The organism is Salibacterium halotolerans, from assembly GCF_900115625.1.
Classification (GTDB): Bacteria; Bacillota; Bacilli; order Bacillales; family Marinococcaceae; genus Salibacterium; species Salibacterium halotolerans.
On record NZ_FOXD01000005.1, the window covers coordinates 1 to 57,355 of the forward strand.

Consider the following 57,355-nt stretch of genomic DNA (forward strand, 5'->3'; position numbering starts at 1 on the left):
TCGGGCCCTGGAACGGCCGGGTCCGTCGGTTTCGACAAGCAGCTGATCCGGAGGAACTGCGGACGCGAGCCGTGCCCGGGGCAAAGAAGACACGATGAGCCCCAGCGAATCGATGTCGCCCTTGTACTCCGGAGTAAAAGCAAAGCATTTTGGCGCAGCGGTGTATCTAAGAAACGAAGAATGCCGAACGATTTAAAAAAATCGTTCGGCATTCTTTTATCTTATAAAGGTTTTGTCCCAGTCTAATTACTAAATGTATAACCTATTTATTGGTTGAAACGTTCGATGCATTCGTCCACCAGCTTGGCAGCGGCGGCGGCGTCTTCCCATTTTCCGATTTCAGTTTTTTTGTTTTCAAGGTCTTTATAGGTTTTAAAAAAGTGGGAGATTTCATCAAGCTTATGGCTTGGTATATCTTCGATCGATTGGATATTATCGAATCTCGGGTCTTCAACCGGGACACCGAGCAGCTTCTCGTCTTCTTCTCCGTCATCCACCATCTGAAGGTATCCGATGACCCGTGCATCAATCGCGCAGCCTGGGAATGTCGGATTCGTGGCCAGGACGAGAATGTCAAGAGGATCGTCATCGAGTGCCAGCGTGTTGTCGATGTAACCGTACTCTGCAGGGTAGAACATCGGGGAGAAAAGGACGCGGTCCAGTTTGTAATGGCCTTTGTCCTTGTCAAACTCATATTTGTTCTGGCTTCCGGTTGGAATTTCAATAATAGCTTCGACTTCTCGGTTCTCAGTACTCATAAAAGAGCCTCCTTTGGTATGTAATGGTTCCGTACGAATTATAGCAGGTAACAAAAAAAAATAAAACAAACACCTGTTTCGAACCGATCGCAAAGGGGCGCCCACTATTTTTCTACGGTGCCGTGAAATGGGGAGGCGGACACTTTGATGGAATCGGAGGGGCAGCCTTCATAGGCATCCAGGAGATCATCTTTCATCCGCTCCGGAATGGGGGACGTTCCGAAATTTTTGTCTACAATGGCCTCGGCAAGACCTTCGTCATCGTAGTCAAATAAGTCCGGCGCGGCTGCACCGCATGCTCCGCAGGCGATACATGTATCTTTGTCGACAATGGTGTAGTGAGCCATGATTTTTCCCCCTTTAAAAAGACAGATGTATGTATTATTTATCAATAAGCGGGTTCGTTGTTTATCTTATTCTATTTTACATTCTAAGCTTTCATGGTAAACTTTTCAACAGAGCAGAAAACCGGGACGGACCGGCTTTTTCAGGAAATAAAAAGGCGGCGTCCTGATATCTTTTCGGGGAGGAGGTATTCTAATGCAGGCATTACCCTTCCGGAGGCAGATGTTTTTATTACTTGCCGAACGAATGAATCAGGAACGTTCCATTCAGGCCCTTTATCATATTTTAACAGGGAAGAAATCGTCCCAGACGATACAGGATATAAAATGGTATGACGTTACTTATTTTTTCCGTATGTTTCCTTACTGGAAGGAAACAGAATTTGAACAGGAAACGAAGGATATGCAGAATAACCGGTATATCGCCTCAGAGAACAACCGGATCATCATTACAGAGAAAGGCAGAAGCCAAAACGAAACATTCCGCTGTGATTACAGGTGGCCGCCGGTTTTTAATGGGTGGCTTTACGGAAAAAGTGCAGCCGTATTCTGGAAACGTACAGCACTTTTTGTTCAGTGTCTCTCTCAGACGCTTGCCGGCAACCGCCGCTTTCTTCCGGTTTTTGAGGATATTTCGGTGCAGCAGTGGTTGAAAAAGAACTGGCCGCGGACGATCGAAGGAAAAAAGCAGACAGCATCTGAATTGTTTGTAGAACTGCGGGATCTTTTACGTGAACTGGATGACGGAGATGCCTTTCTTGTTATGAACCGGATTTCCGGATACCATTTGACTGGACAGACGTGGACGCAGCTGTCGAACCGTCTTGAGATGAGTGAAGACGAATGCCGTTTCCGGTTTCTCAGTGCTGTTCATTACCTTTTGGAACATGCAGACAGGTCGTCTACGCTCGTGCGGGCGGCCTCCGGTCTGGCCATCCGGGATATACTGACAGAAACGACGAAAAAAACCCTGCGCTATATGAATGAGGGGCACGGCATGGAACAGATTGCCAGAGCGCGGAATCTGAAAATGAGTACCATTGAAGATCATTTTGTCGAAATTGCTTCTGAACAAAAAGAGTTCCCCATTGGAGACTTTGTGACAGAAGACGACCAGCGTCTTATTCTGCATTATGCAAAGACGTTACAGACGAAGCGACTGAAAGTACTGAAAGAAGCTGTATCCCCTGCTGAACACTTGGACTATTTTTGCATACGATTGACGCTTGCTTTTTACGGGAGAGACGATAATGGACAAGCTTAAACCATTTCTGGAACACTATTTTGGATATACAACATTTAAAGACGGACAGCGGCAGATTATTGAAGCAGTGATCCGCGGGGAAGACGTATTTGCGATGCTTGCGACAGGATCGGGGAAATCCCTTTGCTATCAGTTTCCGGCTTTATGGAAAAATGGAACAGCTATTATTGTATCCCCTCTTTTGTCATTGATGGAAAATCAGGTGCAGGAACTGAAGCAGGCCGGTATCCGACGGGCAGCGGCTTACAACAGTTTTTTGAGTCCACCTGAAAAAGAGTATATCCTGCGTCATCTGAATGATTATAAAATCGTCTATATCTCACCGGAAAGCCTGCAGCAGCCGGAATTCGCGTCACGTCTGCAAAAGCTTGATGTTTCACTTCTGGCTGTCGATGAAGCTCACTGCATTTCACAGTGGGGGCACGAATTCCGGACCGATTATCTGAGGATAAAAGAAATACGGCGTATGGCCGGAAATCCGCCCTGTATTGCGCTGACGGCAACAGCAGCCGCTGAAGCAAGAAAAGACATTATGGAAAAACTGGAGCTCACCCGTCCATTTATACACTGTGATTCGGTGGACAGACCGAATATATACATCGACGTGAGAAAAAAGAAAAATGAAGAAGAAAAGCGCACAACGCTGCAGGATGAATGTTCCCGGCTTCCGCTCCCTGGAATGATTTACGTCAGCAGCCGCCATAAAGCAGAAGAATTGGCTGCTTTCATCAGGGAGGAGAACGGCCTGAAAACGTCAGCTTATCACGGAGGGATGAGTAATGAAGACCGGAGGCTCGTACAGCAGCAGTTTCTTAATGATGAAATAGATGTTATATGCTGCACGAATGCGTTTGGAATGGGAATTAATAAACCGAACATTCGTTTTGTTATCCATTACCACTATTCAAAGGATATGGAATCGTTCATGCAGGAAATCGGAAGAGCCGGGAGGGACGGCAGGCAGAGTCTGTCTCTCGTCCTGTTTGACACAGCCGACGGGATGCTCCCGAGAAGAATGATTGAACACGAATTTCCTTCAGAAGAAGAAGTCCGGATGGTTAGTCATGACCCGGAACGACCGGACGTTGTTTCGAGCCGGTTTCTTCTTGAAAGATATGGCCTGGAAGAGGTTCACGCCCGTTTTCTTCAGTATTACATACAAACTTGGCAGAAGACGAAAGGGGCAGAACCGCTTGATGAATTTGTCTCGGCTGTTATTGAAAGGCGTATGGAATGGAAACTGGAGAAACTCAAGCAGAAAGAACACTGGCTGCACCAAACAGTACAGTGCAGGAGAACAACACTGCTTGAAGTGTTTGACGAACATAAAACAAGCACCGTGTCTCCCTGCTGTGATGTCTGCGGGGAGCATACGATGCATGGGCAGGAGCAGCATAGAAATACCGGGCAGCAGGCGTTGTCCTGGGAAGAAAGACTAAAATGGATTCTGCACCAATAGCCTGGAAGAAAGGAAGAAGTCCAGTGTCTTCAAAACACAGCGATCAAGCGGAGAATCTCCGCAGAAAAAACAGAGACTACCGGGACCCGAAGGAGAAGGACTCCGCTTCTCTTCCACCCCGCAGTGAGACACATTCCAAAGAGGCAGAAAAAGTGAAGTGGAACATTCGTTTTCCTGCGGCGCGGTTTCTGCTTGTTATTTTTCTGATAATGGTTGCGGCGGCGGTTCTGACGCCGGTCTGGCTTGATTTATAGTACTATCATACAAGCTGGTTGCATGATCGGAATTCGTGAGGGGCGAGGATAAGACAAGACCCGCAAAACAGAGCACCACCCCCGCCCCCATGAGAAGAAAGGGGATAAAGAGCTGTTTTTTCCGCAGCAGGAAAAATAATAATAGAAAGAATCCTGCTCCAAAACATGCTGTCCCCGTCATGAATATCGTTAAATCCATGTACAACAGCCTCCGTTACATAATCTTTATATTTTCATTATACTAGAATGCCGTAGAAAAAAGCTATGTCTTTGTTTAAACGGGGCTGCTCAAAAAAGAAAGGTAGATCATGGAATGACTCTTATAAAATACATGACGGCATGTGTCAGTGCAGTCGTGCTTTGGATGTTTTTCAAAGCCGGCAGGACAAACGTCGTGCAAGAAGAACTGACTGTACCGTCTCTGCCGGATCCATTTGAAGGCAAAAGTATTTTTTTCATTTCCGATATTCACCGCCGTCGTATTCCGGTTTCTCTTATCCGGAAGGTACGTGGAGCGGACCTTGTTATTATCGGTGGGGATTTGCTCGAAAAAGGGGTGCCGTACCCCAGAATCCGCCTCAATATCAGGCGTTTAAAACAAATCGGTCCGGTTCTCTTTGTATGGGGAAATAACGATATAGAAAAAAATACAGGGCAGCTGCAACGGCTTTTTGAAGAAGAAGGAGTGGTGGTGCTGGAAAACAGCATTTATTCGTGGGACGCGGGCGGACGTGTTGTTCCTATCGCAGGCGCAGGGAGCAACACATTAAGCGTGGACCGGTTTATGCTGCAAAGTATACCGAAAACCGGACCGCTGCTATTTGTGCTCCATGATCCCGCCGATCTCCAGTATATCGAAGGCAGAAACCGGATTGACGCGGCACTGTCCGGTCATACCCACGGCGGTCAAATACGAATTGGAAAACTAAGTCCCGGTGAACCCGGTGGATGGAAAGACAGATATGGATTTCCTCTTTTGATAAGCAACGGTTTTGGGACGACGAAACTTCCGCTGCGTCTCGGCGCGCCGGTCGAGACACATCTTATCAAACTGAGATCCCGAACCTGACAGCTGTTACGCTTCACCAGACGGTCTTTTTTTATCTACTCTCACTCCTTTCCCTGCGGTTGAATAAGATGACGGCAGAAAGCTCTGTTAGGTCGGAAATGCGGGAAGAACAGGGGGAGAATAATGGAATTATATACTTGGCCGGAAGACCGTCTCATGATACGTCTGCACGAAGATGAGCATTTTTACCGTCAGTTGACTGCAGACGGCGGCTGGTCATCGGAGCAATCGGAAATGCTGTTTGCCGTATTGTTCCAGATCATCTGCGATCATTTCAATATCGGGGAAGATGCACAGCTCCATGCTGAAATCAGCAGATCATGGGATGACGTATTGTTGTTTATTATTGAATGCATGGATGAGGAAGGGCAGAAACTGAAAATGAACCGGCCTTCTTCTGGGAAATCTGAACTTTTATTTCGATTTGCAGCAAAAGAGGATCTTATCTCGTTTTCTGAGCAGGCGCAGCACCATGATTTAACAGGAGGGACGCTCCTTTTCTTTTACCCTTTCAGCTACCTGTTGTTTGAGGACGGCGCCGCTGCCTCAGAGAATTTGGAAATGCTGATGGAAGAATACGGAGAGCGGTCCTGTCTGAACACTGCAGACATTCGTGAAAAAGGCACCGTGCTGCAGGAAAAGAATGCTCTTCAGTTTCTCGCTGCTGGATATGGATGGAATATGTAATCAAGGAGTAATAACGATGAATAAGGAAAACGTAATTGTTATCGGCGCAGGTCCATGCGGGCTTGCAGCCGGCATCGCTTTACAGAAGCAGGGATACGATCCTCTGTTAATAGAAAAAAAGAATGTCGTTCACGCCATCTCGCATTACCCGCTTCATCAGACCTTTTTCAGTTCAAGTGAGAAACTGGAAATTGGAGACTTTCCGTTTCCTTCGATTGAACGCAAACCAAAACGCCACGAAGCGCTTGTCTATTACCGTCAGGTAGCTGCAAAGAGCGGACTCCGCATTCAGTCTTACGAGCAGGTCGAGAGGGTGGAGAAAACGTCCGGACATTTTATCTTGGAAACACAACCCTGGAACAAACCGAAACAGTTGTACCACGCAGCAAAAATTATCGTGGCCACAGGTTACTTTGATCATCCTAACATCATGAACATTCCGGGCGAGGATTACCCTCATGTTTTTCATTATTTCAGGGAAAGCCACCCTTATTTTCAGCAGAGAGTAACCGTTATAGGGGGAAAAAATTCTGCCGTGGATACGGCTCTTGCTCTGGAATCAGCGGGGGCACTGGTAACCGTGCTGTACCGCGGCAATGAATTTTCAAAAGCTGTAAAACCCTGGATTCTTCCTGATTTTTATTCCTTGGTCCGTCATGAAAAAGTGGACATGGTCTATGAAGCAGATGTGACTGAAATCACGCCGGCAGATGTGTGGTATGAAAAAAATGGACAATCTTTTCACGTGCCTTCTGATTTTGTGTTTGCGATGACGGGCTACCATCCCGATCATTCATTTCTACAGAACATGGGAGTGGAAGTGGAATTGGACACCGGCCGCCCGGTTTACAATCCCCGGACGATGGAAACAAATCAGCCGGGTATTTATATCGCCGGGGTACTTGCCGCCGGAAATGATGCCAACGAAATATTTATTGAAAACGGGCGCCATCACGGGGAGCGTATCGCATCTTCGATAAAGACAAGCCGATAGGCGGACGTTCAGCGTGCTTCAAAGCATTGTCTGAGTTCTTCCGTTGATCCGCAGGATTCAAGAGCGGCTGTTAACAGCAGTCTTGCTTTTGGACCGCTCAGACCTTCGGTGAACAGGACACCGGCCTCTTTTAATCTGCGGCCGCCCCCTTCGTAACTGTACACATCCTGGACGATTCCACCGGGACATCGTGAGGTAAGAACAACCGGGACTCCGCGCTCGAGCAGAGAATGAACGAGAGCGGCAACAGCGGGAGGAATGTTTCCGATCCCCATTCCTTCAAGAACAACGCCATCCAGCGGAAGAGAGAAGAGATGGCTCAGTATTTCCTGTTCCATGCCGGTGTAAGTTTTTAAAAGCAGTACTTTTTTATCCATCGGTCCGACCTGAAACGTACGCTTGGGCACGGGGCGGTGGTTAAATTGGATCTGGTTGTTTACCGCGCGGCCGAGCGGCCCGGATCCGGGACTTTGAAATGCCGCTGCGTTGGAAGTATGCATCTTCATCACATCGGATGCAGCGTGAATTTCTTCGTTCATCACAACGAGCACCCCTGCCCCATATGCCTGGTCGGAGGCTGCCGTGTGAACAGCGGCGGCAAGGTTTAAAGGTCCGTCCGGACTCAGATCGCTCCCAGACCTCATCGCACCAGTCAAAACGACGGGAAGGCTGCTTTCATGAAAAAGGTCAAGCAAAAAGGCGGTTTCTTCCATCGTGTCGGTACCATGAGTGATCACAACACCGTCGGCATGAAAACGGCGGATGCGGTCGTTCATACTGTGGTATAAAGAAACCATGTCCGCCGGTGTCATGTGAGGAGAAGGAAGATGCATGAGTTCTTCAGAGATAATATGATGGGTACCCGCAGCCGGTATTTGTGACTGCTGCAGGGGATTTTTTTCTCCGGTTGTTATACCGCCGTTACCTGCATCTTTTTGCATAGCAATGGTTCCGCCTGTGTGAAGAATAACAATGGTTTTCATGTATGTATCATTCCTTTCCGTGATTTTTGCCTTGCAATACTATCATAAGTTCTCTTTTCCCGTCTGAAAACACCGTGTTAAGATTAGAGAACGAGAGGGGTTGGAAACGAAAGTGATTGCGCTTATAACAGCGGCCCTGGCACCGGCCATTGCACTCCTCAGTTACTTTTATCTCCGAAATGAATATGAATCCAATACACTTATCCAGGTTATAAGGGCTTTTGTTATCGGCGCCCTGCTCGTGTTTCCCATTATGGTGCTGCAGTATGCTATGGAAGCGGAATCACTCCTTACACTCAACTGGGTGAGGGCATTTGGGAGTGCCGCCGGGATGGAAGAATTTTTTAAATGGTTTCTGCTTTACTTTGCTGTTTACCGGTTTGTACCATTACAGACGAGATATGATGGCATATTGTACGGAGCGGCGCTGTCTCTTGGATTTGCTTCCGCTGAAAATATCATGTACTTAATGGCACTCGGTATTGATTCGGCGATCGGCCGTGCTTTTCTTCCCGTGTCCAGCCACGCTCTATTCGGCGTTGTTATGGGATACTATATGGGAAGCGCCAAAAAGCAGGAAAGCGGGCGTCACAAATTATGGATGCTGCTGTCCATCGTGGTTCCGATTGTTCTGCACGGTCTATACGATTATATTTTACTGACTATTCACGAAAATGTATTATATATTATCGTTCCGTTTATGTTTTTTTTATGGTGGTTTGCGTTGTCCCGTACAAAAAAAGCAGATGGAAAAACAGCATAGAAAGGGTGCTCAAAAAAATGGCGGTTGAAACACGCTACCGCGTTATTGTGCGTTGTCCCGGCTGCGGGGAGAAATACGTGCTCCGAGGCAGGACAAATAAAAATGGAGAGCTGGAAACAGGATTCAAGCAGTGCGTCTGCGGCAATGAATCCAACCTCCGAATAGATGTGACTCCGGAATAATATTGTTTGTTGCAAAACCAGTGGTTATCGTGTACGGTTTTAATAACAACAATATCATACAGATTCTTATCCAGAGAGATGGAGGGACAGGCCCGAAGATATCTCAGCAGCCAGCCGGAACCCGGTCAGGTGCTAAGTCCAACAGGTAGTTTTACCTGGAAGATGAGAAGAAGTACGTATCCATGGTGGAAAACAGGCCTTCTTCTTATAAGGGAGAAGGCCTTCCTTTATTTTTTACAAATATTTTACCGGCAAAGGTGTGAAGCAAAATGAGCAGCCGTCATCATGTAGAAACCAGTCTTGTTCAAATAGGCAATAACACAGACGATAAGACAGGAGCGGTGAACCCGCCTGTCTATTTTTCAACCGCTTACCGGCATCGCGGTATCGGACAATCCACAGGTTATGATTATTCGAGAACGGGCAATCCAACACGGGACATTCTCGAACAATCCATAGCCGACCTGGAAGGAGGAACGCGGGGGTTTGCTTTCAGCTCCGGGATGGCTGCCATCCAGACACTGTTTTCGATGTTTTCCTATGGTGATGAAATTCTGGCTTCCCAGGATTTATACGGGGGGACCTACAGGCTTTTTGAAGAAGGATGGACCCGCTGGGGCGTGAAAATCCAGTACGGTGATCCGCGCTATTTAGAAGATTTTGCTTCGTTGATAAGTGAAAATACCCGTGCTCTGTTTATTGAAACGCCGACCAATCCTCTGATGCAGGAGGCCGATATTGAGGCGTTGTCGGCTCTTGCGGGCGAGTACAACCTTCTTTTGATTGTAGACAATACATTTTTCACACCGCTTTTGCAGCAGCCTCTGCAGGAAGGAGCGGACGTAGTCGTTCATAGCGCTTCAAAGTATCTGGGCGGCCATAATGACGTCATCGCGGGTCTTGTCGTCACGAAAGATGAAGAAACCGCAAATACCATCGGAGATTTCCAGAATGGTATGGGGACCATTCTTTCACCGATGGATTGCTGGCTGTTGATGAGAGGCATGAAGACACTCTCTCTCCGCATGCAGAAACATACGGAGAATGCCAGGGCTGTTGCGGCGTTTCTTGAAAATCATGAGAGGATAAAGGATGTCCTCTATCCGGGACAAGGCGGCATGCTGTCCTTTCGTGTTGAACATGAAGAATGGGTCAATCCACTGCTTCAGAATCTGCAGGTTATTACGTTTGCAGAGAGTCTTGGCGGTGTAGAAAGCTTTATTACGTATCCGGCAACCCAGACGCATGCAGATATGCCTGAAGACGTAAGAATTGCAAACGGAGTGTGCAACAGGCTTCTGCGCTTTTCGGTAGGAATAGAGCATGCGGATGATTTAATCGCTGATCTGGATCAGGCTTTGAATAACCTCTCCTGATCAGGGTTCGATAGAAAGGATGGACACGTATGAATATCGTCGGCGAATTGGAAAAAAGAGTGTTGGTAGGGGACGGAGCCATGGGAACCTATCTCTATGATAAAGGATACAGCGGTTCATTTGAATCACTGAATGTGACGGAACCGGATGTCATTCAACGCGTTCACAGGGAATATGTGGATGCCGGAGCAGACATTATTCAGTCGAATACGTACGCTGCCAATGACGTGAAACTGAAAAAATATTCACTGGAACATAAGGTGGAAAGTATTAACCGGGAGGGAATGCGTCTTGCCAGGGAGGCCGCCGGCTCGCGCGCATTTGCGGCCGCCACCGTTGGAGGAATCGCTGGAATACAGCCACTTGATATTTCGGTAGAAACCATTCGTGAAGCTTACCGGAGACAGGTCGAAACACTGTTGGAAGAAAATCCGGATGTTTTTATTCTGGAGACATTTTATGACTGGAAAGAGCTTTTGGATACAGTGCGGCTGCTTCGGGGCATGACAGATATTCCAATTATCGCCCAGGCCGCTCTCGGGGAAGTTGGAGTCATGCATGGAGGTATACCTGTCACCGAAGTATTTCAGGAACTTCAAAAAGAAGGGGCTGATGTGGCAGGGCTGAACTGTAGAATGGGTCCGTATCATCTGATACAGTCGTTTGAACGTGTTCCATTAATGAAGGGTGTTTATTATTCCGCCTATCCCAATGCCAGCCTGCCGGATCTGGATGACGGCCGATTTGTGTACCAGTCCAATCCCGACTATTTTTATCAGCGCGCGCTTGATTTGAAAAAGGAAGGGGTGCGCATTATAGGAGGGTGCTGCGGCACGACACCGGATCATATCGCCTGGACAGCAAAAGCAGTGAAAAACAGCACTCCGCTTGCAGAGAAGCCGCATACACTGGAAATGGTTCAGGAAATTCCGGCTGCTTCACGAATTCATCCACCAAAACAGCGGCTGAATGCAGTCAATCCTGACAGACCTTCGGTAATTGTGGAACTCGATCCTCCGAAAAAACTGACTACTGAAAAGTTTATACGCGGGGCGGAGGCGCTTTATGAGGCAGGTGCAGATGCGGTGACAATGGCGGATAATTCTCTTGCCAGCCCGAGGATTGATAATCTGGCGATGGCGGCCGCGGTCCAGAACAGAACAAAGGCGCGTCCGCTTCTGCATCTTGCCTGCCGGGACCGGAATCTGATCGGCATCCAGTCCCACCTGCTCGGCCTGCATACAATGGGCATCCAGGATGTTCTTGCTGTGACCGGGGATCCGTCAAAGGTCGGTGATTTTCCGGGTGCTACATCGGTTTATGATATGAATTCCACTAAGCTTATTTCCCTGATTAAAGAAATGAATGAGGGCCGTTCGTATTCCGGTAATTCTCTGGGCGAAAAAACATCATTCACGGTCGCCGCCGCGTTTAATCCTAATGTGAGAAATCTACATAAAGCGGTACAGCGGCTGGAAAAAAAGATCGATGCCGGAGCGGATTATTTTATGACTCAGCCGGTGTATGCAAAAGAGCAGTTCGAAACTATATATAAGGAAGTGAAACATCTATCCACTCCGATTTATATAGGGATTATGCCGCTTGTCAGCAGCAGGAATGCTGAATTTCTCCACAACGAAGTACCCGGCATACAGCTGACTGAGGAAATTAGAGTAAGAATGTCAGCAGGCGGGGAAGACCGCGCGACCGCGCAGGCTGAAGGCCTTGCCATTTCAAAGGAATTGATTGACGAAGCCCTGCGGTATTTTAACGGGGTCTATTTGATCACACCGTTTTTACGCTTTGATATGACGGCAGAATTAACAGACTATGTACGCAAAAAAAATAATAACCTCTAAAAAGCTCCAGCTGCTATAAGTGAAACTCCTTTTGTCATCACAGAGGGAGTTTTTTATCGGTTATGGTGATGTATAAAAAGTGCAGGTGGGAAGAAAATAACCATAACCGGAATGAAGTGACAGCTAAGAAGGGGGTTCAGCATAGCGATGACAAATAGAAGAGTCCAAAAGCGAATCACGGGAATAATACTCGCCGGTTTCATTTTGGCCGCCTTTCCCGTCCGGCAGGCAGAAGCATTTTCCGATCAGGTTGTTCAAAAAGGTGCCACCGGAGATGATGTCGTAGAACTTCAGTCAAGACTGCAGTATAACGGTTTTTATGAAGGAACGATAGATGGTGTGTTTGGATGGGGGACCTACTGGTCGGTGAGAAATTATCAGGACGAATTCGGTTTGGAAGTGGATGGACTGGTAGGCCCGGACATGAAAGCCATGCTTGAAAAGTCAACAAAATACAATGAAGCATTTGTCAAAAAAGCGCTGGAAGAGGGACGGGACTTTACTCATTACGGAGGCACGCCCGATAACATTGAGAAAGGGCCGAAAGGAAGTGCGGATGGAGGAAAGAAACAGAACCAGCCTCAGAAAAAAGAGGAAAACGGCGGTCCCCAGCAAAATCAGCGCGGAAGTCAACGAAACGGGCAGACGGGCAAAGACCGGAATAATCAGAAAGGGGAAGGAAACAAAAACGGGGGAAGTGTAGATGAAAATCAATCCAATCAAGCCAATATTCAAAAAGCCATGAATGTCCCCGAAGGTTATTCTGAAAATGAAATTCAGATTATGTCCAACGCCGTTTACGGAGAAGCACGGGGTGAACCCTATGTAGGGCAGGTTGCTGTGGCAGCGGTCATTATCAACCGTATGGAAAGTCCGGCTTTTCCAAACACAGCGTCCGGCGTCATTTTTGAACCGAGAGCTTTCACGGCGGTAGCCGACGGGCAGATTTACATGGAACCAAATGAAGAAGCCCGGAAGGCCGTCCTGGACGCCATCAATGGACAGGACCCTTCAGGAGGTGCGATTTATTACTACAATCCGGTAACGGCTACTTCGGACTGGATTTTCAGCCGGGAGACGATTAAAACGATAGGCAAACACAAATTCAGTAAATAATGGAGGTGAATCACAGTGATACGCAACATTATCATAGGAGTTCTGGGTGTGGCTTTAATTGGAACCGGGATCTGGGGAGCCGGCCAGGCAGAACAGAAAGAAGCACTTCGTATCGACAACGAAAATAATTATCAGCGCACCTTTCACGATTTAACATTCCATTTAGACGAACTTCAGGACAAAGTCGGAACGACGCTTGCCATGAACTCAAAAAAGCAGCTGTCAGGTTCCCTTGCTGATGTGTGGAGGATTTCCGAGATGGCGCGCAGCGAATTGGGACAGCTTCCGATTGGAATGATGGCCCTTCATGATACCGAAGAACTGCTGAATAAAATCGGCGATTTCAGTTATGAAACAACGGTACGGGATCTTGGTCAAAAACCTTTATCCAACAAAGAATATAATAAGCTGCAACGGTACTATGAACAGTCCGGCGAAATTAAACAGGACTTGCGGAGATTACAGGCTTCGGCTATGAAGAATCAGCTGAAATGGACGGAAGCAGAAGAAGCGATGGCGGAAAACGGGACTCCAATGGATAATTCCATTGCTAACGAATTCCAGACCATTGATAACAAGGCCAAAGGATTCAGAGAATCAGGTTCCGTCCCGGATGATCCCATTCATCCTGCTGTAGATGAGCAGATTGCAGAAAAAGTAAAAGGAAAACCTTTTACCAAGGAACAGGCAGCAAAAAAAGCAAAGCAGTTTCTTCAGCTTCCGGAATCCATGAAAGTGGAAATATCCGAGCTTGAGCAGGGAGCAGGGTACGAGGGTTATACGATGACGATGGAAGAACCCGAAGGCGAAGACATGATTTACATGGACATGACAAAGAAGGGCGGGCATCCTCTCTGGTTTTTACAGGCAAGGCCGGTGGACGACCAGGAAATAAGCCTGAATAAAGCTTCGAAAAAAGCCCTTAAATTCCTGGAACGCAATGGTTTTCAGAACATGGAAATGATAGAAGGGAAGCAGTATGATTCAATTGGTGCTTTCCAATTCGCCCCTGTCATTAACGGAGTGAAGATTTATCCGGAAACGGTATATGTGGAAGCGGCGCTTGATGACGGCGAAATTGTCGGCTTTAAAGGAGCTGAACAACTTATCAATAAAAAAGAACGCGGCACTCTGACACCGGCATTGACAGAGGAGGAAGCCGAGCAGAAAGTGAATCCAAGAGTGAAAATAAAAGAACGTCAAAAAGCGGTTATAGAAACAGAAAACGGTGACGAAGCATTCTGCTATGAGTTTTTCGGTACGATGAATAATGATACGTATACGGTCTACATCAATGCCGAAAACGGAAATGAAGAAAAGGTGGAAAAAATGAAGCATGCCGAACCGGTATATGATACGATGTAAAGGAGAATGGGAACGTTTAAAGAAGAAGCAGGCCTGCTTCTTCTTTTCCCTTTAATACAGGAGAACTGTCGCAGGGGAGGAAAACCAATGATACGTATCGGTGATACCATCCATCTGGAACTGGAAGAGGAAAACACTTCTTCGGAGCGGGGTGAGTTGGAAGTCAAAACATATTGGTGCAAGCTGATTGATTACGACAACGACAACAACCTTTTTGTTGTCGATCCACCTGTCAATGCAGACACCGGACGCACCGGTTTTTTTATGGAAGGAGTGGAGCTTGGCGCCTGGTTTGTCGGAAAAGATGAGGCGGTGCACACATTTGAAACAGAAGTGAAGGGCAGAAAAGGAACACAGGTAAGATCCATTCTGCTGACCGATCCCGGCAAAGACCGGTATATCCGGGTTCAGCGCAGAAATCACGTAAGGATCGATACCGCTCTTGATGCTGCGCTGTATCCGCATAAAACAGAGGCTTCCTCATTCGTTACGTCCACGATCGATATCAGCGGAGGAGGGATGGCTGTTTTTGTCCCATCCGGCCACAACCTCAAACAGGGTGATGCAGTCAACGCATGGATTGTGCTTCATGCGTTGGAAGGGGGTATTCATTACCTCTATCTCTCCTGTACGATTGTGCGGATAATGGAAGTGAAGGGCACGGCGAAAGAAAAATGTTCTCTCCGATTTGATCATATCAGTGATGGAGACAGACAGCTGGTTATCAAATACTGTTTTGAACAGCAGCTTCAGGTACGAAAACACATAAACAGCCGGAATCATTAGATTTGTTCAACGTTATGTGATATGATAATCTAAGAATGTTACCTCCATCAATGGAATAATCCATTGTTCACAGCAAAGAAGTACATATTGTAACATCGAGGTGCTCTATGAACAAAATCAATATCGCAATTGATGGTCCCGCAGGGGCCGGAAAAAGTACAGTGGCCAGAACCGCAGCTTCTCAATTACAATATGTTTACATCGACACCGGTGCGATGTACCGGGCATTAACCTGGAATGCTATTCATCATAACGTGGATATACAGGATGAAGCAGAGATTTCCATGTTATTAAAAAAAACAGATATCGAACTGCTTCCATCACTGGAGGGTAACCGGGTGTTCGTAGACGGAGAAGAAGTAACCTCCGCTATCCGCTCCAATGATGTAACAGCCGCCGTTTCGGATGTTTCAGCCCATGAAGAAGTGCGCAGGCAGATGGTAAAAAAACAGCAGGAACTGGCACAGGACGGGGGAGCCGTCCTGGATGGACGCGATATCGGAACCGCCGTTCTTCCTGATGCGGAGTTGAAAGTGTTTCTATCCGCCTCGGTCGAAGAGCGGGCAAAACGGCGGCATCTTGAAAATGTGGGGAAGGGGATATCTTCTGACCTGCAGATGATGATGAAAGACATTCAGGTCCGGGATGGAAAAGACACAGAAAGAGACATATCTCCACTGGTTCAGGCCGGTGACGCAGTACACGTTGACACCACAGATTTAACCGCTGAAGAGGCGGCCGCTGAAATATGTGTGCTGGCCAGGGAAAGGATTCATCAGACATGAGCCTTTACGGTATCGGAAAAGCGTTAAGCCGTATGTATTTTTCTCTTTCTATGAGAGTCCGCGTAATAGGCCGGGAAAACATTCCGGAAACAGGACCTGTGCTGTTGTGCTCGAATCACATCAGCAATCTTGATCCTGTACTGGTCGGGTCGCATATGAAACGCTCCCTGAACTTTATGGCGAAGGAAGAACTGTTTGAAAATAAAACAGCAGGTGCTTTGTTGAAGAGGCTTGGAGCATTTCCGGTGAAGCGGGGAAGCAGTGACCGCCGGGCGCTTAAAAAAGGGCTCGGACTTCTTGATGATGGACACGTTTTGTGTCTGTTTCCTGAGGGTACAAGGAGTAAGACGGGGGAGATAAAAAGCGGGCTTGCAGGCTCGGGCTTCTTTGCCCTGCGCTCAAAAGCTTCTATCGTACCTGTTGTCGTCATTGGCTCGTATAAACTATTCGGCCGTATGACGGTCATTTACGGACCGCCGGTGGATATGGATTCTATGCGCGCGCGAAAAGCAGACGCTGCGGAGGCCACAGAAATGATCATGGAGCATATCCGTGGTCTGAAAAAAGAACATATGGAACAAAGCAGGTAAACATCCTGCAGCAGCACAGGAACAAATTCTTTCTCCGAAAGAATTTAAAAAATATTTAGTTTGAAGTTCCCTGAGGACAGTGAAGGAGGCAGAAGTCAATGGTTGACGAAATGAATAACGAAATGGCCGGTATGAATGAACTGCATGTTGGTGATATTGTGAACGCGAAGATCACCAAGGTGGAAGAAAAACAGGCTTATGCGGACGCGGGTTACAAAGTGGATGCCGTCATTCCGATAAGTGAATTGTCCAGTCTGCACGTAGAAAAAGTAGACGACATTCTTCAGGAAGATGATGAACTGGAATGCAAGGTGACAAAAGTCGAAGATGACGAACTGGTTCTTTCCCGCCGGGCGGCGCTCGCCGATAAAGCATGGGGAGAACTCCAGGAAAAGTTCAATAATGGTGACATTCTCGAAGCTGAAGTAGCGGAAGTGGTTAAAGGAGGTCTTGTTGTTGATCTCGGTGTCCGCGGCTTTATCCCTGCTTCTCTTGTGGAGCGTCATTTCGTGGAAGACTTCACTGATTACAAAGGGAGAACCCTGCGTTTGAAAATCGCCGAAATCGATCCGGAAGACAACAAACTCATTCTTTCACAGCGCGCCGTGCTGGATGAGGAAGCTGATCAACAGAAAAAAGAACTGCTGGAAAATCTTCAGGTTGGGGATGTTGTCAAAGGAACCGTACAGCGTCTCACTGATTTTGGCGCGTTTGTAGATATCGGCGGCGTAGATGGTCTTGTCCATATTTCCCAGATGGCTCATCACAGAGTGGAATCACCGGGTGAAATCGTCAATGAAGGTGATGAAATCGATGTCAAGATCCTTGCAGTGGATTCGGAAAGTGAACGGGTTTCTCTCTCCATTAAAGAGACGCTTCCCGGACCTTGGACTACAATCGATGGACAGATGGAAGCCGGAGATATTGTGGAAGGACAGGTTAAACGTCTTGTTTCTTTCGGTGCATTTGTTGAAGTCTCTCCGGGAGTAGAAGGACTTGTTCACATATCCCAAATCGCCAACCGTCATATCGGTACACCGAGCGAGGTTCTGGAAGAAGGTCAGGCGGTTAATGTGAAAGTACTGGATATCAATCCGGCTGAACAGCGTATTTCCCTCAGTATCCGGGAACTTGAAAGAGAAGATACCCCCAATCAAAAAGTCCAGGAGGAGTATGAAGCGCCGGAAGAAGATCATTCCGGATTTTCGCTGGGAGATATGATTGGGGATAAACTTAAAAAGTATAAAGAATAGGAGACGGGTAACGTGACAAGGTCTGAACGAAAAAGGGATCACATTCAATACGCTTTATCTACAGGGATGCCTTCCTGGAACAGTCTGGATGATATCCGTTTCGTTCATAACAGCTTACCTGAAACTTCTGTTTCGGAAATCGATGTATCTGTAATAAACGGCGGACTTGCTTTAAGTTCGCCGTTTATTATTAATGCGATGACCGGAGGCGGAGGAACGGAGACGGAACATATTAACCGTTCTCTCGCCCGGGCTGCGGCTGAAACAGGTGCAGCTATGGCTGTGGGGTCCCAGATGGGAGCTGTCAAAGATGAACGGGAATGGTACACATTTGAAACAGTGCGTGCCAATCATCCAAACGGCCGTGTTTTTGCCAACCTTGGCAGTGAATTGACACCGGATCAGGCGGTGAAAGCTGTGGAAATGCTGAAAGCCGATGCCCTTCAAATTCATTTGAATGTTATTCAGGAGCTGGTAATGCCGGAAGGGGACCGGGATTTCAGAGGTGCAATTGATCGCATAAAGAAAACAGTTCAGGCAGTGGATGTTCCTGTCATTGTAAAAGAAACGGGATTTGGAATGAGCGCGGAGAACGTAAAAGCATTGGAACGTATCGGTGTTTCCGTTGTCGATATAGGCGGCCACGGCGGGACTAACTTCTCCCGGATTGAAAATCAGCGGCGTGAGCGGCATCTGTCTTTCTTTGATGAATGGGGTATTCCTACAGCAGCATCTATTGCAGAAGCTGCATCTTTAAAAAGCACTCTTTCTTTGACGGCCTCAGGCGGCATTCGTAACGGGGTGGAAGCAGCCAAAGCCATTGCGCTCGGTGCAGATGCTGCTGCTCTGGCAGGAAGCGTTCTCGCTGCATTGAAAAACGGCGGCCGGGAAGAGGCAGCATCATTTCTGCATCAATGTATGGATGAGTTGAAAATGGTTATGACAGCCTCAGGAGCCTCCACGATTTCCGAACTGAAAACCGTACCGGTTGTTATAGAAGGAAAGACGAAAGAATGGCTTAACGAAAGAGGAATTGACACAAAAGCCTACAGTCAGCGTCATGCGGACCGGTAGCAGGACGCCGCTGTTTGAAAAACGTCTGATATGGTTATGCTGATGAAAAAAAGGAAAAAAAATGAATAGTATTTTATGCCTCATCATCTTATGGCACATATGGATGATCCAGACGTTTTTTGCTTCGAAAAATACATACAGAACCTTGTCGGCTGCTTGTGTTCTTATGATCATTATTCTGTTCCCTGTGGAGTGGCAGGCAGCTTCTATCGTCATTCATCCAGCCTTCCTGCTTTTGTATGCGGGGGGGATGCTTCTATTTCCCGCTATGCCTTCCGGTAGAAAAAGAAAAACTCTTTATTTATCCGGGGCTTTCGCTTTTTTGTTTGCTGCGGCAAGACTGGCGGAATGGTATGAACCTGTAGTGTTTCTTTTTGGACACGCTGTCACTTACCTTTCTTTTTTTTCTATTCTTTTTCTCATTTTCGGAAAGTCTCTGTATGAGCGTGTGTCCATGGCTGTAACGGCCTGCTCGTCCGGAGAAATACTCTGCCGGATTTACCTCAGCCGGTTAACGGACAATATGGTACTTGGAGACCTGCAGCTCTTAAAAATCATTCTTTTACTGCTTTTATTGCTTCATATTTATGATGCAGCGGCAAAAGGGATGAAGGTATTTGTGCGAAAGGAGACTGGCTCGTTACCGGGTTTGCCCCGTTAAGCCTGCATCTGCTACAATAAAAAAGCTGTTTATCCCGTTTTGACAGACTGGGACTCTGCAGAAGTCCCGGGTTCGGTATGTCTCCATCAGAGAGTGGGAACAAAAGAGCATTTATATTATGTAAGTGAACAAGAAAGGAAAGAGCACAATGTCCAAACCTGTAGTTGCAATCGTCGGTAGACCGAATGTCGGCAAATCCACCATTTTTAACCGAATGGCAGGGGAAAGACTGGCGATTGTGGAAGATGTTCCCGGTGTTACCAGGGATAGAGTTTACAGCAAAGCAGAATGGGTGAACCAGGAATTTAATATTATTGATACAGGCGGAATTGATGTCGGCGGAGGTTCGTTGTTTCAAGAGATGCGCCAGCAGGCCGAAATCGCAGTAGACGAGGCGGATGTTATTGTATTCCTCGTTAATGGCCGCGACGGCGTGACAGGTGCAGATGAAGAAGTTGCCTCTCTATTATTCCGGGCGGACAAACCGGTCGTTGTGGGTGTGAACAAGATTGATAACCTCGAAATGCAGATGAACATTTATGATTTCTATCGTCTCGGGTTCGGAGAAGTGTATCCTGTATCGGGTTCGCACGGACTGGGTCTTGGGGATATGCTGGATGCGGTTATTCACCATTTCCCGGCAGACGAAGATGATGACTACGAAGAAGACACGATCAGAATGGCGGTTATAGGCCGTCCGAATGTGGGGAAATCGTCGCTCGTTAACGCTGTGCTCGGAGAAGAACGGGTCATTGTCAGCGACATGCCGGGAACGACAAGAGATGCTGTCGATACAGTGTTTGAAAGAGACGGTCAGGAATATGCTCTTATTGACACGGCAGGTATGCGCAAACGCGGCAAAGTGTATGAAAATACCGAAAAATACAGTGTAATGAGAGCCTTGCGCGCCATTGAGCGTTCTGATGTTGTTTTGATGGTCATCGATGGCGAGGAAGGTATCCTCGAACAGGACAAGAAAATAGCCGGATATGCTGAAGATGCCGGAAGAGCCATTGTTATGGTCGTAAACAAGTGGGATGCCGTGGAAAAAGATGATAAAACGATGTCGCGCTTCACCGATGATATCCGCGATGGGTTTCAGTTTCTGCCGTATGCCCCGATTCTTTTTCTCTCGGCCGTGACGAAGCAGCGTATGCAGCACCTTCTCCCAATGGTGAAAGAAGTGGCGGACAATCATAACCTGAGGGTGCCGACGAATGTTCTCAATGACGTCATTGTAGATGCTGTCATTATGAACCCGACGCCTACAGATGGCCTCAGACGTCTGCGCATTAATTATGCGACCCAGGTTGCGGTCGGACCGCCGACTATTGTTTTATTTGTAAATGATCCTGATCTGCTTCATTTTTCCTACCATCGTTATCTGGAAAATAGACTTCGCGAAGCTTTTCACTTTGAAGGCACTCCGATCAAGATCTTCGCGAGAAAGAAAAGTGAATAACCGGTATTATTTCTCATTCAAAGGAGAATTCCAGTGGAACTTATATTTTCAATCGGGCTCGCTTATCTTCTGGGCTCCATCAGTTTCAGCTATGTTATTGCCTGGAACATAAAAAAAATAGATATCCGCCATCACGGCAGCGGTAATGCAGGAGCCACAAATATACTGAGAGTGCTTGGCAAGGGTCCCGCCATTTTGGTACTTTCCCTTGATGTGTTAAAAGGGGTGGCTGCGGTCTGGATAGCAAGACTGTTTGAGATTACAGATATTTTTCCTGTTTTCACAGCGTTCGGTGAAGTGGAGGGGATGGCTTCAGCTCTTGCCGGAGCAGCTGCGATCGCCGGTCATAACTGGCCTGTTTATTACGGATTTAAAGGCGGGAAAGGTGTAGCGACAACCATTGGTGTGGTGGCAAGTCTCGTCTTTTTTCCGGCGGTCTATGTCGGGATAGCTGCGATACTGTCGATTGTTTTTACACGCTACGTGTCTCTCGGATCGCTTATTTTTGCATTGGCTACTCCTGTCGTTATTGCTCTGACTAATTTCCATTACGATCATCCGCCTCCCTATTTTTATTTAACGGCAGTCATTGGCGTACTTGCCATATGGAAACACCGCAGCAATATTAAACGGTTGGTACAAGGGAATGAACATAAAATAGGCAGTAAAGTATCCTGATAAGAAAGGCGGGACAGTATGGCGGATAAGGTCGCAGTTATTGGAGCGGGCAGCTGGGGTACAGCTTTGGCATCCGTTCTGGCAGGTAACGGACAGGACGTGCGGTTATGGACAAGAAGAGAAGATCATGCGGAAGAAATCAATCATTATCACACCAATCATAATTACCTTCCCGGCTTTCAAATTTCTGAAGCTGTTCAGGCTTTCACCGATTTAGGCAGCTGCACCCGCGACGCAGATTACATTCTGCTCGTTGTACCGGCAAAAGCCGTACGGGACATGATGAAAGAGCTTCGTCCGTTTATGTCGGAGGAGACTGTATTGATTCATGCTTCCAAAGGAATTGAACCCGGCACATCCAAACGTATTTCTGAAGTGATCGAAGAAGAACAGGCCGACGCTGCCGCGGGCAGTATTGTTGTGTTGTCCGGACCGAGTCACGCGGAGGAAGTGTGCGCAGAGCAGCCGACGACAGTCACCGTTTCTTCCAATGATACACTTGCTGCAGAAAAAGTTCAGGGATTATTCATGAACCACTATTTCCGCGTGTATACGAACCGGGATATCATCGGAGTCGAAATTGGAGGCGCATTAAAAAATATCATTGCTCTTGGAATCGGAATGACCGACGGGCTTGGTTTTGGGGATAACGCCAAAGCCGCCTTTATGACGCGGGGGCTCGCTGAAATTTCACGTCTGGGTGTCACATTGGGGGCGAGCCCGCTGACGTTTAACGGTCTCTCCGGTCTAGGCGACTTGATTGTAACCTGTTTCAGCCGCCACAGCCGGAACCGCCGTGCTGGTGAAAAAATAGGAAACGGCGCACCGCTGAATGACGTCCTCGAAGAAATGGGTATGGTGGTGGAAGGAGTCAGGACGACTAAGGCTGTTTATGAACTTGCTAAGGTTCAGAGTGTGGAGATGCCGATCACAGAAGCTCTGTATGAGGTTTTGTTTGAAGAAGTAAAACCTGAAGAAGCCGTCCGTCAGTTGATGGCGAGAGAGCGCAAACACGAAGAAGAAAACATGTCCCTGCTGCTTGATCCTGATTTTCAGGAAAAATGGAACGCTTCAAGGAACAATCCCGGGACAGACAGACAATAAGAAAGCACGCCTTTCTCCGGCCCCGCATAGAATGGGGTGAATCGTGAGAAAGGGAGGCTGCTGTATGAAGCACAGTGATTCAATGTTTGAAAATATCGAAAAAAATACCAATGTGAAACAGGAAGATATCATGAAATTAGTCCAATCACTGCAGGGAGCTGATTTCCAGGATGAGAAAACGGTACGCAGAGTAATCCGGGATGTCGGTGCTCTTGCCGGTAAACCCGTTTCCGCCCGGAAAGAAGATGAGTTGACGAAGGCTGTCATGAATCGTGATATCCCTCTCGATCTGGCTTCTTTAAGTAAATGGTTTCAGTCCAGTCGATGAAAGCAGAAATTTTCTTTCCGTTTCAGAGGCGAATGCTCATTCCAACAGATCCGTTCATGAATACAGTAAACAGAGTAGAAGGAAGGCTGTGCTGAAAAAAGGAAAGAATATAGCCGGAAACCAGCCGTACTCCGCCCCGGTACCGGCTGGTTTTTCATGATTTTGTCACTGCCTTCTTCGGTTCATCCGACAGAACAGGGGGTTAATGTGTTATAATGTGATGTTGAAAAAGGGGGATAAAGCGATGACGCCCTTACAAAATATGTGGTTCGCTTTTTTCGGGATTTTTTTGATGTTTGCTTCAGCAATGCTGTCTCTCTTATCCCATAAACTATCAGGATTCTGGCGTTTTCTTGTTCTGTCTGTTTCCTTTATCTTTCTGGTAACAGCTGGATTAATTGTACTTATTATTGTGATAAGAGGGCCGCTTGCGGACTAAACACATAAAATGATGCTCCTCATCGGACGGCAGGAGGTGGACGCTGTTGAAACGATACATTTCCCTGCTTGGCGGCATGGCAGCTATGGTTATTCTATTATCGGGGTGCCTGTTTCCGCAGAATCAGCGCGCGGAAAATCAAACCCCATATGAATCACAGCTGCGCTCTGTCCAGCAGGCAGTTGAACAGTATCAAAAGGATACCGGTGTGCTGCCCATCCGCACCGTGGAAGCGGATACACCGGTCTATCAGAAATATCAGATTTCATTCAACGAATTAATACCACGTTATATGCAGCAGCCGCCAGGGAATTCTTTTGAAAACGGCGGCAGCTACCGGTATGTAATTATTACGCCTGAAGAAGACCCAACGGTAAAAGTTATTGATTTAAGCATTATGGATGAAGTGCAGAAGCTGGCACGTGCGGTCAACAGCTATATTGACAGTAATGAGTACGCGCCGATTAAGGAATCGGCTGGTCCCGGTGTTTTTGAAATAGATAATGAGCGTCTTGGCTACAGTGGCAAAATGCAGGTGGACAGCCCCTACCATGACGATACGTCGCTCCCTATGCTGATCAATGCCCAGGGGGAAGTGCGGATTGATTATGCGATAGACTTAAATATTGCGCTCGAGGAGTATGAACACGATTTGCATCCCGGAGATGATATCAGGTCCATTCTGGCGCAGAACTCACCTATTGTTCCAGCTTATTCGGTACCATACACGCTTAATGAAAGCGGAGAACCGGTTTTTAAAGAAAGCAGCTGAATAGAAGCATATAAAAATGCCGGACGATTATTTACTGAATCGTCCGGCATTTTTATACCTGTTTATTGTAAGTTTCATGTTTTAAAGATCGGGCGTATTCTATGTTATTTACCGGCTTCGGATATAAACAGGGCATAAGTTATCCTGTGCATCATAGATATATATTGTCATACATGTAAGACCGGTATCGGAATTTAATTGAACAGGAGGGGATCCAGTGGAAAAAGTGGATATCTTCAAGGATATCGCAGAACGGACCGGAGGAGATATATATTTAGGAGTTGTCGGCGCCGTCCGTACCGGTAAATCCACGTTTATTAAAAAATTCATGGAGCTGGTTGTACTTCCCAATATGGGAAGTGAAGTCGATAAAACAAGGGCGACGGATGAACTGCCGCAAAGTGCAGCTGGTCGTACCATTATGACCACAGAGCCGAAGTTTGTACCGAACAACGCGGTTTCGCTGGAGGTAGAAGAAGGACTGGAAGTAAATGTGCGGCTGGTAGACTGCGTCGGGTATACCGTCGAGGGAGCGAAGGGGTACGAGGATGAAAACGGCCCCCGTATGATTAACACTCCCTGGTACGAAGACCCTATTCCATTTCAGGAGGCCGCTGAGATTGGTACGCGAAAAGTCATTCAGGAGCATTCGACCCTTGGAGTGGTTATTACTACAGATGGAACGATTGGAGACATTCCCCGCGGTGATTACGTGGAAGCCGAAGACAGAGTAATGGAAGAACTGAACGAAGTAGGAAAACCTTATATTATGGTGATTAATTCCGTGCAGCCGCATCATCCGGAAACAGAAGCACTCCGGCAGGAGCTGATGGCAGAACATGATGTTCCGGTACTGGCTCTAAGCATAGAAAGTATGACAGAGCACGATATTCACCACGTATTAAGAGAAGTGCTTTTTGAATTTCCGGTTCATGAAGTGAACGTCAATCTGCCGAGCTGGGTGATGGTCCTCCGGGACAATCACTGGCTTCGTGAGGAATATGAACAATCCGTCCGCAACACGGTAAAAGACATCAAGCGGCTTCGGGATGTAGATAGAGTGGTGCAGCAGTTCGCCGGGAACTTTGAATTTATAGAAGAAGCCGGATTAGCAGGTATTGAGATGGGCCGCGGGGTTGCTGAAATTGATCTGTATGCGCCGGAACATTTATACGATCAGATATTAAAGGAAGTCGTCGGGGTGGAAATCAGGGGAAAGGATCACCTGCTCCATTTAATGCAGGACTTTTCCCACGCCAAGCATGAATATGATCAAGTCAGTGAAGCTTTGAAAATGGTAAAACAGACAGGTTACGGTATCGCAGCTCCAGCGTTAACCGATATGAGCCTGGATGAACCGGAAATAATTAAACAGGGATCACGTTTTGGTGTGAGACTGAAAGCAGTGGCACCGTCCATTCACATGATCAAGGTGGATGTTGAATCTGAATTCGCTCCGATTATCGGAACCGAAAAGCAGAGTGAAGAACTCGTTCGTTATTTAATGCAGGACTTTGAAGAAAATCCATTGTCGATATGGAATTCCGATATTTTCGGGCGTTCCCTCAACTCCATTGTCCGCGAAGGGATACAGGCCAAATTGTCCCTGATGCCGGAAAACGCAAGATACAAACTGAAAGAAACATTGGAGCGTATCATCAATGAGGGCTCCGGAGGATTGATTGCGATCATACTGTAGACGATGGTTGAAGAAATCCGCGTAAAGAAGCACTCCCGCTTATCTGCCTATGATAAGTGGGAGATTTTTTCTATGTCTCATGATTTCTTTCATTAAAGTTTACATAATAATGTTATTGTAAAGGTAAATCCTGATTCTTTGCTTTCCAGCCCCCCTTATGCTAAAATTTTTCAAAGGTCATATTAAGTGTAGACAGGGGGAAAAGCTAGTGTCTGACGTTAATCACGATAAAATAGAACAGGCTGTTTATTCCATTCTTGAGGCTGTTGGAGAAGATCCTGACCGCGATGGTCTGCGTGATACCCCGAAAAGAGTCGCTAGAATGTATGAAGAAGTATTTCAGGGACTTTCGCAGGATCCGTCTGAACATCTTCATACCGTATTCGGCGAAGAACATGAAGAACTCGTTCTTGTAAGAGACATTCCCTTTTATTCGATGTGTGAACATCACCTTGTGCCGTTTTACGGGAAAGCGCACGTAGGCTACATACCAAAAGAAGGACAAGTTACCGGATTGAGCAAACTGGCAAGAACAGTGGAAACAGTAGCGAAAAGGCCGCAGCTTCAGGAGAGGATTACATCAACTGTTGCCGATAGTATATTACAAACACTGACGCCCCATGGTGTCATCGTCGTAGTGGAAGCTGAGCATATGTGTATGACGATGCGTGGTATCCAAAAACCGGGAACGGAAACAGTAACCTCAGCGGTACGGGGTTCCTTTGAACAAGATGAAGCATCGAGAGCGGAAGTACTGACGCTTATTAACCGTTCGTAATAAAGGAGGCTGAGAAATGTCGTCTGATGATTTTTGTGTCATTAAAGCGGAAGAAGATGGAGTGCATGTCATTGGTTTGACCCGGGGGACTGACACCAGGTTCCATCATTCGGAGAAGCTGGACCGTGGAGAAGTGATGATCGCTCAGTTCACAGAACATACTTCTGCGGTGAAAGTAAGAGGAAAAGCTGTGATCCAGACGAGTCACGGGGAATTGAGAACAGAAGAATAGCACGGAGGAAATTTTTAATAGAACGGGGGCCCTCCCATTATGAAAGAGCTGTATGAAAATGCAGAAGTGCAGAAAATAGAACAAGAATTCAGGCAGCTGACCAGCCATCCATATTTAAACGAATATATTGAGGAAGCCGGTATTGAATACGATTATATATTATTCATGATGGAGCTGCTCTCGGATTCCTCTCTTTCTGCCGATACAGAGAGAGAACAGATATTATCGGCTCTTTTAGTGCAGGCAGCCTTTGTTACGCATGAAAAGGTGGAGACCGGCGGGAAGGACGCATTTCATGATAAAAAGCCGAGGCAGTTGACCGTTCTGGCGGGGGATTTTTTCAGCAGCCTTTACCACAGTATGCTCGATAGAGAGGTTCATGCTTCTGTAATACCGGTGTTCAGTGAAGCGATACAAAAGATTAATGAAGAGAAAATGAGTCTTCATTTCCGTGAAAATGAGAGCGAAGATGTACTGCTTTCCCGGCTCGCTTTAGTCGAAGGATGTTTTTTAAAGAAAATCGGATCGTTCTACAAAAAGCCGGAGACTGGTTCGCTGGCCGAAACTTTTTTTCTGTTAAAACGGCTCGTTCATGAACGAAAACCGCAGGAAAACTGTTATCTTTCTGCTCCTGCCGGATCCATCCACGCGTTTTTGGAAGGTGGAAGCAGGGAATGGTCCGGAGCGTGGCCGACGGATAATATTGAACAGTGGCTGACCTTTCATATAAAAAGACTCCAAAAAGAGCTGCACCAAAAACTACATACAACAACCTCCGTTGGGAACAAGCTGCTCTATAATGTACTGAAAACATGGTCCCATGATTTTATAAAAGCTGAGATGAAGTAACGGGGGCGTGGATAATATGAATCGAACAAAAGAAGAACGGGTGCATGAAGTATTTGAAAACATACACCGCAATTATGACTTGATGAACTCGGTGATCAGCTTTCGTCTTCATAAGTCGTGGAGACAAAAGACGATGAAGGCACTGGATGTGGAAAAAGGAGCGGATGTACTGGATCTTTGCTGCGGCACGGCGGAATGGACGATTGATCTTGCCGAAGCCGCCGGACGTTCCGGAAGCGTGAAAGGTGTCGATTTCAGCGGCAGTATGCTTCGAACCGGTCAGGAAAAAGTGAATCAGAGAGGGCTTCCCCAGGTCGAACTCCTTCAGGCGAATGTGATGGATCTGCCGTTTCCGGACGAATCATTTGATTATGTTACGATTGGTTTCGGACTGCGAAACGCTGCTGATTATCCCACGGTGCTTCGTGAAATGCACAGAGTTCTCAAAAAGGGAGGCCGGGCGGTTTGTCTCGAAACATCGATGCCGGAAAACAGTTGTTTCAAACGGCTTTATTCCATATATTTCAGACACATGATGCCTTATCTCGGAAAACTGTTCGCCGGAAATTATGAGGAATATTCCTGGCTTCAGGAATCAACTGCCGCCTTTCCAAACAAAAACCTCCTTACGCTCATGTTCGCAGAAGCCGGCTTCCGGGAAGTGGACGTGACATCATTTGCGATGGGATCGGCCGCTGCACACTCTGCCTTGAAGAGCAGCTGAAGTATTGGAAAGGAAGTACATAAATGAAAAAAATAAAAATTATACTTGAAATGATAAAATTCGAACATACGGTGTTTGCCCTTCCGTTTGCCTTTCTCGGCGCAGTACTTGGAAATTTAATGATGGAAGGAACGTGGCCGTCGGTCATGGAATGGGTATGGATCACTCTTGCGATGTTTGGGGCGAGAAGTGCTGCAATGACAATGAACCGCATCATTGATGCCCGTATAGATAAAGAGAATCCCCGTACGGCCGGGCGCGCCATACCCGCAGGACTGATATCCATGAAACAGAGTATACTGTTTACCGTCGTTTCGCTGCTTGTGTTGTTAACGGCGGCGTTTCAGCTGAACATGCTCTCGGTGTACCTTCTTCCGGTGGCTGTGTTTTTTTTGACGCTTTACTCCTATACAAAACGTTTTACCTGGCTCTGCCATGTTTTTCTCGGTGCAACGATTGCCATTGCACCGCTTGGGGGCTGGGTCGGTGCAACCGGGACACTTCGCCCGGAAGCTTTTCTGCTTTTTCTTGCAGTAGCATTCTGGATTGCAGGATTTGATGTCATTTACGCTACACAGGATAAAGAACATGACGAGCAGGAGGGGATTTATTCGATTCCTTCCCGGTTTGGCATTCCGAAAGCTTTAATGATGGCGAGACTTTTTCACTTCATCAGCTTTATTGCACTCTTGTCCCTGCATTTTCTTTCGCCGCTTTCCTGGGTGTATCTGGCAGGGGTGCTGATCGCCGGGCTGGTGATGACGTATGAGCATTCCATTGTGAAACCCAATGACTTGTCCAAAGTCGGCGTCGCTTTTTTTCCAATGAACGGTGTCATCAGTTTTGTTATGCTGTTTTTCACGATTGGGGATATGCTGATATGACTGTAAAAACATTCACAGTAGCCATTACCGGGGCCAGCGGAGCGGTATACGGCATTCGTGTGACAGAAGAGCTGCTCAGGCAGGGGCACCACATTCACTTTTTAGTCAGCGAAGCGGGGTGGCAGGTATTCCGCGAAGAGCTTCTGCTTGATACATCAAACAGAGATGAGTGCGTGCGGCAGTTGTTTGCCGATTACCAAAAAAATCAATGGACCATGCACGAACTCCAGGATTTCAAGGCTCCGATTGCGAGTGGCTCTCATCATACCGATGGAATGGTTGTTTCACCATGTTCTATGGGAACATTGTCTAAAATCGCCAACGGCATTTCCGGAAATTTAATTGAAAGAGCGGCGGATGTCCAGCTGAAAGAAAAGCGCCCGCTCCTTCTTGTGCCGCGGGAAACTCCGCTGCATGGTATTCATCTTGAGAATCTTAGCAGAGCGGAGAGAAATGGAGCTCTTATTGTACCGGCCATGCCGGGCTTTTACCATCTTCCCGAAACAAAAGAGGACTTGATCAATTTTGTCGCCGGCAAGATTCTGGACAGTCTCGGAGTGGATCACGCTTTATTTACGAGATGGGGGCAGAAAAAGTGAGCATTAGAATCGGCGAAATTTCCTATACCAATATAATACCCGCTTTTCATTTTCTGAATAAACGGAAACTGGAAAGCCAGGGATGCCTGTTTTATCCCAAGGTACCGGCACAGCTGAATGAAGGCATAAAAGAAGGGTCCATTGATGCGGCAGGCATTTCTTCGTTTGCCTACGGGGAAAATGCCGGGAATCTGGAACTCCTTCCGGATTTGTCAGTATCTTCCTACGGAAAAGTAGGGTCCATTCTCTTCTTTTCGAAAAAGAGAATGGAAGAGCTTGAAGGCAGTTCCATTGCTTTGACTTCATCAAGCGCGACATCCGTTCATTTATTAAAAGTAATTCTTGCGGAATTTTATGGTCTTAAAAGAATTGATTATCAAACGATGCAGCCTGATTCAGAAACAATGAAAGCAGAACATGATGCCTTTTTATTGATAGGGGATGATGCCATCCGTGAATCATGGAATCCGGATCCGTCGCTCTATTGTTATGATCTTGGTGAACTGTGGTATAAACATACCGGACTGCCGATGACATACGCCGTCTTTGCAGTGAGAAACGAAGCTTCCGAAAATGAACCGGATATCATCAAAAGTTTGTTTAAAGCTTTTCACTACAGCAAAGCATTGTCGCTATACAGCTGTTTTGAACAGATGATACGGGATGTGCAGATTGAACACGGCGGAAGCCCCGATTTCTGGGATAATTATTTCCGCGGTCTGCATTATGATTTTCGGGAACGGGAAAAACAAGGATTGCTTTATTATTTCAAACTTTTATACAAATACGATTTTTTCAAGACCCCCGTAAACCACATTCAGCTGTGGACAGCCGGAAACGAGGTGCAATACTTATTTTGAAGGTGAATATCATGAAGTTGGCCGACCTGTACATGTTTCTCAAACCGGATATCAAAAAAATAGAATCAGAGCTTGAACGTGCCGTGGAAGCTGATCATCCGGTGCTTCGGGAGGCGTCTTTGCACCTGCTTCATTCAGGAGGCAAACGGATCCGGCCGGTGTTTGTGCTGCTAAGTGCTAAATTTGGACATTACGAGATCGACCGCGTCAAATATATTGCTGCAGCTCTTGAGCTGATCCACATGGCGTCCCTGGTTCATGATGATGTCATTGACGATGCCGATCTGCGCCGCGGCAGTAAAACGATTAAGGCGAGATGGGACAACCGTGTCGCGATGTATACAGGGGACTATATTTTTGCGAAGGCGATTGAGAAAGCTTCGTTTTTTGAAAATGAAACGATTCACCGGGTAATCTCCAATGCAATGATGGAGATGTGCCTGGGTGAAATAGAACAGATACGTGATCAATATAACTGGGATCAGAATTTCAAAACCTACTTGCGGCGTATTAAGCGCAAGACTGCGCTTTTGATCGCTGTCAGCTGCCAGCTCGGCGCTATCAGTGCAGGTGCCTCGCGTAAAGATCAAAACCGCCTTTATTATTATGGTTATAATGTTGGTATGTCCTACCAGATAATTGATGATATTCTGGATTTTACGGGAACGGAAAAAGAATTGGGCAAACCGGCCGGCGGCGATCTGAAGCAGGGAAACGTTACCCTGCCGGCATTGTATGCGATGCATCATGATCCATTCTGCCGGGAAGAAATCAACCGGATTATCGGAGCAAATGGAGACGAGCCGGGCGATATTTCTCCCCTTCTCGATATGATCAACCGCTCCGGCGGGATAGAGTATTCTAAAACGTTGAGCAGGCAGTACTTGGAGAAGGCTTTTCGTTCCCTGGATGAACTTGAGGATATTTCAGCCAAAAAATCGCTTCTGGATATCGCATCCTACATCGGGAGCCGCAGCAGCTGATCCCCTTATGTAACGGAAGTTGCTAACGCTTTCAGAGTTTGGTATAATCATACCGGTTAAGCGAACGATTACATAGGAAAGAGGGATGAAGATGGAACAGTCGTTTATCATGGTGAAACCCGACGGCGTACAGCGCAACCTTGTCGGAGATATCGTGCAGCGTTTTGAAAACAAGGGTTACACGCTGGCAGCAGCCAAGTTAATGTCCATCCCGCGGGAAACGGCGGAAAAGCATTACGCGGAATTAAAGGATAAGCCGTTTTTCAACAGTCTGATTTCGTTTATTACATCGGGGCCTGTGTTTGCGATGATTTGGGAAGGAGAAAATGTGATTACCGAAGCCCGTAAAATGATGGGGACAACAAATCCGCTTGAGGCTGCCCCCGGTACCATCCGCGGAGACTATGCCGTTCAGGTCGGCATGAATGTTATTCATGGATCCGATTCCCCTGAAAGTGCAGAACGTGAAATGAACCTGTTTTTCAGCAAAGACGAGATTCAGTCTTACGAAAAAAATATAACCGACTGGGTGTAAATCCCTCCGTAAGAACACCTTTCCGAATGGAAGGGTGTTTTTTAAAATCCGGTGTAAGGCTGTTATAAGCGTACTGTTCACCTGCTGTATGTCATGATACAATATCAGCAAGATTCAGAAAGTGAAAGAGGGCACACACATGAGTGAAAAAGGTGAAGCTGCAGGAGTTCGTTTCGGGTCAGAGTCCGATTACGTTCGTTTCAAAGAAAACGTGAAAAAAAAGACGGGAATTGATTTATCGCTGTATAAAGAAGCTCAGATGAAACGGCGTCTGACTTCGTTTTATGAGAAACGCGGATATCAGAGTTTCGAGGATTTTTTCAGCAGAGGAATAAGTAAAGATGAATCTGTACTGGAAAAGTTTCTGGAACGGATGACGATAAACGTATCTGAATTTTACCGGAATTCCAAGCGCTGGGATGTGCTGAATAAAGTCATTCTGCCCCGGCTGCTGCAGCAGTCCTCGCGTTTGAAAATATGGTCGGCCGCCTGTTCGACAGGAGAAGAACCGTATACGATGTCAATTATGCTGAAAGAAAACAGCTCGGTCCGGAATTACAGCATTACAGCCACTGACATAGACGATGTTATTTTAAAACGGGCAAAAGCAGGGTTGTACACGGAAAGGGCGCTGAAAGAACTTTCCACGCCCATCGTTAACCGGTATTTTCATAAAGAGGATACAGGCTTTCGTATCATAGAGGATTTAAAGCAGAACGTAACGTTCCAAAAACACAATCTGCTCGCTGATACATATGAAAACGGCTATGACATTATTATATGCCGGAATGTTCTGATATATTTTACCGACGAAGCAAAAAGAGAAATCTACAGGAAATTTAATAAAGCACTGAAACCAGGCGGTATCCTTTTTGTAGGAAGTACAGAACAGATTTTTAATCCGGAACAGTTCGGATTCGAAACAGAAGATACGTTTTTCTACAAAAAAACATCGGACATATGACGAGTGCATATTTCCCGACACAAGCGCCGCTGAATATGTTATCATTTAATGCATAAAAGCACGAAAGAGAGATCATGGAAGAAGGAGTGGAATACCGCATGAGATATTTGACAGCTGGAGAATCACACGGTCCCCAGTTAACCACAATCGTAGAAGGTGTGCCGGCGGGACTGGAACTTGTGGAAGAAGATATTAATAAGGAACTGCGGCGCCGTCAGGGTGGTTACGGCCGGGGACGGCGCATGCAGATTGAAAAGGACAAGGTGCAGTTTATGAGCGGCGTCCGTCACGGCCGCACGACTGGAGCACCGATTACAATGGTAGTGGAAAACAACGACTACCAGTCTTGGACGGGTATTATGGGAACGGCTCCTTTATCGGAGGAAGAAGAGCAGAATGTAAAACGCCGGATCAGCCGCCCGAGGCCGGGACATGCCGACTTGAACGGTGCCATTAAATACGGACACCGCGACCTGCGCAATGTGCTTGAACGTTCCTCGGCCCGCGAAACAACGTCCCGTGTCTGTGCTGGAGCTCTTGCCAAAAAGATTCTGCACGCGCTTGGAATGGACGTCGGCGGCCAGGTGCTTGAAATCGGAGGCATTGAGGCGGAAAACGTAGAATACGAGAATCTCACGGATCTTAAGGAACGTTCGGAAGCTTCCCCGGTCCGCTGCCTGGACGAGGATGCTGAAGAAAAAATGAAACAGGCTATTGATGACGCAAAGGCAAATGGCGATTCCATCGGTGGTGTAGTACAGACCGTAATCAGTGGTGTGCCGGCAGGAATGGGGAGCCATGTTCAGTATGACAGAAAGCTTGATTCCAAGATTGCAGGTGCCGTCGTCAGCATTAACGCCTTTAAAGGTGTCGAAGTCGGTATCGGATTTGATGCAGCCGGTATGCCCGGCAGCAGAGTGCACGATGAGATAGCCTGGGACGCTGAAACCGGTTATTACCGAAAAACAAACCATCTCGGCGGATTTGAAGGCGGAATGACCAACGGCATGCCGGTGATTATACAGGGTGTTATGAAGCCGATTCCGACATTATACAAACCTCTTCAGAGTGTAGATATTGAAACGAAGGAACCATTCAACGCAAGCATTGAAAGGTCAGACAGCTGTGCTGTGCCGGCTGCTTCGGTCGTGATGGAGAATGTAATTTCATTTGAAGTGGCCGCGGCCGTACTGGATATGTTCGGATCCGACAGAATGGACGCCGTGAAGCAGACGGTCAATACGCATAAAGAATGGGCGAGGGATTTTTAGTGGAGAAGCTGATCGTTGATACGTCAAGCCGGGAATACCCGGTATATATAGGAGAGGGCCTGCTGCACCAGAGTGCAGACCTTCTGGCGCCTGTTTTGGAAGGGAAAACCAAAGCGCTGGTTATCAGTGATTCGAACACGGCTCCGCTTTATGCAGAAACGGTGCGTACCGCACTGGAACCGCTGCTCCCCGTTCATCTTCACACGCTGCCGGCAGGAGAGCAGTCGAAATCTCTGGAAGAATACGAGCAGGTAATGACAGCCTGTATCCATGCCGGGCTCGATCGCCACTCCGTCATCCTCGCTCTCGGAGGCGGAATGATTGGCGACCTGGCCGGGTTTGCCGCCGCTACATATATGCGAGGCATTTCATTTGTGCAGGTCCCTACCACTCTTCTTGCCCAGGACAGCAGTGTAGGAGGCAAGACGGGCATTAACCATCCTCTCGGTAAGAATCTCATCGGGGCTTTTCACCAGCCGGAAGCCGTACTGTACGATACAGACACACTTTCTTCTCTTCCTGACAAAGAGTGGCGTTCCGGATTTGCCGAAATGATAAAGCATGCTTTTATTAAAGACTCAAACCTGCTGAGCCGCCTGAGGACAGAGGTTCAAAGCACAGAGGATATGAAAAAAGAATCCCTGAAGCAGTTTCTGAGGCAGTCTATGACTGTCAAAGCCGATATTGTAAAAGAAGATGAACGCGAAACAGGAGTACGTGCCTTTCTTAATTACGGTCATACGCTCGGTCATGCAATGGAAAAAGCATCAGGGTATAACAATTTGACTCATGGCGAAGCTGTCGCAGCCGGAATGATTTTTGCCATGAAACTGAGCAATTATCTGCAGTATTCAAATTGGGATATAGCCTATGAAACGGCGTGGTTTACAGCACTCGGCTACCCGGTGGAAGCAGCGTCTGCTTTTGAACCGGCTGCACTCGTGGAGACGATGAAAAATGACAAAAAAGCGCGTGCCGGCGAATTGACGTTCGTACTGGCTTCGGCCCCCGAGAGACCATTTCTTGCAAAAGTGAAAGAGCGCGATATTCTTCATCTGCTGTTGGAAATGAAAAAGGGGGGAAGCTGAGATGATTAGAGGAGTACGCGGTGCAACGACGGTGAAAAAAAATACCGAAGAACAGATCGTAAGCAGTACAAAACGGCTTTTGGAAAAGATGATCCGCGAAAATGATATCTTCCCGGAACAGGTTTCCCACATATGGTTTACCGTAACCGATGATCTTGATGCCGCATTTCCGGCAAAAGCAACGAGATTAATAGAAGGATGGCAGTTTGTTCCTGTCATGTGTGCCCGGGAAATTCCGGTTCCGGAAAGTCTGCCGCTCTGTATACGCGTGATGCTGACAGCGGAAACAAAAGTGATGCAGGAAAATGTCAACCATGTATACTTAAATGACGCAGTAAGCCTGCGTCCGGATTTAGAGTTGACAAAACGAAAAGATTCCCGGTAATATAAAGGTAGTATAGAATAGCCAGAACATGAGAAGAGCAGAGTAGAGAGTGACGAGATGAGCAGAGAAGAGCGCAGCAGAGCATGGAATGGATACGTGTGCCTGAAACAGCGCTGTTTCGGGCTTTTTATATGGTGACACCCCCTTCCCCATCCTTTATACAGCGGCGGCGGTTCCCGCGTGAACCGCCGGATGCGCTTTTTTCTCCTGCCGGCTCTCTTCTTTTGCATACCTAAAAGAGGTGAGCACATGTCCGAGACAACTTTTTCAACGTTTTGTAAACAGGCGCAAAATTACAACATGATCCCTTATGTCCGCACATTTTTTACTGATACCCTGACTCCGATTGAAGTGTTTCAGACGTTTCAGAAAGAAGCTGTTTTTCTGCTGGAAAGTAAAGATGAAGCTTCGCCGTGGTCCCGATACTCTTTTATTGGTCTTTGTCCTCAATTCACGATTACGGAAAAAGGCGGAAATTATACATTCACCGATAAGAAAGGAAAACGGCTGAAGGAAAACACCTCTCTGCCGGTTCTCTTTGAGGAGGCCATCGATTATCTTGCCCCCGCCCCACCGGAAGTCGACATTCCCTTCCGGGGAGGGGCGGTCGGCGTCATTCCTTATGACAGTGTTGAAGATTTTGAACCAGACCTCAAGAAACGAGAAGACGTCCCGAAAGAAGATCAGGTTACCCTGCAGTTATGTGAAACGATTATAGCCATGGATCATGAAAACAGGGAATTAACATTCATTCATTATGACAAAGATGCAGAGCTTTCTCTGTCCGATAGATTTGACCGTGCATCTGCCGGTGTAAATCGTCTGTTGGATATGTTGACGGCAGGCGGACGGACGCCCGGACATCTGCAGCCCCCCCTTGAGAAAAAGACGGAGGCTGATTTTACAAAGGTGCATTCGTACTATCCGAAAGAAAAATACGAACAGGATGTCGAACGCATCAAGGAGTATATCGAGGCCGGAGACATTTTTCAGGCTGTCCTGTCCCAGCGGTTTGAGCGGGAGGTATCAGTTGAAGCCTTTGACATTTACCGTGCCCTCCGGATGATCAATCCGTCCCCGTATCTGTTTTATCTCAAACTCGGGGAAAAGGAAGTTGTAGGAAGTTCTCCGGAACGGCTTATCCAGGTGCAGGACCGTCATATTGAAATCCATCCTATCGCAGGAACGAGGAAAAGAGGAGAGTCCGTGGAAGAGGATGAAGAGCTGAGCCGTGACCTTCTTCAGGATGAAAAAGAACGGGCCGAACATTATATGCTGGTCGACCTTGCCAGAAATGATGCCGGAAGAGTGGCGGAATATGGATCGGTGAACACACCGGTGCTGCTTGATATTGGGAAATTCTCCCACGTTATGCATATGATATCAAAAGTAACCGGAAGACTGAAAGAGGGAATCACCCCTATTGAAGCGCTGCAGGCCTCTTTCCCGGCAGGCACAGTATCAGGAGCGCCGAAATTCCGTGCGATGGAGATACTGAAAAACCTTGAACCGCACCGCCGCGGCATTTATTCCGGCGCCGTCTGCTACCTTGGATATGATGGGAGTATTGACTCCTGTATTTCGATCCGCACGATGATTGTGGAAAACGGCAAAGCCAAAGTGCAGGCCGGCGCAGGCATTGTAGCTGATTCTTTACCGGAAAAAGAATACGAAGAAACACAGAATAAAGCGGCAGCCCTGTTGAAGGCAATAGAAGCGGCAGAAGCAGTATTTCCTAAAAAGGAGGAGAATCACCATGTTTAAAGAGATATTAAAAACATGTATGGAAGGCGGACGGCTGTCACAGAATCAAGCCGAGCAGGCCATGGATGAAATTATGGAGGGGCGGGCGACTGAAAGTCAGATTGCAAGCCTCGTAACTGTGCTTCGCTACCGCGGGGAAACGGTCGATGAGATGACCGGTTTTGCGGCTTCGATGCGGAGCCACGTCGTTCCGTTGAAACATGATGAAGACTATGTCATAGATACGTGCGGCACCGGGGGCGATATGAGTTCCACGTACAACATATCGACAGCCTCAGCCATCGGTATATCTTCCCTTGGTATTCCAGTTGCCAAGCACGGTAACCGGTCAGTATCATCTAAAAGCGGTAGTGCCGATGTACTGGAAGCACTCGGCCTTCCTGTTCAGACCACTCCGGAGACAGCGGCACAATCCCTGCGTCGGCACCATCTGGCCTTTTTGTTTGCTCCTTTGTATCATACATCGATGAAACATGCTGTTACCCCGAGAAAAGAAATCGGATTCCGGACTATTTTTAACCTTCTCGGACCGCTCACGAATCCAGCCGGCGCCCGATCCCAGGTGATCGGTGTTTTCGATAAGGATTACGGCAGGAAGATGGCGGAAGCTTTAAGCAGACTGGGGGCTGAACGGGCGCTCTTTGTGACCGGAAGTGACGGCATGGATGAAATTACAACGGCCGGGCCAACGTATATGGCCGAACTTAAAAATGGTGACGTAACAGAGTATACCGTGACACCGGAAGATTTCGGACTAAAGACATCCCCGGTTGATGATGCCCGTGTGCAGGACATCTCTGAAAGTGCCGAACTGATTCAGGCGGTATTCACAAACGGTAAACAAGGGGCGGCCAGAGATATTCTGCTGATGAACATGGCCGCCGGCCTGTATACAGCCGGGAAATGCCGTACGTTTAAAGAAGGTGCGGTAATGGCTGCCGAGGCAGTGGATCATGGTACCGTAAAGCAGCATCTGCAAAATCTGCGGCAGAGTGAGGGGAATGCCTGTTATGCTTCATCAAATTCTTGATACCAAAAGAGAAGAGCTGAAAACATTGACGATGCCTGATACAGCAGCGGTTACCCGCCGTTCCCTGACGGAGGCGCTGAAATCAGATCCGGAGACGGTTCAGGTTATTGCCGAAGTAAAAAAAGCGTCCCCTTCAAAGGGTTTGATACGTTCTCCGTTTGATCCCGCAGGTATTGCCGGGCAGTATGAAAATGGCGGTGCGGCAGCTCTTTCTGTGTTAACCGATGAAACGTATTTCCAGGGAAGCCGGGATTATTTAACAGAAGTGAAGCATAAAACCGGATTGCCCGTCCTGCGCAAAGATTTTATGATAGAAGAAGCACAGATAGAAGAAAGCAGGCGGATGGGGGCGGATGCTGTTCTCTTGATTGCAGCCGCCCTTGAACCGGAAAAACTCCGTGACTTATACCTCTCGGCCGTGGACAAAGGAATGGAAGCTCTTGTCGAATGCCATTCCCTTGCGGAACTCGAGGCGGTGCTCGGATTGTTCCGCCCAATGCTTATCGGTATCAACAACAGAGACTTGACAACGTTTGAAACGTCTCTTGATGTAACGAAAGAACTGAGTCATCATATACCGTCTGAGACCCTGCTGGTAAGCGAAAGTGGGATTCACACGCCTGAAGACATGGCCTTTGTTCAGCAGGCGGGAGCCAAAGCTGTGCTTGTGGGTGAATCTTTGATGCGCCGGGACGACGTAGAGTCAGCCCTGAGAACACTGAAAGGAGAATCCTGATATGTCGGTGCCGAAACTGAAATTATGCGGCCTGCACTCTTTGAATGACGTTTTCACCGTTTCGGAATCGAGTGCTGATTATGCGGGATTTGTGATGGCCGAGAGCCGCCGGCGCGTTTCTCCGGAAACCGCGAAAGCATGGCTCGATACATGCCCGCTGCCGGGGAAGAAAATTGCTGTATTGTTTGTTAACGCACCTCTGGAGGAAATAGAACGGACGGTGGAAATAGTGAACCCGGACATTATACAGCTGCAAGGAGATGAAACAGTCCGTGATCTTGAATTTATAAAGAACGCAACCGGCAGAGAAATATGGAAAGCGGTGCCTCATGATACGGAGGCTCTGGAAAAAATGAAGCAGTACGAGGCAGCGGCAGATGGATTTATTGTAGACGCCAAAGTAAAGGGAGCAAGGGGCGGTACCGGACAGCAGTTTGACTGGTCCCATGTCCCCGGCTATGTTTCATTTGGTAAAGAACGCGGCATCCCCGTTTTGATTGCCGGAGGCGTCAATCCTGATAACGCAGGTGAGCTTGTCAAGTTTCATCCGTGGGGTGTTGATGTATCAAGTGGCATTGAAACAGAAGGACAAAAAGATAAATCCCTTGTAATGGAAATGGAAAAGAGGTTGAACAACAATGAAAACCATGTATCCTGACGAAAAAGGAAGATATGGAAATTTCGGCGGGAAATTTGTGCCGGAGACGTTGATGTATGCTTTGGAAGAATTGGAAGAAGCGCTGGATGAGGCAATGCAGGATCCGGCGTTTGTTGATGAATACCACCGGACCCTCCGTGAATATGCAGGGAGACCGACAGCCTTGACGTATGCAGAACGGATCACAAAACATTTCGGGGGAGCTTCCATTTACCTGAAACGGGAAGACCTGCTCCATACCGGGGCCCATAAACTGAATAACGCCATCGGACAGGCCCTTCTTGCCGGAAGAATGGGAAAGAAAAAAATTGTCGCTGAAACCGGCGCCGGGCAGCACGGTGTTGCAACGGCCACGGTTTGTGCTGCGATGGGTCTTGAGTGCAAAGTATTCATGGGCGAAGAAGACACGCGCAGGCAGGAACTGAATGTATTCCGTATGGAACTGCTTGGAGCGGAAGTCGTCCCGGTAACATCCGGAAGTAAAACACTGAAGGACGCTACCAATGAAGCAATCCGGTACTGGGTGGCCAATGTAGAAGATACGTTTTATCTTATCGGTTCGGTTGTAGGTCCCCATCCTTATCCGAGAATGGTACGTGATTTTCAGAGAATTATAGGAGACGAAACAAAAGAACAGATGGCTGAAAAAACAGGGAAGCTTCCGGATGCGGTCGCGGCCTGCGTCGGCGGAGGCAGTAACGCCATCGGCATGTTCCACCCCTTCCTCGAAGATGATGTGAAGCTGTTCGGTGCTGAAGCAGCCGGAGAGGGCACCCACACCGAGAAGCATGCAGCGACGATCAATAAAGGGACAAAAGGGGTTATTCACGGGTCGCTTACGTATTTGATCCAGGATGAAAATGGCCAGATTATTGAACCGTATTCGATATCAGCTGGTCTTGATTACCCCGGCATCGGGCCGGAACACGCCCATCTTGCAGAATCCGGACGTGTCACGTATACAGGCGTGACGGATAAAGAGGCACTCGATGCATTAACGCTGTTAACAAAAAAAGAAGGCATCCTTCCGGCCGTGGAAACAGCACACGCGCTTCACCTGGCTTTTCAGCAGGCTGCAGAGATGTCAAAAGAGCAGACCATCGTAATCTGTCTTTCCGGCAGGGGCGATAAAGACGTTCATTCCATTAAGGAATTCATGGAAAGGGAGGCTTAAATGATGAGCGGGAACAATGTACAAAAAGCAGCAGAACGGGCGCATTATCCGCTCTTCATTCCTTTTATCATGGCAGGCGATCCGGATCAGGAAACGACAGTTGATCTAGCTTTGAAACTTGAAGAAGCGGGGGCGCATATTCTTGAACTTGGTATCCCGTATTCCGATCCTCTCGCAGACGGCCCGCTTCTGCAGCGGTCGGCTTCACGCGCACTGCAAAGCGGAATGAGCCTCCGGCGCGCCCTGGAGCTGATTCCAGTTATGAGGGAAAGGGGTTTGACCATTCCCGTCATCGCCTTCACCTACTACAATCCCGTCCTGCAGATGGGGGAACAGCACTTTTTTGATCAAATAAAAGAAAACGGCGGGGATGGTGCCCTCATACCCGATCTCCCTTATGAAGAAAGCCGGGATATCCATCGATTGGCCGGTGAACGCGGGCTTGTGAACATATCACTTGCAGCACCAACATCAGGAAACCGTATTGAAAAAATCGCCGCAGAAGCGGAGGGCTTTTTGTACTGCGTATCAAGTCTTGGTGTCACAGGGACGAGAGACAACTTTCCACCGGAAGCTTACTCCTTTATTGAAAAAGTAAAAAGGAACAGCAGTGTCCCCGTTGCTGCTGGATTCGGGATATCGAACCCTTCTCAGGTTAAGAGTCTGGAAGGTGTATGTGACGGAGTCATTGTAGGAAGTGCGATTATGAAAAAAGTAGAGGAAAACCTGGAACGACTGCAGAATCCGGAAGAAAAATCAAGCGCGCTTGATGCGGTAAAATCGTTTGTGTCCTCTCTCATTTCGTCGTAAGATAGAGAAAGAAGATTTTTGTAAAACGATGAAAGGTGCAGATGAAGATGAAGGTAAAAACACAAGTTATCGGCATGGAGCCGTACAAACCAGGCAAGCCGATGGAAGAAGTGAAACAGGAACTCGGGCTGTCTGACGTGCATAAACTAGCTTCCAATGAAAATCCGTATGGTCCGTCGCCGGCTGTGGCAGAAGCTGCGGCAGAAGCGGTCCGCAGTCCCGAAATTTATCCGGACGGCTACGCTGCTGAAATCCGCTCCGCTGTCGCCCGGCATCTGGATGTGAACCCATCGCAGCTGATTTTCGGTGCGGGGTCCGATGAAGTTATTTTGATGTTGTGCCGTGCCCTTTTAACGCCGGAGACAAACACGGTGATGGCTTCCCCGACGTTTTCCCAATACAAGCATAATGCCGTTGTGGAAGGGGCCGAAATAAGAGAAGTACCGTTGAAAAACGGATATCATGATCTTCCGGCGATGCTCGAACAGGTGGATGCAGATACCCGCATCATCTGGGTATGCAATCCCAACAATCCTACAGGTACGTACACATCGAAAGAGGAATTTGAAACATTTTTGAAGCAGGTGCCCTCCGATGTGCTTGTCGTTTCGGATGAAGCCTATATAGAATATGTAACAGCTCCGGACTATCCGGACACGCTGTCGTTAATGAATGAATACCCGAATCTTATGGTGCTCCGAACATTTTCCAAAGCGTACGGGCTGGCTTCGCTGCGCATTGGATACGGAGCCGGTTCCACAGAGCTCGTGCAGGCACTGGATCCAATACGCCCTCCATTCAACACGACAACGATGGCACAAAAAGCAGCGGCAGCCGCTTTAAATGATCAGGAATATGTCGAAAGCTGCCGAAAGGAAAACCGAAAAGCGCTGGATGAATTTATCGCATTCTGTCATTCCCATGGTCTTTCCTATCTTCCGTCCCAGACGAATTTTCTGCTGATCGATACCGGCATTCCGGGAGACAAAATGTTTGATTCGCTCCTTAAAAAAGGATTTATCGTACGTTCCGGCGAATCGCTCGGATTTCCTGAGTCTATCCGGGTGACAGCAGGAACAAAAGAGCAGAATCAGTTGTTCCTGCAGGCGCTTGAAGAAAGCCTGAACGAAAACAACACGTTGTCTGAAAAGTAAAGGTAAACGGCCGCTCTGCCTCTCTGCAGAGCGTCTGTTTTGTATGTAGTGGAGGAGACAGGTATGAAGGAGGAACAGGCTGTGCCAAGGAACGTTTGTGTTATAGGGATGGGGCTGATAGGCGGATCAATTGCTCTTTCCATTAAAAATGAACATGATGTACATATTACCGGAGTTGATATTGACGACAATCAGCTGAAGCTCGGCCGCTCGCTTGGTGTCATTGATGATGATACAAAAAATGTATCAGACGGGGTGGAGCACGCTGAGCTGATTATTCTTGCTGTACCAGTTACAAAAACGGAAGTCATGATTGAACAGCTGCTGGACATGCCTCTTAAGGATGGGACCATCGTTACAGACGTTGGGAGTACAAAAAAAAGAATTGTGGAAAAAGCCGGCATGCTGAAGGAAAAAGGAGTAGAGTTTGTCGGCGGCCATCCCATGGCAGGATCGCATAAAAGCGGTGTCCAGGCTGCAAAAGCCCATTTATTTGAAAATGCCTTTTATGTATTAACACCTATCCAAGGTACTCCTGCTTCTACCATCATGCAGCTTCAGGATTGGCTGAAGGGAACCCGGGCTCAATTTCTGGAGTTAACAGCAGATCAACATGATGAATTAGCGGGTTTAATCAGCCATTTCCCCCATATTATCGCAGCAGGGCTTGTGCAGCAGGTAAAAAATATTCACAAGGATGATTCACTGGTGACGCGGATGGCAGCCGGAGGATTCCGTGATATTACACGGATTGCTTCGGCCAGTCCGGTCATGTGGCGTGATATTTTACTTCATAATAAACAGGTAATACTGGATCTTATGAAGGAGTGGAAAGCCCAGATGGAATCGGTGGAGGTTATGATTGAAGAGGAGGACAGTGAAGGTATTCTCGACTATTTTGGGTCAGCCAAATCGTTCCGGGACGGTCTCCCAGCCAAAGAACGGGGGGCGCTTCCTTCTCATTATGATCTGTTTGTGGATGTTCCGGACCACCCCGGAGTTATATCGGATGTCACCGGCATGCTTGCTGATAGCGGCATCAGCATCATCAACATCAGAATCATAGAAACTAGAGAGGATATCATGGGTGTGCTGCAGCTGACTTTTCGTTCTGACAGAGAAAGACTGGAAGGGAAAACACGGCTCGAACAGGCGCTTTACGAAACATATATCATGGGTTGAAAATGCCGGAGAAGGAAGCGTTATTCCAACGTTTCCTTCCACTTGGTTCAACATGTGCTTGACATGACATTCAAAAAAGTTATAATAAACTTAAGCGTATGGTTTCTCTCCACTCCTATCCATACTCAAAATGGAATAACTTTTTGTTAACCCGGTATGTAAGCGTTTACTTACCGGGTCTTTTTTTATCCGGCCTTTTTCCTTCCTGTATCCCTCCTTCTGTCCGCAGGTTGTCCTGCATATAATGCTTCATAATAAAAGAAGGAGGAAGGAGAAAGAAAATGGCATACTGGCTTATGTCGGCGGAAGAGCCGGTCCAGAAAAAGGTGAGGCATGTAAAAGTTCAGAATCAGTCATTTACCGGGCTTTACAGGGAACATTATGAAAAAGTGATGAGAATGGAGGCTGGGAATTTTCTAATAACCCCGGCAGCGACAGCTCTGGGAGGCAGTGTCGACTCGTTTCTCGGAAAAGATGCAGATAAAAAGTGGACAACGATGATCCATAAAGGAATTACAACGGTCCTGCTGTTGATGCCCGTGACGTCGCGCCGAGGGTTGGAAGATGACGGCCGAAATCTCCAGCGTCAGCTCGCGCCTCCGGTTGATTATTTACTGGTGCCTTCCATCCCTTCAAACAAACTCACTTCCACCATCATCCACGGGGTCATTTTAAACAAATATCCGCTTATCGAAATTACCTTCTCATCGTATAAAGACTGTAAAAATGTGCCGTGGGACTGGATCCGGCAGGCGGTGGGTCCGTCTGCGTTAAGTTTTATGTTTCGCTTCCCCCCTCCTGAAACAATAAAGGAGAATAGGCTGAAGGAAGAATGGGAAAAAGGTTTGGCTGCTGAATTTCCGGTTCTTCCGTTAAAAATGGGGCCGCTGTTGAATAAAAAAGAGCTGCAGTTCTGCGGTCTGTATCCTAAAAAGGGGTCTGTCGTTCGAGGTGATGCCGATTATCTGTTATACTATAAAACGGAACAGAAGGACGGAGCCCGGAAACAGCTGTCGGTTTCAAACAGACACCCGGACATTGTTGTCATGCGTGGACACGTATTGAAAGCAGGACGTGTCTGCGCGTCGAACAATCCGTCCGGATACTGCTGCAATGGGGTATTTCCGGGGCGGCTGCGTTCTATTGATTACGCTTAACGAGCAAAGGGGTAGTGGATTGAAATATAGTCTCGAACAAATCATGGAAATCATTCAACAGGGTAATACGGAAAAAGGGCTGGAACTTCTCAATGAGTTTGAAAAAGAAGCGGATCACCAGCAGCAGTATGATCTTGTGCAGCTGTACAATGAACTGGGAAGACCGGATAAAGCAGAACCGCTCGTTCAGTACCTCATTCAGAATTATCCGGATGAAGGAGAACTGTTGACCACTGCGGCAGAGACAGCCATTGATATGGACAAGGAAGATGAAGCAATCGAATGGCTTCTGGAAGTGGACAAGAAAGATGAAGCGTTTCTTCAGGCCCAGATGCTGCTGGCGGATTTATATCAGCTGCAGGGGCTTGATGAGGTGGCGGAATCGAAACTGAAGGCGGCACTTCAGGAAGCTCCGGAAGAACCTGTTTTACTGGCCGGTCTCGGAGATTATTATCTGGAACAGGGAGACTTTTCAAAAAGTATCCCGTATCTGAAACAGGCGGAGCGGCAGGGCTTTGAATTTCCGGAAGGGAGCCTTGATCTGCGTCTGGCCGAAGCTTACAGTTCCACCGGGAATTTTGAAGATGCCATGTCTTATTATGAAAAAGGGATAAAAGAAAAACAGGAGCCGCAGGCGCTGTTCGGCTACGGGTATACAGCGCTGCAGGTGAGTGATTATCAGACTGCCTCCAAGCAGCTGGAAGAGCTGAAAGCGATGGATCCCGAATTTGTCACGTTGTATCCTTACCTGGTACGGGCGTATGAAGGAGTGGAACATTTTGATCAGGCGTTAAAGACAGCGGAAGACGGTCTTTCTGTCGACGAATTCAATGATCAGTTGTTTCTTGAAGCCGGCAAACTGCACATGGCACTTGATGATCAGTCCTCTTCCGAAAAAAGACTCCGCGAGGCACTGTCGCTGAATCCGGCCAACAGAGACGCGGCATTTGCGGTGCTGGAGTTGTGGCACACTCAGGAAGACTATGAGTCCATGATCGATCTTGTTTCCTACCTGAAAGACATCAAAGAGGACGACCCGGGACTGGACTGGTATCTCGGCAAAGCACAGTGGGGAGAAGAGGACTTTAACAAAGCCCTTGAAACGTATAAGGGCATTCAGCAGGAATACACAGAGAACGAATTATTTCTCGAAGATTACGGTCGTCTGCTTCTGGAACTTGGATACAGGGAGCAGGCACTGCGTCATTTCCGCAGTGTTCTCTCTATAGATCCGGCCAACACAGAAATTCAGGAACTGGTTACAGATCTTGAGGACAGCGGAATGTAACCCGTTTGCCCCCTGTCATAAACACTGGTCTTTGAACCCATATGACAGGGGGCTTTATATTTTGCATCAGAAAGGAGATTCGCAATGAGATGGTCGACAGAAGATATTCCTTCATTTGTGAAAGAAAGACAGTACGTGGATACCGCGCTGCTGCCGCTGCTTCCGGTCGAATTCGGTGACGGCATCCGTCAGAGTGCAGCCATGACCGAATTCATCACGATTATGACAGCAGAGCTGGAAAGACAATTCAGGGGACGCATCTTGCTTGCGCCGTCCTATACATACCTCGCAGCAGATGGCGCAAACACACCGCAGACGGAAGAACTCAACAGATGGATAGAAACGATGAAAAAGGAAAAACTAAAACATATCATACTTCTTACAGCTGATTCATCGTGGAAGAAAATCGAGTATGAACTGGATGCTTTTTTGGTTTGGATGCCGCTTGTACCACTGGAAAACCTGGATGCTGCCTATAAGAAGCAGGTAATATCCGAACAGATCAAGCAGCTTCTTCCTGTTGTCATGGATAAATGGAAAGAAGAGGGGAAAAGCTGAAATTCCTGCATAATTGGTTCTACAAAAGATTGACAGGCTGTTGTCCGCTGGGCTATCATGAGTATGTCCTAGTTTTGTAACGTGTGTGTAAACATTGTCCGGGAAGACGGATATATAACAGGGGGGATACTGGTGAGTGATGAGCAGAATCACAATGTTTCAAGAAGGCAGTTTTTAACCTATACTCTTACCGGTGTGGGCGGCTTTATGGCTGCAGGCATCATACTGCCGATGGCGCGCTTTGCCATTGATCCTGTGCTGCAGGCTGAAACTGAAGGGGATATGAAAGCGGTAACGGATGTATCGGAGCTGACAGAGAATCCGCAGCGGTTTGATTTTTCCTATGAACAGGTAGATGCCTGGGTGACATCGGAAGTGACAGAGACAGCGTTTATTTATCGAAGCGGGGAGGAAATTGTGGCGCTTTCCAATACCTGTACGCATCTGGGGTGTAAAGTAAGCTGGGGGTCCAGTTCCGATCACCCCAACCAATTTTACTGCCCCTGCCACGGAGGACGGTACGAAAAAGACGGTACCAACATCGAGGGGACTCCGCCTACAGAACCACTTCACAGATATGTAGTCGAAGTGCGTGAAGGAACGGTGTATGTTGGTAAAGCAGAACCACAAGTTTAGGAGGGGCGTCATTTATGTTGCAGCGAGTATATGATTGGGTGGATGAACGTCTGGACATCACTCCGATGTGGCGGGATATTGCTGACCACGAAGTGCCTGAACACGTCAATCCGGCACATCATTTCTCAGCATTTGTATACTGCTTCGGCGGTTTGACATTTTTTATCACTGTCATTCAGATTTTGTCCGGCATGTTTTTGACCATGTATTATGTTCCTGATATTGTCAACGCTCACGAATCTGTGAAATACCTGCAGGGTGACGTGGCATTCGGCACCATCGTAAGGGGAATGCACCACTGGGGGGCGAGCCTTGTAATCGTCATGATATTCCTACATACACTGCGCGTGTTTTTTACAGGAGCGTATAAAAAACCGAGAGAACTAAACTGGGTTGTCGGTGTTCTCATATTTTTTGTTATGCTTGGACTTGGTTTTACAGGCTATCTGCTTCCATGGGATATGAAAGCCTACTTCGCGACCGTTGTAGGACTACAGATAGCAGAGAGTGTTCCTTTAGTGGGGACGCTTACAAAGACACTGCTTGCCGGAGATCCGGAAATCATCGGGGCGCAGACCTTGACCCGGTTTTTCGCGATTCACGTGTTTTTCCTTCCGGGGGCACTGCTGGGTCTGCTGGCGGCACACTTTATCATGATTCGGAAACAGGGAATATCCGGACCATTGTAAAAGCCTGCAGCAGAACGTATACGTTTGAGAATTTAAGGAGGGAAACCGATGCATCGTGGAAAGGGCATGAAATTTGTCGGGGATTCACGTATACCGGCCGGACGTAAACCGAATATTCCGAAAGATTATTCGGAATTTCCCGGGAAGACAGAAGCATTCTGGCCTAACTTTCTTCTGAAAGAATGGCTGGTCGGAGCTGTATTTCTGATCGGTTATCTTTGTCTGACGGTAGCGCACCCTTCCCCGCTTGAAAGGGTTGCCGACCCTACCGACTCCGGTTATATTCCGTTGCCGGACTGGTACTTTCTGTTTTTATATCAGCTGCTGAAGTATGAATACGCGGCAGGTGACTTTACCGTGATTGGCGCGGTTGTCATTCCAGGTCTTGCATTTGGAGCTCTTCTGCTGGCCCCGTGGCTGGATACAGGGCCGGAACGGAAAGCTTCAAGAAGGCCGGTTGCTTCAGGACTAATGATTCTCGGCACCCTGGCGACTGTTTTTCTTACATGGGAGTCGGTGGAGCACCATGACTGGGAAGCAGCGGCTGATCAGGGTGAAATGCTTGATGAAGAAGAACAGCAGGCTATGTCACAAGTCGATACCGAAGCGGCGGGGTATCAGATATATTCCGACCAGGGCTGTATCAGCTGTCACGGAGATCAGCTGCAGGGCTCCGGTTCAGCTGGACCGTCGCTCTACAATACGCAGTATGATGCCGAAACGGTAAAAGACATCGCTCAAAATGGTATTGGTGAAATGCCGGCCGGACAATTTGAAGGAAGCGAAGAAGACCTTCAGACGCTTGCTGAATACATTTCCTCCGGTGGAAACCCCGGAGGTGGCGGCGGTGGTTCCGAATCCGGAGGATCTTCCGGGGAAGGATCCGGTGGTGACTCAGGAGGATCACAAGGAGAAAACAGCGAAGGCGAATAAAGAAAACGTTCGTTGTTTACGGCTGTCCCATCTAACGGGACGGCCTTTTTTCGACAGATGCAAAAAATGGTGGTGTTTTAATATGGGCATGATATTACGACTTCTGGGAATGCCGCAGGTTCTTGCGGTTCTTTTAATTGTAAACGGGCTGGGAACCATCTACGGGTACTGGTGGTACAACGTACAGCTCGTGGAAACTCCTCCGGTTTTTCTGATTTTTGTCCCGGACAGTCCGACCGCCAGCCTTTTTTTCTGCGGTGTCCTTGTGTTCTTTCTCTTTAAAAAACATAATGGGCTTCTGGAAGCACTGGCTGCTGTAACTTTGTTAAAATATGGAACATGGGCGGTGGTTATGAATATTTCAGCAGGAGCAGCAGGCGGCGACCTGAACTGGACGCATTATATGTTGATCGTCTCCCATGCGGCCATGGCGGTGCAGGCCCTCTTGTTTCTGCCGTATTACCGGATAAAGGCCTGGCACCTGGCAGCTGCGGCAGTCTGGACGGTACATAATGATATTATCGACTACGTGTACGGCATGTACCCGTGGGTGTCTCCTGTATTATCTGATGATATTATGCATATTGGATATTTTACGTTCTGGCTGAGTGTGCTGTCGGTATTGGTGTTGTATGTGTTCAGCATGAAACGCCGTCATTATTTGTCTCTGTAAAGAAATGATCTCCACGCTCATAAGACCACGTAATTTGAAATAAAACGTCAAAACAACCCCCTCCGGTCTACTCTTGTCCCATTTATCATAGAATGGATCATGAGAAGGAGGGGGTTTTTGTGACGTCCATCATAACAGGGAGGCGGGCGGCTTGTATTATCAGCGCCGCGGCTGTTATCCTTATGTTTTTTCATACACACCACCTGCAGGCAGAAACAGATGATATACTCCCGCTTGAAAAGGTGGATGATAAAGCGGCCGCCATGCATGATTTGGCTGTAAACGGCGAGTTTGAAGAGGCAAAAGCTGTTCATTCCTGGATAGCCGGCCGTCTGCCTGAAGTTTCCTTTAACGATTATGACATGAATACAGCACAGCTTACGGCGTTGCTTCGGGCGTTCGACCGAGCCGGTACGGCTCTTGTGGATGCGGACATGGATGAGGCAGAGCGTGTCCGGTTTATTCTGGCATTCCGTCTTGCGGTGGATGCTGCGGTGCACAGCAAGAATCCAATCTGGAAAGATTACGCCCGCAGCCTTTCCGAGAGGCTGGAAACGTTGAAAGAAAACCTGCAGAAAGGAAACACGCAGGATGCGGAGCAATTGTTCCACGAGTGGCAGACCGGATTTGAAATCATTCGTCCGGCCATGTATACATCGGAAATGGAAGAGGACTACATGCCGCTTGTTTCCTATATCCGCTACCTGGACGGGGAAAACTGGGCGCATAGTGGACAAGTCCCGCGTATTGAAACGCTTCAGCAGTATATAACGGATGTTGTGGAGAATCATAGAAAGGATGGTGCGGATCCTTCCTTGTGGGCGGTTATTCTCTCCATAGGAAGTATTCTTTTTGCTTCGCTGACATATACCGGATGGAAAAAATACAAAGGCGAAAAAGAGCACGACCGCATGCGGGATAAATAAAGCGTCACGGAACCGTCAAAGATGCAGAGCCGGTTTTATTGACTTTCTTTGACGTTTTAAATAGAATACAGGTAGCACATTATTGTGGAGGGATGACAATGGGTATTGTAACAATGCTCGTTTATCTTGTTATCATCATGGCGATTCCATTGATGGCCCAGGCGAAAGTAAAAAAAGCGTTTAAAAAATATTCAAAAATATCCAACTCCTCCGGTATGACCGGAGCGCAGGTGGCGCAGAAGATTCTGCACGAAAATCGTATTTTCGATGTCGGCGTGGAGCCGGTCAAAGGTCAGCTCTCCGACCATTACGACCCAAGAAAGAAAATGGTCCGGTTATCCGAAGATAACTATTACGGGACGAGCGTTGCCGGCCAGGCTGTTGCCTCCCACGAAGTCGGTCACGCGATCCAGGATGCACAGGATTACGCTTTTCTCAGATTCCGGAGCACCCTGGCACCTGCAGCGAGCACCGGTTCGAACATGTCGTTCATTTTCATTATTGCCGGCGTCCTGCTGTCTCTTTCGAATTTAGTACTTGTCGGTATTGTGTTTATGTCGGCCGCTGTATTATTCCAGCTGATCACCCTGCCGGTGGAGTTTAACGCCAGCAGCAGAGCGATGGACCAGATTGTCTCCACCGGCATCATTCGCAGCAACGAGGAGAAAGAAACGAAAAAAGTCCTCAACGCCGCCGCCTTGACGTACGTTGCCGCAGCGCTTGTCGCTGTTATGGAACTTGTCCGTTTTATCGCCATGTATTTCTTCATGGATGAGTAAATCTGAAAAAATAACGTAAGGGAATGCCCGGTTACCATCGGCATTCCCTTTTGCGTTTTACGAATCAATCGGATTTTTGTTTTTGTCCAGCGTAAACCCTTCCCCCGCGACATCCTGCACTTCATTGATGGTTACAAATGCAGCCGGATCGGTACGCTCGACCAGGTTTCGGAGACGGACTAGTTCATTACGGGCCACGACGCAGTACAGCACTTCTTTGTCACTTCCGGTAAAAGAGCCTCTGCCCCGGAACAATGTGGCACCGCGGTTCATTTCTTTTAGAATCATGTGTGCGATTTTTTCCGGGTCATCCGAAATGATAAATGCCGCTTTGGCCGAATAAGCTCCCTGCTGAATGAAATCAATGACTTTCGCAGCCGTGAAGACCGCAACGAGGGTGTACATCGCCTCCCTGTAATCGAGATAAACGAGCGACGAAGTAATGACCGCTGCATCGAATACAAACAACGTTCTGCCCATGCTCCAGCCAAGGTATTTCACGCCTAGTTTGGCGATGATATCTGATCCGCCTGTCGTTCCTCCGAATCGGAATACTAAACCGAGACCACTGCCTATAAACACGCCGGAAAATAACGCGGCAAGCGTCATATCCTCCCGCAGGCTGAGCTCAAGAAGAGAAAAGGTCTGAAAGAGCCATAAGAAAAACGAAAGTCCAAGCGTTCCGATGATTGTATAAACAAACACCGTTCTGCCGAGAATCTTCCAACCAACCAGGAAAAAGGGAAGGTTTAACGCAATATTGGAGACAGCCGGATCGATGTTCACCAGAAAATAGAGGATGAGTGTAATGCCTGTAAATCCACCATCCGCGAGGTTGTTTTCAATATTAAAATAAACGAGCCCGAAAGCCATTACAGCAGATCCAAGAACGATAAAAAAACTGTTTTTGATGTGCCGGACCAACAACAAGCCCCCTTATCCAAACATTTGAACCCTGTATAGTATAATGAATACAACGGCACGGCACAAGGTGCCCGGTGATTGTCAAACGCATAGGAATTCGATACGATAAAAGGGAAGGTGAGGGATGGACTATGGATTCAAAACGAATGCAGGATATGCAGCAGGAGGTCGAAAAACATATCGGGCAGTATAAAGAAGGGTATTTCAGCCCTCTGTCCATGATGGCCCGCTTATCCGAAGAAACAGGAGAGCTGGCAAGAGAAATCAATCATTATTACGGCGAAAAACCGAAGAAAGAATCGGAACAGGACAAGCCGCTTGAACAGGAAATGGGAGACATTCTATTTGTGCTCATTTGTTTTGCCAATTCCTTACATATCGATCTTGATGAAGCGTTTGACCTGGTAATGAATAAATTCCGGACGAGAGATGCCGGCCGCTGGACAATGAAAGAAGAAGGAGACAGATAACATGACAAGCATAATTATTGCCGGACCACGAGGGAAAATGGGAAAAGAAGCCGTACAGCTCGTTCATGAAACGGAAGGATTTGAACTGGCAGCGGCTGTCGACTCCAGAAATGCCGGCAAGAAGCTGCGTGATCTTCCCGGTATGCCGGATGAAGAGGCTTTAGTCTATGATGATATGCAGACGTGCCTCGAGGAAACAGAAGCTGATGTTCTCATTGATTTGACAACACCAGAGGCTGGAAAGAAACATCTGGAACTGGCCCTTGATTATTACGTGCGGCCGGTTGTCGGCACGACCGGTTTTGATGATGAAGATATTCTTCGTCTGCGGCAGAAATCCGAAGAGAAAGAGATTGGAGCCGTCATCGCTCCGAACTTTGCTGTCGGAGCCATTTTAATGATGAAACTCTCTCAGATGGCGGCGCACTATTTCTCTGATGTTGAAATTATTGAAATGCACCATGACAATAAACTTGATGCTCCTTCCGGGACAGCTGCCAAAACAGCGGACATGATCAATGAAGTCCGGACACCGAAAAGGCAGGGACATCCTGATGAAAAAGAACAGCAGACCGGGGCGCGCGGAGCTGAAACGGATGGAATGCGTATACACAGCGTGCGTCTGCCGGGACTCGTTGCGCACCAGGAAGTACTTTTCGGCGCGTCCGGCCAGTCGCTCAAAATACGCCACGATTCCTACAACCGCCAGTCTTTCATGCCAGGTGTAAAAATGGCGGTGGAGAGCGTCCAGCAGGTAAAAACGCTCGTCTACGGGCTCGAAAATTTAATGGAATAGAGGTGCCTGTCGTTGAATATTGCTTTAATTGCGCACGATAAGAAAAAAGAAGACATGATTCGTTTCGTGCAGGCGTATGAACCGGTCCTGCAAAATCACCAGCTGCATGCCACCGGTACGACGGGCTCGCGTATAGAAAGCGAAGCCGGTCTTGATGTTCGTAAGCATTTGTCGGGACCTCTCGGGGGAGATCAGCAGATCGGGGCGCTTATTGCGGAAAACAATATGGACCTGATTTTGTTTTTCAGGGATCCACTCACGGCCCAGCCTCATGAACCGGACATTACGGCATTGCTCCGCCTTTGTGATGTGCATGCGGTTCCGCTGGCAACGAATATGGCGACAGCTGAGGTGCTTGTGAAAGGTCTCGAAAGCGGCCTGCTTGATTTTCGTCATGTGCAGCCGCCAAGAGGGGATGAAAAAATATGAGGAAGAAGAGGCTGCTTTGTATCGGCGCACATCCCGACGATGTTGAGATTGGTATGGGAGCAACAGCTGTAAATCACGCAGCAGAAGGTGATGCCGTATATGTATGCTCTCTGACAAAAGGGGAATTATCTTCCAATGGAACAGTGGAAACGAGGCAGCAGGAAGCTGCAGATGCTGCGGCTGTTCTAAACGTTACGGGACGGTATCAGCTCGATTTTCCCGATAGAGCCATCACAAACACACATGAACAGTACAATATCCTGATTGAGACCATCCGGGGGATCCAACCCGATGTTGTGTTTGCCCCGTATTACGAAGACCGTCACCCTGATCATTCGGCATGCAGCACGGTAGTCCGGGAAGCATTATTTGATGCGGGGATAATGAAATATCCAAAAGTAAGTGCACCCCCTCATAAAACGGCGGCATTTTATTACTACTTTATCAACGGACTCGGGCTTCCCGACTTTTACGTTGACGCAGCGGCATGGCAGCAGCATAAAGAAAAAGCTCTTTCCTGCTTTCAAAGCCAGTTTCAAAAAACTTCAGGCAGTGTATCCACTCCATTAACGGAAGGCTATGTCGAGAGTGTGCGGGCAAGAGACGCGGTTTTTGGGAAACAGGCCGGAACGGATTATGCTGAAGGTTTCAAAACTGCTTCGCCGCTCGTTTTATCTTTCATCCCGTAAAGGAGAACACTATGGCGTTTAAAATTGGCATAACATGTTACCCGACCGTCGGCGGTTCGGGAGTAGTGGCGACAGAGCTTGGAAAACTGCTGGCTGAAAGAGGGCACGAGGTTCACTTCATTTCAACGAGCCTGCCGTTCCGCCTGAATCATACAAATTCCAACATTTATTATCATGAGGTGGAAGTGAATCAATACGAGGTTTTTCAATACCCGCCTTATTCCCTGACGCTGGCGAGCAAGATGGCAGAAGTCGTGAAAAGAGAAGGACTGGACATTCTTCATGTTCATTATGCGGTGCCGCACGCCGTATGTGCCCTCCTGGCAAGAGATATGGTGGAAGACGATATTAAGGTGGTAACCACGCTGCATGGCACCGACATTACGGTGCTTGGACATGACCCATCGTTGAAAGACATTATCCGATATGCGATTAATAAATCAGATAAGGTAACGGCCGTGTCACAATCTCTCGTTCAGGAAACGAAGAACATGCTGCAGACATCAAGACCAATTGACACTATCTATAACTTTATAGATGAACGGGTCTACAGTGATGATGTTTGTCCGGAAAACCTCCGACATTCCTACGGGATTGCCGAAAGCGACAAAGTGGTCATTCATATCTCCAACTTCCGTCCTGTCAAACGGACGGTTGACGTGGTAAAAGCCTTTGCTGCTATGCATTCCCGGGTGTCTTCTGTGTTATTGATGATCGGGGACGGACCGGAAAAACGGGCAGCCTGTCAGGAAGCTGAAAACCTCGGTATCGAAGACCGGGTCATGTTTCTTGGCAGTCAGAAGCAGGTAGTGGATTTTCTGAATATCTCGGATGTGATGCTGCTTCTTTCAGAGAAAGAAAGCTTTGGACTTGCAGCCCTTGAAGCAATGGCATGCGGAGTGCCGGTAGTTGGCACGGACGCCGGAGGTATTCCGGAAGTGATTGCCGATGGGAAAACAGGCTTCATCACCCCGGTTGGTGAGCCGGAGAAAGCCGGAGCGGCCGGCGCCAAACTGCTGGAAGACGCAAGCCTTTATGCAGGCATGTCCCAGTCCGGTAAACAAAGAGCAGCGGAAGTGTTCGGGTCAGAAAGCATCGTCCGGCAGTATGAAACATTATATGAAGAGATCGGTTCTTTGCGGTACGCGCAGGAAAACTGAAGGTGGAACGGATATGTATCTGAGTGGACCAGCCTGGAATGCTGCATTGGAGACTCTTGAATATCTTGCAAAACACGGGGTTAGAGGATATGTCACAGGGGGAGCAGTTCGTGACACACTGCTCCCGCGTAAAATCAGGGACATCGATATCGTACTGGAAGCCTCTTCTGAGGTCGTGTTGTCCTTGTTTCCTCAAGCGGTGCAGCCATCTGCTCCTTTTCCTGTTTTTATCGTCCCCCGGGGTGGACACGTGTTTGAAATAACGACTTTTCATCCGGATAAGCAGACGCTTCAGGAAAACCTTGAACAGAGGGATTTTACGATAAATGCGATGGCGGTGGACAGGAGCGGACGTCTTATTGACCCGGGTGGTGGAGAAAACGATATAAACAGGCAGAGGATCCGTTCCGTTTTTCCGCAGGAGCGCATGCAGGAGGATCCACTGCGGAGGGTGCGGGCTTTTCGGTTTGTGTCAGAACTCGGA

Annotated in this window: 66 protein-coding genes and 1 riboswitch (1 of these 67 cut by a window edge); of the genes, 62 read left to right on the forward strand and 4 right to left on the reverse strand. The window is 47.7% G+C overall.

Features of this window, described 5'->3' with window-relative positions; all coding sequences use genetic code 11:
• On the forward strand, positions 1-246 hold a 246-nt coding region (locus BM124_RS19150; protein ID WP_212634938.1), incomplete at its 5' end, for a hypothetical protein.
• A 20-nt stretch (positions 247-266) separates the two neighbouring features.
• On the opposite strand, the gene BM124_RS05595 is transcribed toward BM124_RS19150, so the two are convergent.
• Together BM124_RS05595 and BM124_RS05600 are read right to left on the reverse strand one after the other, a co-directional pair.
• A complete protein-coding gene (locus tag BM124_RS05595) occupies positions 267-758 on the reverse strand; it encodes an inorganic diphosphatase (protein WP_093335913.1) in 492 nt (163 codons plus the stop codon).
• A 104-nt stretch (positions 759-862) separates the two neighbouring features.
• Complete coding sequence (locus BM124_RS05600; RefSeq protein WP_093335915.1) at positions 863-1,105, reverse strand: ferredoxin; 243 nt, start codon at positions 1,103-1,105, stop codon at positions 863-865.
• A gap of 193 nt (positions 1,106-1,298) precedes the next feature.
• On the opposite strand from BM124_RS05600, the gene BM124_RS05605 reads away from it, so the two are divergent.
• From BM124_RS05605 to BM124_RS05630, 6 genes are all read left to right on the forward strand, one after another.
• Positions 1,299-2,366, forward strand: a complete 1,068-nt coding sequence (locus tag BM124_RS05605; protein WP_093335916.1) for a YpbB family protein — start codon at positions 1,299-1,301, stop codon at positions 2,364-2,366.
• The gene (locus tag BM124_RS05610) at positions 2,353-3,825 is read left to right on the forward strand and encodes a RecQ family ATP-dependent DNA helicase (RefSeq protein ID WP_093335918.1); all 1,473 of its coding nucleotides are present in this window, start codon (positions 2,353-2,355) and stop codon (positions 3,823-3,825) included. The genes BM124_RS05605 and BM124_RS05610 overlap by 14 nt, the downstream gene beginning before the upstream one ends.
• A gap of 23 nt (positions 3,826-3,848) precedes the next feature.
• Positions 3,849-4,079, forward strand: a complete 231-nt coding sequence (locus BM124_RS05615) for a hypothetical protein (protein WP_093335919.1) — start codon at positions 3,849-3,851, stop codon at positions 4,077-4,079.
• A 313-nt stretch (positions 4,080-4,392) separates the two neighbouring features.
• Complete coding sequence (locus BM124_RS05620; protein ID WP_093335921.1) at positions 4,393-5,148, forward strand: metallophosphoesterase; 756 nt, start codon at positions 4,393-4,395, stop codon at positions 5,146-5,148.
• Between the two features lie 123 nt (positions 5,149-5,271).
• Entirely contained in the window at positions 5,272-5,835 is a 564-nt protein-coding gene (locus tag BM124_RS05625) for an adaptor protein MecA (RefSeq protein ID WP_093335922.1), read from the forward strand.
• 16 nt (positions 5,836-5,851) lie between these two features.
• Positions 5,852-6,829: a YpdA family putative bacillithiol disulfide reductase gene (locus BM124_RS05630; RefSeq protein ID WP_093335924.1), complete on the forward strand. Its 978-nt coding sequence runs from the start codon at positions 5,852-5,854 to the stop codon at positions 6,827-6,829.
• Positions 6,830-6,837: 8 nt separating this feature from the next.
• Here the strand turns inward: BM124_RS05630 and BM124_RS05635 are convergent, their stop codons facing one another.
• The gene (locus BM124_RS05635; protein WP_093335926.1) at positions 6,838-7,812 is read right to left on the reverse strand and encodes an asparaginase; all 975 of its coding nucleotides are present in this window, start codon (positions 7,810-7,812) and stop codon (positions 6,838-6,840) included.
• A gap of 100 nt (positions 7,813-7,912) precedes the next feature.
• On the opposite strand from BM124_RS05635, the gene prsW reads away from it, so the two are divergent.
• The 49 genes from prsW to BM124_RS05875 all read left to right on the forward strand — a co-directional run bounded on the left by prsW (position 7,913) and on the right by BM124_RS05875 (position 52,403).
• Positions 7,913-8,575, forward strand: a complete 663-nt coding sequence (gene prsW / locus BM124_RS05640) for a glutamic-type intramembrane protease PrsW (RefSeq protein WP_342028597.1) — start codon at positions 7,913-7,915, stop codon at positions 8,573-8,575.
• Positions 8,576-8,592: 17 nt separating this feature from the next.
• Complete coding sequence (locus tag BM124_RS18815; RefSeq protein ID WP_170840990.1) at positions 8,593-8,757, forward strand: hypothetical protein; 165 nt, start codon at positions 8,593-8,595, stop codon at positions 8,755-8,757.
• A gap of 63 nt (positions 8,758-8,820) precedes the next feature.
• Positions 8,821-8,926: riboswitch (SAM riboswitch) on the forward strand.
• Positions 8,927-9,026: 100 nt separating this feature from the next.
• On the forward strand, positions 9,027-10,133 hold the full coding sequence (locus BM124_RS05645; protein ID WP_093335928.1) for a methionine biosynthesis PLP-dependent protein: 1,107 nt from the start codon (positions 9,027-9,029) through the stop codon (positions 10,131-10,133).
• Positions 10,134-10,162: 29 nt separating this feature from the next.
• Positions 10,163-11,992 (forward strand): bifunctional homocysteine S-methyltransferase/methylenetetrahydrofolate reductase, encoded by a 1,830-nt coding sequence (locus BM124_RS05650; protein ID WP_093335929.1) that lies wholly within the window; start codon positions 10,163-10,165, stop codon positions 11,990-11,992.
• A 147-nt stretch (positions 11,993-12,139) separates the two neighbouring features.
• Complete coding sequence (gene sleB, locus BM124_RS05655) at positions 12,140-13,108, forward strand: spore cortex-lytic enzyme (RefSeq protein ID WP_093335931.1); 969 nt, start codon at positions 12,140-12,142, stop codon at positions 13,106-13,108.
• A gap of 15 nt (positions 13,109-13,123) precedes the next feature.
• Positions 13,124-14,473 carry a germination protein YpeB gene (ypeB, locus tag BM124_RS05660; RefSeq protein ID WP_170840991.1) on the forward strand — a complete coding sequence of 450 codons (1,350 nt, stop codon included), beginning with the start codon at positions 13,124-13,126 and terminating at the stop codon, positions 14,471-14,473.
• Between the two features lie 87 nt (positions 14,474-14,560).
• Complete coding sequence (locus BM124_RS05665) at positions 14,561-15,259, forward strand: flagellar brake protein (RefSeq protein WP_170840992.1); 699 nt, start codon at positions 14,561-14,563, stop codon at positions 15,257-15,259.
• Positions 15,260-15,366: 107 nt separating this feature from the next.
• Entirely contained in the window at positions 15,367-16,044 is a 678-nt protein-coding gene (gene cmk, locus BM124_RS05670) for a (d)CMP kinase (RefSeq protein WP_093335935.1), read from the forward strand.
• A 50-nt stretch (positions 16,045-16,094) separates the two neighbouring features.
• The gene (locus tag BM124_RS05675) at positions 16,095-16,634 is read left to right on the forward strand and encodes a lysophospholipid acyltransferase family protein (protein WP_244504245.1); all 540 of its coding nucleotides are present in this window, start codon (positions 16,095-16,097) and stop codon (positions 16,632-16,634) included.
• Positions 16,635-16,732: 98 nt separating this feature from the next.
• Positions 16,733-17,887, forward strand: a complete 1,155-nt coding sequence (gene rpsA / locus BM124_RS05680; RefSeq protein WP_093335938.1) for a 30S ribosomal protein S1 — start codon at positions 16,733-16,735, stop codon at positions 17,885-17,887.
• Positions 17,888-17,899: 12 nt separating this feature from the next.
• Positions 17,900-18,961 carry a type 2 isopentenyl-diphosphate Delta-isomerase gene (fni, locus tag BM124_RS05685; RefSeq protein ID WP_093335940.1) on the forward strand — a complete coding sequence of 354 codons (1,062 nt, stop codon included), beginning with the start codon at positions 17,900-17,902 and terminating at the stop codon, positions 18,959-18,961.
• A 61-nt stretch (positions 18,962-19,022) separates the two neighbouring features.
• Positions 19,023-19,622: a YphA family membrane protein gene (locus BM124_RS05690; RefSeq protein ID WP_093335941.1), complete on the forward strand. Its 600-nt coding sequence runs from the start codon at positions 19,023-19,025 to the stop codon at positions 19,620-19,622.
• 148 nt (positions 19,623-19,770) lie between these two features.
• Positions 19,771-21,084, forward strand: a complete 1,314-nt coding sequence (gene der / locus BM124_RS05695) for a ribosome biogenesis GTPase Der (protein ID WP_093335943.1) — start codon at positions 19,771-19,773, stop codon at positions 21,082-21,084.
• Between the two features lie 33 nt (positions 21,085-21,117).
• On the forward strand, positions 21,118-21,762 hold the full coding sequence (gene plsY / locus BM124_RS05700; RefSeq protein ID WP_093335944.1) for a glycerol-3-phosphate 1-O-acyltransferase PlsY: 645 nt from the start codon (positions 21,118-21,120) through the stop codon (positions 21,760-21,762).
• An 18-nt stretch (positions 21,763-21,780) separates the two neighbouring features.
• Positions 21,781-22,866 carry an NAD(P)H-dependent glycerol-3-phosphate dehydrogenase gene (locus tag BM124_RS05705; RefSeq protein ID WP_093335946.1) on the forward strand — a complete coding sequence of 362 codons (1,086 nt, stop codon included), beginning with the start codon at positions 21,781-21,783 and terminating at the stop codon, positions 22,864-22,866.
• Positions 22,867-22,930: 64 nt separating this feature from the next.
• Positions 22,931-23,194 (forward strand): stage VI sporulation protein F, encoded by a 264-nt coding sequence (locus tag BM124_RS05710; RefSeq protein WP_093335947.1) that lies wholly within the window; start codon positions 22,931-22,933, stop codon positions 23,192-23,194.
• A gap of 244 nt (positions 23,195-23,438) precedes the next feature.
• Positions 23,439-23,633, forward strand: coding sequence for a DUF2768 family protein (locus BM124_RS05715; protein WP_093336145.1), 195 nt, complete (start codon positions 23,439-23,441; stop codon positions 23,631-23,633).
• Positions 23,634-23,679: 46 nt separating this feature from the next.
• The gene (locus BM124_RS05720) at positions 23,680-24,405 is read left to right on the forward strand and encodes a hypothetical protein (protein WP_244504246.1); all 726 of its coding nucleotides are present in this window, start codon (positions 23,680-23,682) and stop codon (positions 24,403-24,405) included.
• Between the two features lie 217 nt (positions 24,406-24,622).
• Positions 24,623-26,104 (forward strand): stage IV sporulation protein A, encoded by a 1,482-nt coding sequence (gene spoIVA, locus BM124_RS05725; protein WP_093335949.1) that lies wholly within the window; start codon positions 24,623-24,625, stop codon positions 26,102-26,104.
• Between the two features lie 208 nt (positions 26,105-26,312).
• Positions 26,313-26,882, forward strand: a complete 570-nt coding sequence (gene folE, locus BM124_RS05730) for a GTP cyclohydrolase I FolE (RefSeq protein WP_093335951.1) — start codon at positions 26,313-26,315, stop codon at positions 26,880-26,882.
• A gap of 16 nt (positions 26,883-26,898) precedes the next feature.
• Positions 26,899-27,114 (forward strand): trp RNA-binding attenuation protein MtrB, encoded by a 216-nt coding sequence (gene mtrB / locus BM124_RS05735; protein WP_090926801.1) that lies wholly within the window; start codon positions 26,899-26,901, stop codon positions 27,112-27,114.
• Positions 27,115-27,153: 39 nt separating this feature from the next.
• Positions 27,154-27,963 (forward strand): heptaprenyl diphosphate synthase component 1, encoded by an 810-nt coding sequence (locus tag BM124_RS05740; protein WP_093335953.1) that lies wholly within the window; start codon positions 27,154-27,156, stop codon positions 27,961-27,963.
• Positions 27,964-27,979: 16 nt separating this feature from the next.
• Positions 27,980-28,687 carry a demethylmenaquinone methyltransferase gene (locus tag BM124_RS05745; protein ID WP_093335954.1) on the forward strand — a complete coding sequence of 236 codons (708 nt, stop codon included), beginning with the start codon at positions 27,980-27,982 and terminating at the stop codon, positions 28,685-28,687.
• 23 nt (positions 28,688-28,710) lie between these two features.
• Positions 28,711-29,571, forward strand: coding sequence for a UbiA-like polyprenyltransferase (locus BM124_RS05750; RefSeq protein ID WP_093335956.1), 861 nt, complete (start codon positions 28,711-28,713; stop codon positions 29,569-29,571).
• Positions 29,568-30,170, forward strand: coding sequence for a UbiX family flavin prenyltransferase (locus tag BM124_RS05755; RefSeq protein ID WP_093335958.1), 603 nt, complete (start codon positions 29,568-29,570; stop codon positions 30,168-30,170). Before BM124_RS05750 ends, BM124_RS05755 begins: the two co-directional genes overlap by 4 nt.
• Complete coding sequence (locus BM124_RS05760; protein ID WP_093335960.1) at positions 30,167-31,030, forward strand: menaquinone biosynthesis protein; 864 nt, start codon at positions 30,167-30,169, stop codon at positions 31,028-31,030. Before BM124_RS05755 ends, BM124_RS05760 begins: the two co-directional genes overlap by 4 nt.
• 11 nt (positions 31,031-31,041) lie before the next feature.
• Complete coding sequence (hepT, locus tag BM124_RS05765) at positions 31,042-32,013, forward strand: heptaprenyl diphosphate synthase component II (RefSeq protein WP_093336148.1); 972 nt, start codon at positions 31,042-31,044, stop codon at positions 32,011-32,013.
• Positions 32,014-32,104: 91 nt separating this feature from the next.
• Positions 32,105-32,548, forward strand: a complete 444-nt coding sequence (gene ndk, locus BM124_RS05770) for a nucleoside-diphosphate kinase (protein ID WP_093335962.1) — start codon at positions 32,105-32,107, stop codon at positions 32,546-32,548.
• Positions 32,549-32,687: 139 nt separating this feature from the next.
• Complete coding sequence (locus BM124_RS05775; RefSeq protein ID WP_093335964.1) at positions 32,688-33,512, forward strand: CheR family methyltransferase; 825 nt, start codon at positions 32,688-32,690, stop codon at positions 33,510-33,512.
• A 98-nt stretch (positions 33,513-33,610) separates the two neighbouring features.
• Entirely contained in the window at positions 33,611-34,783 is a 1,173-nt protein-coding gene (gene aroC, locus BM124_RS05780; RefSeq protein WP_093336150.1) for a chorismate synthase, read from the forward strand.
• Entirely contained in the window at positions 34,783-35,871 is a 1,089-nt protein-coding gene (aroB, locus tag BM124_RS05785) for a 3-dehydroquinate synthase (RefSeq protein ID WP_170840994.1), read from the forward strand. Before aroC ends, aroB begins: the two co-directional genes overlap by 1 nt.
• A gap of 1 nt (position 35,872) precedes the next feature.
• On the forward strand, positions 35,873-36,256 hold the full coding sequence (aroH, locus tag BM124_RS05790) for a chorismate mutase (protein ID WP_093335968.1): 384 nt from the start codon (positions 35,873-35,875) through the stop codon (positions 36,254-36,256).
• Positions 36,257-36,505: 249 nt separating this feature from the next.
• Entirely contained in the window at positions 36,506-38,020 is a 1,515-nt protein-coding gene (gene trpE, locus BM124_RS05795; RefSeq protein WP_093335970.1) for an anthranilate synthase component I, read from the forward strand.
• Entirely contained in the window at positions 38,013-39,050 is a 1,038-nt protein-coding gene (gene trpD, locus BM124_RS05800; protein ID WP_093335972.1) for an anthranilate phosphoribosyltransferase, read from the forward strand. The genes trpE and trpD overlap by 8 nt, the downstream gene beginning before the upstream one ends.
• The gene (gene trpC, locus BM124_RS05805; protein ID WP_093335973.1) at positions 39,031-39,786 is read left to right on the forward strand and encodes an indole-3-glycerol phosphate synthase TrpC; all 756 of its coding nucleotides are present in this window, start codon (positions 39,031-39,033) and stop codon (positions 39,784-39,786) included. Before trpD ends, trpC begins: the two co-directional genes overlap by 20 nt.
• 1 nt (position 39,787) lies before the next feature.
• Entirely contained in the window at positions 39,788-40,444 is a 657-nt protein-coding gene (locus BM124_RS05810) for a phosphoribosylanthranilate isomerase (RefSeq protein WP_093335974.1), read from the forward strand.
• Positions 40,425-41,618: a tryptophan synthase subunit beta gene (gene trpB / locus BM124_RS05815; RefSeq protein WP_093335976.1), complete on the forward strand. Its 1,194-nt coding sequence runs from the start codon at positions 40,425-40,427 to the stop codon at positions 41,616-41,618. Before BM124_RS05810 ends, trpB begins: the two co-directional genes overlap by 20 nt.
• 3 nt (positions 41,619-41,621) lie before the next feature.
• Positions 41,622-42,428: a tryptophan synthase subunit alpha gene (gene trpA, locus BM124_RS05820; RefSeq protein WP_093336152.1), complete on the forward strand. Its 807-nt coding sequence runs from the start codon at positions 41,622-41,624 to the stop codon at positions 42,426-42,428.
• A 47-nt stretch (positions 42,429-42,475) separates the two neighbouring features.
• On the forward strand, positions 42,476-43,582 hold the full coding sequence (gene hisC, locus BM124_RS05825) for a histidinol-phosphate transaminase (protein ID WP_093335977.1): 1,107 nt from the start codon (positions 42,476-42,478) through the stop codon (positions 43,580-43,582).
• Positions 43,583-43,645: 63 nt separating this feature from the next.
• Positions 43,646-44,764, forward strand: coding sequence for a prephenate dehydrogenase (locus tag BM124_RS05830; protein ID WP_244504247.1), 1,119 nt, complete (start codon positions 43,646-43,648; stop codon positions 44,762-44,764).
• 281 nt (positions 44,765-45,045) lie between these two features.
• Entirely contained in the window at positions 45,046-45,921 is an 876-nt protein-coding gene (locus BM124_RS05835) for a hypothetical protein (RefSeq protein ID WP_093335979.1), read from the forward strand.
• 19 nt (positions 45,922-45,940) lie between these two features.
• Entirely contained in the window at positions 45,941-47,209 is a 1,269-nt protein-coding gene (locus BM124_RS05840) for a tetratricopeptide repeat protein (RefSeq protein ID WP_170840995.1), read from the forward strand.
• 84 nt (positions 47,210-47,293) lie between these two features.
• The gene (locus BM124_RS05845; protein WP_093335982.1) at positions 47,294-47,767 is read left to right on the forward strand and encodes a YpiF family protein; all 474 of its coding nucleotides are present in this window, start codon (positions 47,294-47,296) and stop codon (positions 47,765-47,767) included.
• Between the two features lie 129 nt (positions 47,768-47,896).
• Entirely contained in the window at positions 47,897-48,403 is a 507-nt protein-coding gene (locus tag BM124_RS05850) for a QcrA and Rieske domain-containing protein (protein WP_244504255.1), read from the forward strand.
• Positions 48,404-48,417: 14 nt separating this feature from the next.
• Positions 48,418-49,092, forward strand: coding sequence for a menaquinol-cytochrome c reductase cytochrome b subunit (qcrB, locus tag BM124_RS05855; protein WP_093335983.1), 675 nt, complete (start codon positions 48,418-48,420; stop codon positions 49,090-49,092).
• 48 nt (positions 49,093-49,140) lie between these two features.
• Positions 49,141-50,025 carry a menaquinol-cytochrome c reductase cytochrome b/c subunit gene (locus BM124_RS05860; protein ID WP_093335985.1) on the forward strand — a complete coding sequence of 295 codons (885 nt, stop codon included), beginning with the start codon at positions 49,141-49,143 and terminating at the stop codon, positions 50,023-50,025.
• An 82-nt stretch (positions 50,026-50,107) separates the two neighbouring features.
• Positions 50,108-50,698, forward strand: a complete 591-nt coding sequence (gene lhaT, locus BM124_RS05865) for a lipoprotein heptaprenylglyceryl N-acetyltransferase LhaT (RefSeq protein ID WP_093335986.1) — start codon at positions 50,108-50,110, stop codon at positions 50,696-50,698.
• Positions 50,699-50,817: 119 nt separating this feature from the next.
• Positions 50,818-51,624, forward strand: a complete 807-nt coding sequence (locus BM124_RS05870; RefSeq protein WP_170840996.1) for a sporulation protein YpjB — start codon at positions 50,818-50,820, stop codon at positions 51,622-51,624.
• Between the two features lie 98 nt (positions 51,625-51,722).
• On the forward strand, positions 51,723-52,403 hold the full coding sequence (locus tag BM124_RS05875; protein ID WP_093335989.1) for a zinc metallopeptidase: 681 nt from the start codon (positions 51,723-51,725) through the stop codon (positions 52,401-52,403).
• A 57-nt stretch (positions 52,404-52,460) separates the two neighbouring features.
• Here BM124_RS05875 and BM124_RS05880 read toward each other — a convergent pair whose 3' ends face one another.
• Positions 52,461-53,327, reverse strand: a complete 867-nt coding sequence (locus tag BM124_RS05880; RefSeq protein WP_093335991.1) for a YitT family protein — start codon at positions 53,325-53,327, stop codon at positions 52,461-52,463.
• A gap of 131 nt (positions 53,328-53,458) precedes the next feature.
• On the opposite strand from BM124_RS05880, the gene BM124_RS05885 reads away from it, so the two are divergent.
• The 6 genes in view from BM124_RS05885 to BM124_RS05910 are tightly spaced (at most 13 nt apart) and all read left to right on the forward strand, a layout consistent with a single transcriptional unit that may run on beyond the window.
• Positions 53,459-53,797: a nucleotide pyrophosphohydrolase gene (locus tag BM124_RS05885; RefSeq protein WP_093335992.1), complete on the forward strand. Its 339-nt coding sequence runs from the start codon at positions 53,459-53,461 to the stop codon at positions 53,795-53,797.
• A gap of 1 nt (position 53,798) precedes the next feature.
• Positions 53,799-54,593: a 4-hydroxy-tetrahydrodipicolinate reductase gene (dapB, locus tag BM124_RS05890; protein WP_093335994.1), complete on the forward strand. Its 795-nt coding sequence runs from the start codon at positions 53,799-53,801 to the stop codon at positions 54,591-54,593.
• Positions 54,594-54,605: 12 nt separating this feature from the next.
• Entirely contained in the window at positions 54,606-55,022 is a 417-nt protein-coding gene (gene mgsA / locus BM124_RS05895) for a methylglyoxal synthase (protein WP_093335995.1), read from the forward strand.
• Positions 55,019-55,711 (forward strand): bacillithiol biosynthesis deacetylase BshB1, encoded by a 693-nt coding sequence (bshB1, locus tag BM124_RS05900; RefSeq protein ID WP_093335997.1) that lies wholly within the window; start codon positions 55,019-55,021, stop codon positions 55,709-55,711. The genes mgsA and bshB1 overlap by 4 nt, the downstream gene beginning before the upstream one ends.
• A gap of 11 nt (positions 55,712-55,722) precedes the next feature.
• The gene (gene bshA, locus BM124_RS05905; protein ID WP_093335998.1) at positions 55,723-56,871 is read left to right on the forward strand and encodes an N-acetyl-alpha-D-glucosaminyl L-malate synthase BshA; all 1,149 of its coding nucleotides are present in this window, start codon (positions 55,723-55,725) and stop codon (positions 56,869-56,871) included.
• A gap of 13 nt (positions 56,872-56,884) precedes the next feature.
• A protein-coding gene (locus BM124_RS05910; RefSeq protein ID WP_170840997.1) for a tRNA nucleotidyltransferase/poly(A) polymerase-related protein crosses the window boundary here: on the forward strand, positions 56,885-57,355 show its beginning. The gene runs 699 nt beyond the window's last position; the window shows 471 of its 1,170 coding nt (coding positions 1-471); it begins with the start codon at positions 56,885-56,887; its stop codon lies beyond the right edge, outside the window.

Excerpts from the sequence above, each read along its gene's own strand:
- BM124_RS05595 (WP_093335913.1), bottom strand. The coding sequence starts at position 758 with ATGAGTACTGAGAACCGAGAAGTCGAAGCTATTATTGAAATTCCAACC.
- BM124_RS05600 (WP_093335915.1), bottom strand. The coding sequence starts at position 1,105 with ATGGCTCACTACACCATTGTCGACAAAGATACATGTATCGCCTGCGGA.
- BM124_RS05605 (WP_093335916.1), top strand. The coding sequence starts at position 1,299 with ATGCAGGCATTACCCTTCCGGAGGCAGATGTTTTTATTACTTGCCGAA.
- BM124_RS05610 (WP_093335918.1), top strand. The coding sequence starts at position 2,353 with ATGGACAAGCTTAAACCATTTCTGGAACACTATTTTGGATATACAACA.
- BM124_RS05620 (WP_093335921.1), top strand. The coding sequence starts at position 4,393 with ATGACTCTTATAAAATACATGACGGCATGTGTCAGTGCAGTCGTGCTT.
- BM124_RS05625 (WP_093335922.1), top strand. The coding sequence starts at position 5,272 with ATGGAATTATATACTTGGCCGGAAGACCGTCTCATGATACGTCTGCAC.
- BM124_RS05630 (WP_093335924.1), top strand. The coding sequence starts at position 5,852 with ATGAATAAGGAAAACGTAATTGTTATCGGCGCAGGTCCATGCGGGCTT.
- BM124_RS05635 (WP_093335926.1), bottom strand. The coding sequence starts at position 7,812 with ATGAAAACCATTGTTATTCTTCACACAGGCGGAACCATTGCTATGCAA.
- BM124_RS18815 (WP_170840990.1), top strand. The coding sequence starts at position 8,593 with ATGGCGGTTGAAACACGCTACCGCGTTATTGTGCGTTGTCCCGGCTGC.
- BM124_RS05645 (WP_093335928.1), top strand. The coding sequence starts at position 9,027 with ATGAGCAGCCGTCATCATGTAGAAACCAGTCTTGTTCAAATAGGCAAT.
- BM124_RS05650 (WP_093335929.1), top strand. The coding sequence starts at position 10,163 with ATGAATATCGTCGGCGAATTGGAAAAAAGAGTGTTGGTAGGGGACGGA.
- sleB (WP_093335931.1), top strand. The coding sequence starts at position 12,140 with ATGACAAATAGAAGAGTCCAAAAGCGAATCACGGGAATAATACTCGCC.
- BM124_RS05665 (WP_170840992.1), top strand. The coding sequence starts at position 14,561 with ATGATACGTATCGGTGATACCATCCATCTGGAACTGGAAGAGGAAAAC.
- cmk (WP_093335935.1), top strand. The coding sequence starts at position 15,367 with ATGAACAAAATCAATATCGCAATTGATGGTCCCGCAGGGGCCGGAAAA.
- BM124_RS05675 (WP_244504245.1), top strand. The coding sequence starts at position 16,095 with ATGAGAGTCCGCGTAATAGGCCGGGAAAACATTCCGGAAACAGGACCT.
- rpsA (WP_093335938.1), top strand. The coding sequence starts at position 16,733 with ATGGTTGACGAAATGAATAACGAAATGGCCGGTATGAATGAACTGCAT.
- BM124_RS05690 (WP_093335941.1), top strand. The coding sequence starts at position 19,023 with ATGAATAGTATTTTATGCCTCATCATCTTATGGCACATATGGATGATC.
- der (WP_093335943.1), top strand. The coding sequence starts at position 19,771 with ATGTCCAAACCTGTAGTTGCAATCGTCGGTAGACCGAATGTCGGCAAA.
- BM124_RS05705 (WP_093335946.1), top strand. The coding sequence starts at position 21,781 with ATGGCGGATAAGGTCGCAGTTATTGGAGCGGGCAGCTGGGGTACAGCT.
- BM124_RS05710 (WP_093335947.1), top strand. The coding sequence starts at position 22,931 with ATGAAGCACAGTGATTCAATGTTTGAAAATATCGAAAAAAATACCAAT.
- BM124_RS05715 (WP_093336145.1), top strand. The coding sequence starts at position 23,439 with ATGACGCCCTTACAAAATATGTGGTTCGCTTTTTTCGGGATTTTTTTG.
- mtrB (WP_090926801.1), top strand. The coding sequence starts at position 26,899 with ATGTCGTCTGATGATTTTTGTGTCATTAAAGCGGAAGAAGATGGAGTG.
- BM124_RS05740 (WP_093335953.1), top strand. The coding sequence starts at position 27,154 with ATGAAAGAGCTGTATGAAAATGCAGAAGTGCAGAAAATAGAACAAGAA.
- BM124_RS05745 (WP_093335954.1), top strand. The coding sequence starts at position 27,980 with ATGAATCGAACAAAAGAAGAACGGGTGCATGAAGTATTTGAAAACATA.
- BM124_RS05750 (WP_093335956.1), top strand. The coding sequence starts at position 28,711 with ATGAAAAAAATAAAAATTATACTTGAAATGATAAAATTCGAACATACG.
- BM124_RS05755 (WP_093335958.1), top strand. The coding sequence starts at position 29,568 with ATGACTGTAAAAACATTCACAGTAGCCATTACCGGGGCCAGCGGAGCG.
- hepT (WP_093336148.1), top strand. The coding sequence starts at position 31,042 with ATGAAGTTGGCCGACCTGTACATGTTTCTCAAACCGGATATCAAAAAA.
- ndk (WP_093335962.1), top strand. The coding sequence starts at position 32,105 with ATGGAACAGTCGTTTATCATGGTGAAACCCGACGGCGTACAGCGCAAC.
- BM124_RS05775 (WP_093335964.1), top strand. The coding sequence starts at position 32,688 with ATGAGTGAAAAAGGTGAAGCTGCAGGAGTTCGTTTCGGGTCAGAGTCC.
- aroC (WP_093336150.1), top strand. The coding sequence starts at position 33,611 with ATGAGATATTTGACAGCTGGAGAATCACACGGTCCCCAGTTAACCACA.
- aroH (WP_093335968.1), top strand. The coding sequence starts at position 35,873 with ATGATTAGAGGAGTACGCGGTGCAACGACGGTGAAAAAAAATACCGAA.
- trpE (WP_093335970.1), top strand. The coding sequence starts at position 36,506 with ATGTCCGAGACAACTTTTTCAACGTTTTGTAAACAGGCGCAAAATTAC.
- trpD (WP_093335972.1), top strand. The coding sequence starts at position 38,013 with ATGTTTAAAGAGATATTAAAAACATGTATGGAAGGCGGACGGCTGTCA.
- trpC (WP_093335973.1), top strand. The coding sequence starts at position 39,031 with ATGCTTCATCAAATTCTTGATACCAAAAGAGAAGAGCTGAAAACATTG.
- BM124_RS05810 (WP_093335974.1), top strand. The coding sequence starts at position 39,788 with ATGTCGGTGCCGAAACTGAAATTATGCGGCCTGCACTCTTTGAATGAC.
- trpB (WP_093335976.1), top strand. The coding sequence starts at position 40,425 with ATGAAAACCATGTATCCTGACGAAAAAGGAAGATATGGAAATTTCGGC.
- trpA (WP_093336152.1), top strand. The coding sequence starts at position 41,622 with ATGAGCGGGAACAATGTACAAAAAGCAGCAGAACGGGCGCATTATCCG.
- hisC (WP_093335977.1), top strand. The coding sequence starts at position 42,476 with ATGAAGGTAAAAACACAAGTTATCGGCATGGAGCCGTACAAACCAGGC.
- BM124_RS05830 (WP_244504247.1), top strand. The coding sequence starts at position 43,646 with ATGAAGGAGGAACAGGCTGTGCCAAGGAACGTTTGTGTTATAGGGATG.
- BM124_RS05835 (WP_093335979.1), top strand. The coding sequence starts at position 45,046 with ATGGCATACTGGCTTATGTCGGCGGAAGAGCCGGTCCAGAAAAAGGTG.
- BM124_RS05845 (WP_093335982.1), top strand. The coding sequence starts at position 47,294 with ATGAGATGGTCGACAGAAGATATTCCTTCATTTGTGAAAGAAAGACAG.
- qcrB (WP_093335983.1), top strand. The coding sequence starts at position 48,418 with ATGTTGCAGCGAGTATATGATTGGGTGGATGAACGTCTGGACATCACT.
- BM124_RS05860 (WP_093335985.1), top strand. The coding sequence starts at position 49,141 with ATGCATCGTGGAAAGGGCATGAAATTTGTCGGGGATTCACGTATACCG.
- lhaT (WP_093335986.1), top strand. The coding sequence starts at position 50,108 with ATGGGCATGATATTACGACTTCTGGGAATGCCGCAGGTTCTTGCGGTT.
- BM124_RS05875 (WP_093335989.1), top strand. The coding sequence starts at position 51,723 with ATGGGTATTGTAACAATGCTCGTTTATCTTGTTATCATCATGGCGATT.
- BM124_RS05885 (WP_093335992.1), top strand. The coding sequence starts at position 53,459 with ATGGATTCAAAACGAATGCAGGATATGCAGCAGGAGGTCGAAAAACAT.
- dapB (WP_093335994.1), top strand. The coding sequence starts at position 53,799 with ATGACAAGCATAATTATTGCCGGACCACGAGGGAAAATGGGAAAAGAA.
- bshB1 (WP_093335997.1), top strand. The coding sequence starts at position 55,019 with ATGAGGAAGAAGAGGCTGCTTTGTATCGGCGCACATCCCGACGATGTT.
- bshA (WP_093335998.1), top strand. The coding sequence starts at position 55,723 with ATGGCGTTTAAAATTGGCATAACATGTTACCCGACCGTCGGCGGTTCG.